The sequence below is a fragment of the Microbispora sitophila genome (assembly GCF_014892245.1).
Taxonomy (GTDB): Bacteria; Actinomycetota; Actinomycetes; order Streptosporangiales; family Streptosporangiaceae; genus Microbispora; species Microbispora siamensis.
Genome location: NZ_JADBGC010000022.1, coordinates 115,343 through 173,013 on the forward strand (window position 1 = coordinate 115,343; position 57,671 = coordinate 173,013).

General features: G+C 75.5%; 27 protein-coding genes (2 of these 27 running past the window's edge). 23 read left to right on the top strand and 4 right to left on the bottom strand.

Annotation, left to right across the window (positions count from 1 at the left end):
* From IL992_RS33460 to IL992_RS33565, 22 genes are all read left to right on the top strand, one after another.
* A protein-coding gene (locus IL992_RS33460) for a metallophosphoesterase family protein (protein WP_193207317.1) crosses the window boundary here: on the top strand, positions 1–323 show its final stretch. Its footprint begins 511 nt before the window's first position; the window shows 323 of its 834 coding nt (coding positions 512–834); its start codon lies off the left edge, out of view; its stop codon occupies positions 321–323.
* The gene (locus IL992_RS33465; RefSeq protein WP_193207318.1) at positions 320–505 is read left to right on the top strand and encodes a hypothetical protein; all 186 of its coding nucleotides are present in this window, start codon (positions 320–322) and stop codon (positions 503–505) included. The genes IL992_RS33460 and IL992_RS33465 overlap by 4 nt, the downstream gene beginning before the upstream one ends.
* A 215-nt stretch (positions 506–720) precedes the next feature.
* Positions 721–1,752, top strand: coding sequence for a 3-oxoacyl-ACP synthase III family protein (locus tag IL992_RS33470; protein WP_193207319.1), 1,032 nt, complete (start codon positions 721–723; stop codon positions 1,750–1,752).
* Positions 1,752–1,985, top strand: coding sequence for a phosphopantetheine-binding protein (locus IL992_RS33475; protein ID WP_079314737.1), 234 nt, complete (start codon positions 1,752–1,754; stop codon positions 1,983–1,985). The genes IL992_RS33470 and IL992_RS33475 overlap by 1 nt, the downstream gene beginning before the upstream one ends.
* A complete protein-coding gene (locus tag IL992_RS33480; RefSeq protein ID WP_193207320.1) occupies positions 1,982–2,737 on the top strand; it encodes a 2-oxo acid dehydrogenase subunit E2 in 756 nt (251 codons plus the stop codon). Before IL992_RS33475 ends, IL992_RS33480 begins: the two co-directional genes overlap by 4 nt.
* On the top strand, positions 2,734–3,816 hold the full coding sequence (locus IL992_RS33485; protein WP_193207321.1) for an alpha/beta fold hydrolase: 1,083 nt from the start codon (positions 2,734–2,736) through the stop codon (positions 3,814–3,816). Before IL992_RS33480 ends, IL992_RS33485 begins: the two co-directional genes overlap by 4 nt.
* On the top strand, positions 3,813–4,577 hold the full coding sequence (locus IL992_RS33490) for a thioesterase II family protein (protein WP_193207322.1): 765 nt from the start codon (positions 3,813–3,815) through the stop codon (positions 4,575–4,577). Before IL992_RS33485 ends, IL992_RS33490 begins: the two co-directional genes overlap by 4 nt.
* 46 nt (positions 4,578–4,623) lie before the next feature.
* Positions 4,624–11,715, top strand: a complete 7,092-nt coding sequence (locus IL992_RS33495; protein ID WP_319018987.1) for a type I polyketide synthase — start codon at positions 4,624–4,626, stop codon at positions 11,713–11,715.
* A complete protein-coding gene (locus tag IL992_RS33500; protein WP_193207324.1) occupies positions 11,669–24,268 on the top strand; it encodes a type I polyketide synthase in 12,600 nt (4,199 codons plus the stop codon). The genes IL992_RS33495 and IL992_RS33500 overlap by 47 nt, the downstream gene beginning before the upstream one ends.
* 60 nt (positions 24,269–24,328) lie before the next feature.
* Complete coding sequence (locus IL992_RS33505; protein WP_193207325.1) at positions 24,329–34,957, top strand: type I polyketide synthase; 10,629 nt, start codon at positions 24,329–24,331, stop codon at positions 34,955–34,957.
* The gene (locus IL992_RS33510; RefSeq protein ID WP_193207326.1) at positions 34,950–38,405 is read left to right on the top strand and encodes a type I polyketide synthase; all 3,456 of its coding nucleotides are present in this window, start codon (positions 34,950–34,952) and stop codon (positions 38,403–38,405) included. Before IL992_RS33505 ends, IL992_RS33510 begins: the two co-directional genes overlap by 8 nt.
* Entirely contained in the window at positions 38,402–40,303 is a 1,902-nt protein-coding gene (locus IL992_RS33515; RefSeq protein WP_193207327.1) for an HAD-IIIC family phosphatase, read from the top strand. Before IL992_RS33510 ends, IL992_RS33515 begins: the two co-directional genes overlap by 4 nt.
* A 96-nt stretch (positions 40,304–40,399) precedes the next feature.
* A complete protein-coding gene (locus IL992_RS33520; protein WP_226874213.1) occupies positions 40,400–41,386 on the top strand; it encodes an LLM class flavin-dependent oxidoreductase in 987 nt (328 codons plus the stop codon).
* 115 nt (positions 41,387–41,501) lie between these two features.
* The gene (locus tag IL992_RS33525; RefSeq protein WP_193207328.1) at positions 41,502–43,205 is read left to right on the top strand and encodes an ABC transporter substrate-binding protein; all 1,704 of its coding nucleotides are present in this window, start codon (positions 41,502–41,504) and stop codon (positions 43,203–43,205) included.
* Positions 43,190–44,197 (top strand): ABC transporter permease, encoded by a 1,008-nt coding sequence (locus IL992_RS33530; RefSeq protein ID WP_193207329.1) that lies wholly within the window; start codon positions 43,190–43,192, stop codon positions 44,195–44,197. Before IL992_RS33525 ends, IL992_RS33530 begins: the two co-directional genes overlap by 16 nt.
* Before the next feature lie 3 nt (positions 44,198–44,200).
* Positions 44,201–45,001, top strand: a complete 801-nt coding sequence (locus tag IL992_RS33535) for an ABC transporter permease (RefSeq protein WP_193207330.1) — start codon at positions 44,201–44,203, stop codon at positions 44,999–45,001.
* Positions 44,998–46,680, top strand: a complete 1,683-nt coding sequence (locus IL992_RS33540; protein WP_193207331.1) for a dipeptide ABC transporter ATP-binding protein — start codon at positions 44,998–45,000, stop codon at positions 46,678–46,680. Before IL992_RS33535 ends, IL992_RS33540 begins: the two co-directional genes overlap by 4 nt.
* A gap of 128 nt (positions 46,681–46,808) precedes the next feature.
* On the top strand, positions 46,809–47,996 hold the full coding sequence (locus tag IL992_RS33545; RefSeq protein ID WP_193207332.1) for a cytochrome P450: 1,188 nt from the start codon (positions 46,809–46,811) through the stop codon (positions 47,994–47,996).
* Positions 47,993–48,208, top strand: coding sequence for a ferredoxin (locus tag IL992_RS33550; protein WP_319018988.1), 216 nt, complete (start codon positions 47,993–47,995; stop codon positions 48,206–48,208). Before IL992_RS33545 ends, IL992_RS33550 begins: the two co-directional genes overlap by 4 nt.
* Positions 48,209–48,319: 111 nt before the next feature.
* Entirely contained in the window at positions 48,320–49,429 is a 1,110-nt protein-coding gene (locus tag IL992_RS33555) for an acyltransferase family protein (protein WP_226874214.1), read from the top strand.
* Between the two features lie 62 nt (positions 49,430–49,491).
* The gene (locus IL992_RS33560; protein ID WP_319018989.1) at positions 49,492–50,730 is read left to right on the top strand and encodes a cytochrome P450; all 1,239 of its coding nucleotides are present in this window, start codon (positions 49,492–49,494) and stop codon (positions 50,728–50,730) included.
* 29 nt (positions 50,731–50,759) lie between these two features.
* The gene (locus IL992_RS33565) at positions 50,760–51,002 is read left to right on the top strand and encodes a ferredoxin (protein WP_193207334.1); all 243 of its coding nucleotides are present in this window, start codon (positions 50,760–50,762) and stop codon (positions 51,000–51,002) included.
* A 168-nt stretch (positions 51,003–51,170) separates the two neighbouring features.
* On the opposite strand, the gene IL992_RS33570 is transcribed toward IL992_RS33565, so the two are convergent.
* The 4 genes from IL992_RS33570 to IL992_RS33585 all read right to left on the bottom strand — a co-directional run bounded on the left by IL992_RS33570 (position 51,171) and on the right by IL992_RS33585 (position 56,411).
* A complete protein-coding gene (locus IL992_RS33570; protein WP_193207335.1) occupies positions 51,171–52,169 on the bottom strand; it encodes an aldo/keto reductase in 999 nt (332 codons plus the stop codon).
* A 12-nt stretch (positions 52,170–52,181) separates the two neighbouring features.
* Complete coding sequence (locus IL992_RS33575) at positions 52,182–52,727, bottom strand: allene oxide cyclase barrel-like domain-containing protein (protein ID WP_193207336.1); 546 nt, start codon at positions 52,725–52,727, stop codon at positions 52,182–52,184.
* 60 nt (positions 52,728–52,787) lie between these two features.
* Positions 52,788–55,586, bottom strand: a complete 2,799-nt coding sequence (locus IL992_RS48610; RefSeq protein WP_193207337.1) for a LuxR C-terminal-related transcriptional regulator — start codon at positions 55,584–55,586, stop codon at positions 52,788–52,790.
* 240 nt (positions 55,587–55,826) lie between these two features.
* The gene (locus IL992_RS33585; RefSeq protein ID WP_193207338.1) at positions 55,827–56,411 is read right to left on the bottom strand and encodes a TetR/AcrR family transcriptional regulator; all 585 of its coding nucleotides are present in this window, start codon (positions 56,409–56,411) and stop codon (positions 55,827–55,829) included.
* 140 nt (positions 56,412–56,551) lie between these two features.
* Between IL992_RS33585 and IL992_RS33590 the strand changes: the two genes are divergently transcribed.
* Positions 56,552–57,671: the 5' portion of an MFS transporter gene (locus IL992_RS33590; protein WP_193207339.1), read on the top strand. 311 nt of this gene lie beyond the right edge of the window; only the first 1,120 of its 1,431 coding nucleotides appear in the window; the start codon lies at positions 56,552–56,554; its stop codon lies off the right edge, out of view.

Genomic DNA, 57,671 nt, shown 5'->3' on the forward strand with positions numbered 1-57,671 from the left:
CGCGGCTGGAGGAGACCGAGCGGCGGCTGCGTGACCTGCCGGACGGCCTGTCCGCGATCCTGGTCAACCACTACCCCCTGGTCCGCGAGCCGACCCGGATCCTGCGGTACCCGCAGTTCGCCATCTGGTGCGGCACCGAGGCCACCGCCGACTGGCACCTGCACTTCCGCGCGGCCACGGTCGTGTACGGCCACCTGCACATCCCGAGGACCACCTGGCACGACGGGGTCCGCTTCGAGGAGGTCTCGGTGGGATACCCGCGCGAGTGGAAGCTCCGGGCGACCCCTCCGGGCCGCCCGCGCCAGATCCTGCCGGTCCCGTGATCGAACGGATCCTGCCCGCAGGGGTGCCCGGCGCGGAGGAGTTCGACGACGGGGACGGCCCCTGCCCGCTCCCGATCCGGACGTCGCCCGGACGCCCCCTGACCGGCTTCACCGGTCAGGGGATCGTCACGAACGGGTTGGTCGCGACCTCGGTGGCCGTCCCGCAGCCCTCCTCTTCCTGACGCGATTCCTTCTCCCGGCTCGCGCGACTCTCCACCGCCTGGTCCCGGCTCCGGTGACTGCGCTCGCGGTGACCCCTGTGCCCGAAATCCGGGGCTTAGGGCTGCTTTAGTGGTCGCTCTTAGCGTTTGAGCAGTGATCAGCGAATCCGGGTCACCATCCCGGCCGTGCCCGCGCAGTGCGCGGGCGGCGCGGACGCGGCTCGTTGGAGGAGCGCATGGGGGACATACCGGTACGACTTCTGTCGGTGGGGACGGCGCTGCCCGGCCCGCCCATCGACACCGCCGCCCTGGCCGCGGCGTTCGGCATGGACCAGGTGTGGCGGCAGTGGGTCGACACGTTCATCGGGACCCGGACGCGTCACCTGGCTGTCGACCTGTCCACCGGCGAGCGGCGGGAGGGCCTGGCCGATCTCGGTGAGCGCGCCGCGGCCCAGGCGCTCGCCCGGGCCGGCGTGTCCGCCGAGGACGTGGACGTGGTCGTGTTCGGCACAGCCACTCCCGACACGCTGATGCCGGCGACCGTGAACGTCGTCGCCGACCGGCTCCGCATCGACGGCGTGCCGACGTTCCAGCTCCAGTCGGGCTGCTCGGGGGCGGTGCAGACCTTCGACGTCGCGGCCTCGCTGCTGTCCACCGGCCGGTATCGCACGGCACTGGTGATCGGCGGCGACGTGATCGCCAAACACTACGACGTCAAGGCGGACCTGACGGCGCTGCCGCCGGACGAACTGGTCAACTACGTGCTGTTCGGCGACGGCGCGGGCGCCGCCGTACTCGCCGTGGGCGACCACCCGGAGGCGCCGGTGCTGCGGTCGGTGCTCACCCGGCTGTCCGGCCTCGGCCGCGCGCCCGGCCAGACCCTGCGCTGGTACGGCCTGGCCGACCGCGATGGGAGCGAGGCGCCGGCCAGCGAGGACTACAAGGCGATCGAGGAGCACGTGCCGGTGCTCGCCGAGGAGACGGCCGACGAACTGCTGGACGACCTCGGCTGGGATCGCTCGGAGGTCGGCTACCTCCTGCCGCCGCAGTTGTCCGTCACGATGACCGCGAAGATCACCGCGAGGCTCGCCTTCCCGGCGGCCGAGGAGGTCTCCTGCGTCGCCGAGACCGGCAACAACGGCAACGCCCTGCTGTTCTTCCAGCTCGACCGGCTGCTGCCCGCGATGGCGCGGCCGTCGCGGGCGATCGCGGTCGCCATCGAGTCGAGCAAGTGGATCAGGTCCGGTCTCGCCCTGGAGCGTGTGTGATGACGGCCGCGATCAGCCGCGCGGAGTTCGTGGACCTGTTGCGGGACGAGATCGGCCTCGCCGTGGCCGCCGAGGACCTGGGCCGGACGTTCGACGAGGTGCCGGGCTGGGACTCGCTGCACCTGCTGACCATGCTCGTGCTGCTGGAGAAGCGGGTCAGCCGTCCGCTGTCGCTGCCCGACTTCCTCGACGCCGCCAGCCTGGAGACGATCTACGAGTTGGTGAACCGATGACCGGGCAGCCGTTCCCTTCCCAGCGCAGGCACACCCTGTTCTTCCTCGACCAGATCCGCGACTTCTCGCCGGTCTTCCTCGACACGGAGGTGGACGCCACCGCCATAGTCGCCGGGCGCGAGCGGGCCCGCCGGGCGGGAGAGCGCCGCTCGGTCGTCTCCTATGTCGTGCACGCGGCCGCCGCCGTCCTGGCCAAGCACCCGGAGGCCAACGCCGCGATCCACGGCGGGCTCGACCCGGTCGTCGCGTCCTACGACACCGTGGCGGCCAAGGTCACCCTCGACAAGACGTGGGAGGGCCGCCGGGTCGTGCTCGCGACCGTGATCCCCGGGCTGGAGTCGGTGTCGCTCGCCGACGTGCAGGCCCACCTGGACCGGGCGGCGGCGGCCGACCCCGGCACCGCCGAGGAGTTCGCCGGCATCCGCGCGCTGCGGCGGTTGCCCTGGCGGGAGGCGCTCGACCGGTTCCGCGAGGCGGCCGGGCTGCTCGACCGCCGGCCCGCGATCACCGGCACGTTCAGCGTCACCTCGCTCGGCCACCGCGCGGTGGACGGCTTCCACTCGGTCGGCGGGACCACGATCACCCTCGGAGTGGGCCGGATCGCCGATCGCCCGGTGGCCAGGGAAGGGGCGGTGGTGATCGCCCCGGTCATGCGCCTGTCGCTGGCCTTCGACCATCGCGTGATCGACGGCGCGGAGGCCGCCGACGTGCTCACCGAGATCAAGGACGCGCTGGAGGCGTACGAGGAATGAACGACCTGACCGAGCTCAAGCGGTTCGTCGTGGCGCACGCGATCTCGCAGGGCCTGCCCGCCGACCACTACGCGGCCCTGCTGGACCGCGTCACCACGGACGCGGGCGACGAGCCGGGCTCCTGGCCGTACGAGTGGATCCGCGCCGGCGACGAGTGGGACGCGGCGGGACAGACGGCCCTCGCCGCCCAGTACTACACGATGGGCCGGTTCCCGTACGTCGACGGTCCGGGCCGCAAACGGGCGCTGTCCCGCGGCCTGGACGCCTTCGACCGGTGGCGGCGCGGCGTGCCGGGCCTGGAACCGGTCGTCGTGGAGGCCGGCGGGGTCCCGGTGCGGGTGTGGGCCGCGGGGCTGTCGGCCGAGCGACCGCGGCCGCTGCTGGTGATGACCGGCGGCATCGTGAGCCCCAAGGAGCAGTGGGGCGCGGTGCTGCCGCAGATCGCGTCCTTCGGCATGGCCGGGGTCGTGGCCGACCTGCCCGGCGTGGGCGAGAGCCCGCTCCGGTACGGCCCCGACGCCTGGACCCTGTTCCCGGCGATCCTCGACGCGCTGGAGGGCCGGGCCCGGGTGAGCGAGACGTACCTGCTCGCGCTGAGCTTCAGCGGCCACGCGGCGATCACCGCCGCGCTGCGCGACCCGCGGGTGCGGGGCGTGGTCGGCAACGGCCCGCCGATCAACGACTTCTTCACCGACGCCGCCTGGCAGGCCCGGGTGCCGAAGATCACTCGCGACACGCTCGCGCATCTCACCGGAGTGCCGCCGGAGGCCGTGTTCGCCCACGTGCGGGACTGGGCCCTCGGCGACGCCGACCTGGCCGCGCTCACCGTGCCGCTCGCCGCGGTGACCGCCAGGCGCGACGAGATCATCCCTCCCGGCGACGTCGAACGCCTGAAGCGGCACGTACGGGACCTGCGGCTGGTCGAGCACGACGACGTGCACGGCGCCCCCTCCCACCTCGCCGAGACCCGGGTGTGGAGCCTGCTCGCCGTGCAGCGGATGCGGCCCGACGCCGATCCGGAGGTGATCGCGGCGCTGACCGCGGCCCTGGAGGCCGCCCGCGCGGGAGCGGGCCGGTGACCGGCGCCGCCGAGCGGGTCCGGGGCGACTGGCTGCGCGAGTACGCCCCGGCCGCGCAGGACGCCCCCTGCGTGGTGGCGTTCCCGCACGCCGGAGGCTCGGCGGGCTTCTTCGTCCCGCTCGCGCGGGCCCTCGCCCCGGCGGTGCGCGTGCTCGCCGTGCAGTACCCCGGACGCCTGGACCGGCGCCGCGAGCCCGCCGTGGAGGACGTGCGCGCGCTGGCCCGCCGGGTGGCCGAGGTGATCGCGGGGGAGCCGGACGGCGCCCGCATGGCGTTCTTCGGGCACAGCATGGGCTCCCTGGTCGCGTTCGAGACGGCGCTGCTGGCCGAGCGGGGTCTCGGCACGCCCCCGGAGCGGCTGTTCGTCTCCGGCGGGCGGGCCCCCGCCCTCACCCGCGTGGACCCGGCGATCCTGCGGGACGACCGCTCCTTGCTGGAGGAGGTGCTGTTCCTCGGCGCCACCTCCCGGCAGGTGCTGGAGAGCGCGGACCTGCGCGAGCTCGTGCTGCCCGCGCTGCGCGGCGACTACCGGGCGCTGCGCGCCTACCTGCCCGAGCCCGGCGCCCGGGTCCGCTGCCCGATCACGGCGCTGGTCGGCGACCGCGACCCGCGGGTGACGGTCGCCCAGGCCGACCGGTGGCGGGAGCACACCACCGGCCCCTTCCGGCTCACGGTCCTGCCCGGAGACCACTTCTACCTGACCCGGCGGCTGGAGGACGTCGCGGAGACCGTACGGCGAGGGCTCGCCGTACCCGTCTGATCTCCCTCGCCGGCCCCCCGCACCCCGACTGAGAGTGAGGCACGACGTGATCAGCCCCGACCAGCAGGTGTCCCGGCCCGTCGCGGTCGTCGGAGTGGCGTGCCGTCTGCCCGGTGCATCTGGTCCCGGGGCGTCCGGCCCCGGCGCGCTGTGGCGGCTGCTGGAGGAGGGCCGAACGGCCGTCCGCGAGGTGCCCGAGGGGCGGGCACGGTCCGCGCTGCTGGACGACCTCGCCCGCGAGCACCCCGGCGTGCGGTACGGCGGCTACCTCGACGACATCGCCGGATTCGACGCGGAGTTCTTCGGGATCTCCCCGCGCGAGGCCGCGGCCATGGACCCTCAGCAGCGGCTCGTCCTGGAACTGGCCTGGGAGGCGCTGGAGGACGCCGGGGTGGTGCCCGCCACGCTGCGCGACACGCCGGCCGGCGTGTTCGTCGGCTCCATCGCCGACGAGTACGCCACGCTGTCGCGGGCCTCCGCGATCGGCCGCCACACTCTCACCGGCACCACCCGCGCCATCATCGCCAACCGCGTGTCGTACACGCTCGGGCTGCGCGGGCCGAGCGTCGCGGTCGACACCGCGCAGTCGTCGTCGCTGGTCGCCGTCCACCTCGCGGCGGAGAGCGTGCGGCGCGGGGAGTCGCGCCTCGCGCTCGCGGGCGGCGTCAACCTGATCGTCGACCCGGCCGGGACGGCGGCGGTGGCCCGGTTCGGCGGGCTGTCGCCGGACGGCCGGTGCCACACCTTCGACCGCCGGGCCAACGGCTACGTCCGGGGCGAGGGCGCCGGGCTGGTGCTGCTCAAGGCGCTGGACGACGCCGTCGAGGACGGCGACCGGATCTACGCCGTGCTGCTCGGCGGCGCGGTCAACAACGACGGCGGCACCGACGGCCTCACCACGCCCAGCGCGCGCGCCCAGGCCGAGGTGCTCCGGCGGGCGTGGGCGGCCGCCGGCGTCGCGCCCTCGGCGGTGCAGTACGTCGAACTGCACGGCACCGGCACCCGGGTCGGCGACCCGGTGGAGGCGCGGGGCCTGGCCCTGGCCCGCCCCGGTGACGGGCCGGTCCTCCAGGTCGGGTCCGTGAAGACGAACATCGGGCACCTGGAGGGCGCGGCCGGCGTCGCCGGGCTGATCAAGACCGTGTTGAGCGTCGACCGGCGGCGGCTGCCCGCGAGCCTCAACTTCGCAGAACCGAATCCGGAGATCGACTTCGACGGCTGGGGCCTGTCCGTACGGAGCGCGGGCGGGGCGTGGCCCCGCGAGGGCGAGCGGCTCGTCGCGGGCGTCAGCTCGTTCGGCATGGGCGGCACGAACTGCCACATCGTGGTCGCCGAACCGCCTCGGCAGGAGAGCGAGGCACCCTCCACCCGACAGGCCGGATCGCCGGGAGCCGTCCCCCTCGAGAAGGGTATGGGCACCTCGCTCACACACGCCCCGCTCGTGCTCAGCGCGCGCACTGGCGCGGCGCTGCGCGAGCAGGCGGCAAGGCTGCACGACCTCCTGACCGGGCAGGACCTCCCCGACGGACCGGACAACTCGGCCGCGCCCGAGGTTTCCGCCGCACCCGAGATCTCCGCCGAGCGCGGGGTTTCCGCCGAGCGCGAGGCTTCCGGCGAGGCTGTGGCTCCCACCGTGAACGATGTTTCCGGTGGGTCGGAGCCGTCCGGCGAGTCGGAGCCGTTCGCTGGGCAGCGTGCGGCGGGCCTGGCGCGGAGCCTCGCGACCACCCGGACCGCCTTCGACCACCGGGCGGCGATCACGGGCGACGTGACGGCCGGGCTGGCGGCGCTGGCCGAGGGACGTCCCGCGGCCGGCCTGGTCACGGGCAGGGCCAGGACCGCGCCCGTCGCGGTGCTGTTCCCGGGGCAGGGCAGCCAGCGGCCCGGCATGGGACGGGGGGCCCACCGCGACCACCCCGCCTTCCGGGCCGCGTTCGACGAGGCCGCGGCGGCGCTCGGCGAGCGGCTGCCCCGGCCGCTCCGGGAGGTCGTCTGGTCCGAGCCGGGCGGAGAGGAGGCCCGGCTCCTCGACCGTACGGCCTTCACCCAGCCCGCGATCTTCGCGGTCGAGGTGGCGACCTTCCGCCTGCTGGAGGCGCTCGGGGTCGAGCCGTCCTTCGTCGCCGGTCACTCCATCGGGGAGGTGGCCGCCGCGCACGTCGCGGGCGTGCTCGACCTGTTGTCCGCCGCCGAACTCATCGCGGCCAGGGGACGGCTGATGGACGCGCTGCCCTCCGGCGGCGGGATGCTCGCGGTCGGCGCCCCGGAGGACGAGGCGGAGGGGCTCCTCGCGGAGGTGGACGGCCTCGCGGTCGTCGCCGCCGTGAACGGTCCGCGGTCGGTCGTCGTCGCGGGGGAGGACGCGGCGCTCGACGCCGTCGCCGCCCTCGCCGCCGCGCGCGGGCACCGGACCCGGCGGCTCCCGGTGAGCCACGCCTTCCACTCGCCGCTGATGGATCCCGCGCTCGGCGAGTTCCGCGCGGTGCTCGACGGGCTCACGTACGGCACGGCCCGCATCCCGTTCGTGTCGACGGTGACCGGCGAACCGCTCGACCTCGCCGGCGCGGACGCCTGGGCCGGCTACTGGGTGGAGCACGCCCGTCGTGCGGTCCGCTTCGCCGACGGCCTGACCCGGCTGCGCGCGCTGGGCGCCGGGATCTTCGTCGAGGCGGGGCCGGGGACGGCGCTGAGCGCGGCCGGGCGCGAGACCCTGGGCGCGGAGGCGGCGTTCGTGCCGGTCCTCGGCAAGGACGACGACCTGGAAGCCGCCGTCGGCCGGCTCTTCACCGCCGGGGTGCGCCTCGACTGGGACGCCGTCTTCCCACCCGGCGGCCCCCGGGTCGCGCTGCCCACGTATCCCTTCCAGCGCGAGCATCACTGGCTGGCCCCGGGCGGGGACGTACCGGCCGTCTCCGCTCCCGTTCCGGTCTCCGTTCAGGTTCCCGCGCCGGTTCCCGCGCCGCCCGCCCTTTCCACCGCCCTTCCCGCCGTCCCCTCCACCGGGGCCGGGGAGCGCCGCGTCATCGAGGAAGTGGCGGCGGTGCTCGGCTTCGCCGATCCGGGACGCGTCGATTCCGAGACGACGTTCCGCGACCTCGGCCTCGACTCGCTGGGCCTGGTCGAGCTGCGCGACCGGCTGAACGCCGCCTTCGGCGCCGACCTGCCGGCCGCCGCGCTGTTCAGCCACCCGACCCCCGCCGCCCTGGCCCGCCACCTGGCCGGCGGCCCCCGTTCGGACGCGCCCGTCGCGGCCGTGCGGGCGGCGGACGACGATCCGGTGGTGATCGTGGGGATGGGGTGCCGGTTCCCCGGTGGGGTGGCCTCGCCGGAGGACCTGTGGGACCTGGTCGCCGACGGGGTCGACGCCATCGGCGAGTTCCCCGCCGACCGCGGCTGGGACCTCGCCGCCCTCTTCGACCCCGACCCCGAACGGCCCGGCACCTCGTACACCCGGCACGGCGGGTTCCTGCGGGACGCCGCCGAGTTCGACGCGGCGTTCTTCGGGATGAGCCCTCGGGAGGCGCTGGCGACCGATCCGCAGCAGCGGTTGTTGTTGCAGGTGTCGTGGGAGGCGTTGGAGCGGGCGGGGATCGATCCGCTGTCGCTGAAGGAGAGCGACACCGGCGTGTTCGTCGGCGCGACGGCCTCGGACTACACACCCCGGCTCCACGAGGGAGGCGGCGGTGCCGACGGCTACCTCCTCACCGGGGGCAGCGTCAGCGTGGCGTCGGGGCGGATCGCGTATGTGCTGGGGTTGCGGGGTCCGGCGTTGACGGTGGACACGGCGTGTTCGTCGTCGTTGGTGGCGTTGGATCTGGCGGTGCGGGCGGTGCGGTCGGGGGAGTGTTCGCTGGCGTTGGCCGGTGGGGTGGCGGTGATGGCCTCGCCGGGGATGTTCGTGGAGTTCTCGCGGCAGCGGGGGTTGTCGGTGGATGGGCGGTGCCGGGCGTTTTCGGCGTCGGCCGATGGCACGGGGTGGGCCGAGGGTGCCGGGGTGGTGGTGGTCGAGCGGCTGTCGCGGGCGCGGGCGTTGGGGCATCGGGTTTTGGCGGTGGTGGCGGGTTCGGCGGTGAATCAGGACGGGGCGAGTAACGGGTTGACGGCGCCGAACGGGCGGGCGCAGGAGCAGGTGATCGGGCGGGCTTTGGCGGAGGCGGGGCTGGGTCCGGGTGATGTGGATGTGGTGGAGGCGCATGGGACGGGGACCCGGTTGGGGGATCCGATCGAGGCGCAGGCGCTGATCGCGGCGTATGGGCGGGACCGGCGGGTGCCGTTGTGGGTGGGGTCGTTGAAGTCGAACATCGGGCATGCTCAGGCGGCGGCGGGGGTGGGCGGGGTCATCAAGATGGTGATGGCCCTGCGGCATCGGCAGTTGCCGGCGACGTTGCATGTGGATGAGCCGAGTCCGCATGTGGACTGGGACGGGTCGGGTGTGGCGTTGCTGACCCGTCCGGTGCAGTGGGCCTGGCCGGGGCGTCCTCGCCGGGCGGCGGTGTCGTCCTTCGGCATCAGCGGCACCAACGCCCATCTCATCCTCCAGCAACCCCCCACCGACACCCCCGAAACCAGCACCAGCACCCCTGAAACCGACACCCCCGAAACCAGCGCCCCCGGCACGGGCAAGGGCACCCGGCACGTCGCCGCCACGACCGACACCGCCGGACATCCCGGCACCCCCGAAACCGACACCCCCGGAACCGACACCGGCGCTCACGAAGCGGCGGGGCCGGAGGCCGGGGACACGGCAACCGAGGTCCCCGGCCGGAAGAGCGCACGTGACGGCGAGGCGGATTCGCAGGCCGGGGAAGTGCCGCTGTTTCTGTCGGGGACCGACGCCGCGGCGTTGCGCAGGCAGGCCGCGGCGCTCGCCGGCCACCTGCGCGACCATCCGGAGCTCGACCTGCGCGACGTGGCCGCGACGCTCACGACGCGGGCGCGGCTCGCGCACGGCGCCGCCGTACTGGACGACCATCAGGCCGCTCTGCGGGCGCTGGCCGGGGGAGAGGTCCACGAGTCGGCCGTGACCGGCGAGCGGATCACCGGCCGCACGGTCTTCGTCTTTCCCGGGCAGGGGTCGCAGTGGCCCGAGATGGCCCGTGCGCTGCTGGCCGCCGATCCGGTCTTCGCCGCCGAGATCGACGCCTGCGCCGAGGCGTTCGCCGCCCACGTCGGCTGGTCGCTGCACGCCGTGCTGCGCGGCGACCCAGGCGCCCCTTCGCTGGAGCGGGTCGACGTCGTGCAGCCGGTGCTGTTCGCGGTGATGGTGTCGCTGGCCGCGATGTGGCGCGCCGCCGGCGTCCGGCCGGACGCGGTGGCCGGGCACTCCCAGGGCGAGATCGCCGCCGCGTACGTCGCGGGCGCGCTGTCCCTGGCGGACGCGGCGCGGCTGGTCACGTTGCGCAGCCGGGCCATCGTCCGCATCGCCGGAGACGGCGGCATGGTGTCAGTGGCGCTCGGCGCCGGGGAGGCGGCCGAGCTCGCGGCCCGCTGGGGCGGGGCCGTCGAGGTCGCCGTACGCAACGGGCCGCGCTCGACCGTCGTCGCCGGGGACGCCGCCGCGCTCGCCGAACTGCTCGCGTGGTGCGAGGAGAACGGCGTGCGCGCCCGCCGGGTCCCGGTGGACTACGCCTCCCACACCCGGTACGTCGAGCCGCTGCGCGAAGAACTGCTGGAGACGTTCGCCGGGCTGACGCCGCGCCAGGCCGAGGTGGCGTTCCACTCGGCGGTCACCGGCGAGCCGGTCGACACGGCCACGCTCGACGCTTCCTACTGGTACCGCAACCTCCGGGAGACCGTCCGCTTCGACGCCGTCGTCGCCGGGCTGGCCGCCACCGGCCACCGCAGGTTCATCGAGATCAGCCCGCACCCGGTGCTCACTGTCGCCGTGGAGGAGATCCTGGCCGCGCGGGGCGTTGGCGGCCTCGCCACGGGCACCCTCAGGCGGGGCGAGGGCGGCGCGGACGCGTTCCGCCGGGCCCTGGCGGTGGCCCACCTCGCCGGGGCCTCCGTCACATGGCCGGTTCGCGGGGCGACGACGGTGGACCTGCCGACCTACCGGTTCGAACGCGAGCGTTACTGGCTGACACCCCCCGCGGGGCCGGCCCAGGCGGCCAGGCTCGGCCTCGCCGCGGCCCGGCACCCGATCCTCGGCGCCATGGTCACCCTCGCGGACGGCGGCGCCGTCCTGACCGGGCAGATCGACCCGGCCGCGCAGGGCTGGCTCGCCGACCACCGGGTCCTGGGCACCGTGCTGCTGCCGGGGACGGCCTTCGCCGAACTGGCCGCGCACGCGGGTCGTCTCGCCGGCGGCCTCGACGTGCGGGAGCTGGCCGTCGAGGCTCCCCTCACCCTGGACGCCGGTCGTACCGCGCAGGTGCAGGTGCTCGTCGGGACGCCCGACGGGGACGGGCGGCGCGGCATCGACGTGCACGCTCGGACCGGCGACGACGAGCCGTGGATCCGTCACGCCTCCGGCGTACTGGCGGAGGCCGATGACACGCCCGCGAATCCGGCCTTCGCTGGGGAAGTCGCGGTCACGCGGGTCGGCGAGGACCTCCTGCCCTGGCCGCCCCTCGGGGCCGAGGCGGTCGACGTGTCCGACGTCTACGCCCACCTGTACCGGCTGGGGTACGACTACGGCCCGGCGTTCCAGGGCCTCGCCGCCGCCTGGCGGGACGGCGGCACGGTGTACGCCGAACTGAACGTTCCCGGCGACGCGGACTCTCCGGCGGGGACGGACGACTTCGCGCCGCATCCGGCGCTGCTCGACGCGGCGCTCCACCCCGTGGTGGCCGGTCTCGCCGGTCTCACCGTCCCGGACGCGGGAGCGCCGCTCCTGCCGTTCGCGTTCGAGGGCCTGCGCCTCACCGGCGAGGCGGGGCGCACACTGCGGGCCCGGATCGAGCCGCTCGGCGGCCACCGGTTCCGGTACCTGTTCGCCGGCGAGAGCGGACGGGTCATCGGGGGAGTGGAGTCGCTGGCCTTCCGGCCCGCGTCGCGCGCCGACCTCACCGGCGGCCGGGCAGTCCCCGAGGCGTACGCCCTGACCTGGGAACCCCTCGCCGATCCCGGTCCTGCGCCGGGCCGTCGCCGTGCTGGAGGGGTTCGGCCGGGTCGGAGACCTGCTGGATGTCGGTGACGGCATGGGCGTGGACGTCCTCGCCGACCTCGGAGCCGTGGCCGGGGCCGCAACGGTGCTGGCGCCGGTCGGCGCCTCCCCGTCCGGCTCCGGGCCCTCGGCGGGACCGGTGGAGGAGGCGCACGCCCGGACCGCCGCCGTCCTGTCCCTGGTGCGGCGGTGGCTCGCCGATCCCGCGCCCGACGGCGCCCTGCTGACCGTCGTCGTCGACGGACGGGATCTGTCTTCCGCCGCGATCAGGGGCCTGGTCCGCACCGCCGCCGCCGAACACCCCGGCCGGTTCTCGCTCGCGGTCGTGGACGGCCCCGCGCCGGTGGCGCTGCTCGCCGCCGGCCACGGTGAGCGCGAGGTGAGCGTACGCGACGGGATGGTCCTGGTCCCCAGGCTCGTCCCGCAGGATCTCGGCCCGGCAGGTCCGGCGGTGGCGGAGAAGGCGGTGGCAGAGGCGGCGGCGCCCGGCGTAGACGGCACGGCAGGTGCCGACCCGGACAACGGCGCGTCCGGCGCAGACGGCCCGGCCCCGGGGGGCGGAAGGGACGCCTCGGATGAGGTGGACGCGGACCCTGGGACGGTGCTCATCACGGGCGGCACAGGCACGCTGGGGGCGCTCGTCGCCCGCAGGCTGGCCGGTTCGGCCCGGCCCCCGCACCTGCTGCTGGTGAGCCGCTCCGGACCGGACACCCCGGGTGCGGACGCGCTCGCCCGCGACCTGCGCGCGGCCGGGGCGGAGGTCACCGTGGCGGCCTGCGACGTCACCGATCGGGACGCTCTGGCGGAACTGCTGGCCGCCGTCCCCGCCGGCCGCCCGCTGCGCGGCGTGGTGCACACGGCGGGCGTGCTCGCTGACGCCACCCTCACCGAGCTGACCCCGGACGCGCTGGCCGCCGTGCTGCGGCCGAAGGTCGACGCGGCCTGGCATCTGCACGAGCTGACCGCGGGCCTGCCGCTGGACCGCTTCGTACTGTTCTCCTCCGCCGTGGCCGCCTTCGGCGCGCCGGGGCAGGCCAACTACGCCGCGGCCAACGCGTTCCTCGACGCCCTGGCCGAGCACCGCACGGGCCTCGGCCTGCCCGCCACCTCGATCGCCTGGGGCGTCTGGGACGAGGCCAGCGCCATGACCGGCGGCCTGGACGCCGCGGGGCTGGCCCGGCTCGCCCGGTACGGCGTCGGCACGCTCGCCACCACCACGGCGCTGGACGCGTTCGACCGGGCGTGCGAGCCGTACGTGGTCGTGTCGCCCCTCGACGACGCCGTGCTGCGGGAGGAGGCCGCGGCAGGCCGGCTGCCCGCCCTGTTCTCCCGTCTGGTGGCGTTCCCGCGTAACGCCCGGCGCACGGCCGGGGGAGCCTGGGCGAGCCGGGTGCGGGCCGAGCGGCCCCAGGAGCGCGTCCACCTCGTCACCCGGCTGGTCCGCGAGCAGGCCGCGGCTGTCCTCGGCCACGCGAACCCGGCCGAGGTGCCCGGCGACCGCCCGCTGAAGGAGCTCGGCTTCGACTCGCTGACCGCGGTCGAGCTGCGCAACCGGCTCAACACACTGACCGGGCTGACCCTGCCCGCCACCGTCGTCTTCGAGTTCCCCACGGTCACCGCGCTCGCCGGGCACCTGCTCGGGCTCCTCACGGCGGAGGACCCGGGAACTTCGTCCGTCGCGGCCGTGCGGGCGGCGGACGACGATCCGGTGGTGATCGTGGGGATGGGGTGCCGGTTCCCCGGTGGGGTGGCCTCGCCGGAGGACCTGTGGGACCTGGTCGCCAACGGAATCGACGCGACGGGGGACTTCCCCGACGACCGGGGCTGGGACCTGGACCGGCTTTATCATCCCGATCCCGACCACCGGGGCACCGCCTACACGCGCAGGGGCGGCTTCCTGTACGACGCGGGCGAGTTCGACGCGGCGTTCTTCGGGATGAGCCCTCGGGAGGCGCTGGCGACCGATCCGCAGCAGCGGTTGTTGTTGCAGGTGTCGTGGGAGGCGTTGGAGCGGGCGGGGATCGATCCGCTGTCGCTGAAGGAGAGCGACACCGGCGTGTTCGTCGGCGCGACGGCCTCGGACTACACACCCCGGCTCCACGAGGGAGGCGGCGGTGCCGACGGCTACCTCCTCACCGGGGGCAGCGTCAGCGTGGCGTCGGGGCGGATCGCGTATGTGCTGGGGTTGCGGGGTCCGGCGTTGACGGTGGACACGGCGTGTTCGTCGTCGTTGGTGGCGTTGGATCTGGCGGTGCGGGCGGTGCGGTCGGGGGAGTGTTCGCTGGCGTTGGCCGGTGGGGTGGCGGTGATGGCCTCGCCGGGGATGTTCGTGGAGTTCTCGCGGCAGCGGGGGTTGTCGGTGGATGGGCGGTGCCGGGCGTTTTCGGCGTCGGCCGATGGCACGGGGTGGGCCGAGGGTGCCGGGGTGGTGGTGGTCGAGCGGCTGTCGCGGGCGCGGGCGTTGGGGCATCGGGTTTTGGCGGTGGTGGCGGGTTCGGCGGTGAATCAGGACGGGGCGAGTAACGGGTTGACGGCGCCGAACGGGCGGGCGCAGGAGCAGGTGATCGGGCGGGCTTTGGCGGAGGCGGGGCTGGGTCCGGGTGATGTGGATGTGGTGGAGGCGCATGGGACGGGGACCCGGTTGGGGGATCCGATCGAGGCGCAGGCGCTGATCGCGGCGTATGGGCGGGACCGGCGGGTGCCGTTGTGGGTGGGGTCGTTGAAGTCGAACATCGGGCATGCTCAGGCGGCGGCGGGGGTGGGCGGGGTCATCAAGATGGTGATGGCCCTGCGGCATCGGCAGTTGCCGGCGACGTTGCATGTGGATGAGCCGAGTCCGCATGTGGACTGGGACGGGTCGGGTGTGGCGTTGCTGACCCGTCCGGTGCAGTGGGCCTGGCCGGGGCGTCCTCGCCGGGCGGCGGTGTCGTCTTTCGGCATCAGCGGCACCAACGCCCATCTCATCCTCCAGCAACCCCCCACCGACACCCCCGAAACCAGCACCAGCACCCCTGAAACCGACACCCCCGAAACCAGCACCCCCGGCACGGGCAAGGGCACCCGGCACGTCGCCGCCACGACCGACACCGCCGGACACCCCGGCACCCCCGAAACCGACACCCCCGGAACCGACACCGGCGCTCACGAAGCGGCGGGGCCGGAGGCCGGGGACACGGCAACCGAGGTCCCCGGCCGAGCGGGAGCGAGCCGCGGCGGAGGCCTGCCGTTCGTGCTGTCGGCGAAGACGGAGACCGCCCTGCGCGCCCAGGCGGGCCTCGTGCACGACGTCCTCGCCGCGGGATCCGCGGCGCCGCGCGACGTCGCGTTCACGCTGACCCGCAGACCGCGGCTGGAGCACCGGGCCGTCGTGGACACCGGTCCGGCGGCGGACCCCGCTCAGGCGCTGGCCGCCCTCCGTGACGGCGCGCGCCATCCCGGGGTGATCACCGGGCGCGCGGTGCCGGACCAGCGGCTCGCCTTCCTCTTCTCCGGGCAGGGGGCGCAGCGGGCCGGCATGGGCGCCGGGCTGCTGGAGACCTCCACGGTGTACGCCGCCGCGTTCGACGAGATCTCCGCGCTGCTGGAGCCGCACATCGGCGTCGCCCTGCGGGACCTGCTGGCCGACCCGGAGCGGCTGGGACAGACGCGGTACGCGCAGCCGGCGCTGTTCGCGGTGGAGGTCGCGCTTCACCGGCTCGCCGCGTCGTACGGGCTGCGGCCCGACTTCCTGATCGGGCACTCGGTCGGCGAACTCGCCGCCGCGCACGTCGCGGGGGTGCTCGACCTCGCCTCCGCCTGCGCGCTGGTGGCCGCCCGCGGCCGGCTGATGCAGTCGGCCAGGGAGGGGGGCGCCATGACCGCGTTCGCCGCCACGCCGCAGGAGGCGGCCGAACTGGCCGCGTCGGCGGGCGGTGGCGTCGAGATCGCCGCGATCAACGGACCGGCGTCGGTGGTGCTGTCGGGCGACGCGGACGAGGTCGACCGGCTCGCGGCGCGGTGGAAGGCCGCCGGGCGCAAGGCCACCCGGCTCAAGGTGAGCCACGCCTTCCACTCGGCCCACATGGACGGCGTGCTGGAGGAGTTCCGCCAGGTGGTGGCGGGGCTGACGTTCGGCCCCGCCCAGATGCCCGTCGTCTCCACGGCGACCGGGAAGCTTGCCGGAGAGCGGGAGATGTCGTCGCCGGACTACTGGGTGGCGCAGATGCGTGGCGCCGTGCGCTTCGCGGACGCGGTCCGCACGGCGCGGGAGGCGGGCGTGACCCGGTTCGCGGAGCTGGGCCCGGACGGGTCGCTCGCCGCGCTCGCTCAGGAGACGGGTGGCCCGGAAACCGATGACGCGGGAACCGCGGGCGCCGAAACCGACGGAGCGGGGACCGTCGGCGCGGGGACTGCCGGCGTGGGGACCGTCGGTACGGGGATCGCTGGCGCGGTGCTCGCGGTGCCGCTGCTCAGGCCCGGCCGTTCGGACGAGGAGGCGTTCCGGGCCGCGCTCGCCCGACTGCACGTGGCGGGCGTGCCGGTCGAGTTCGGGCCGCTCGTGGAAGGCGGCCGGCTCACGGACCTGCCCACGTATCCGTTCGAGACCAGGCGCTACTGGCTGCTGCCGCCCGCGGACGACGACCGGCCGTCGGCGTACGGGCTGGACACGTCCCCACACCCCCTGCTGGCCGGTGCGACCGAGCTGCCGGACGGCGGCCGGCTCTTCACCGGAGTGCTGTCCACCCGCCGTCAGCCGTGGCTGGCCCACCACCGGGTCGGCGGGCGGGTGCTGGTCCCGGCCATGGCCCTGGTCGAGCTGGCCCTCGCCGTGGGCGCGACGGCCGGCCGTCCAACGCTGGGCGAGTTCGTGATCCACGCGCCGATCGAGCTGCGGGGCACGGGGGAGGTCCGCCTCCAGGTGGCCGTGTCGGCGAGCGGTGACCTCACGGTTCGCAGCCGCGCCGCGGAGCCGTCGGAATGGACCGTCAACGCCACGGCCACGCTCACCGAGAAGCAGGTCCTCCCCGGCCGGCCGGTCGCGTCCGGTCCGGGCACCCGCCTCGATGCGGGCACGCCCGAGGACACCTACCGCCTGCTCGCCGACCACGGCTACGAGTACGGCCCGGCGTTCCAGGGGCTGGTCGCCGCCTGGCGCGACGAGGGCGACCTGTACGCCGAGGTGGCCCTGCCGCCGTCGCTCCGCGCCGAGGCCGCCGGGTACGCCGCGCACCCGGCTCTGCTGGACGCCGCCCTGCACGTGCTCTCACTGGACGGGCTCGACGGCCCCCGGCGGGTGCCGTACGCGCTGAGCGGGGTCCGGACGCATCCGGCATCCCAAGCACGAACGCTTCCGGAATCCGAGGCGCGGGCGAATGTGGCATCCGGGGCGGCTCGTGCGCGGCCCTCGCGGACGCTTCCCACCCGCGTCCGCGCCCGGCTCACCCCGCTCGACCCCGACGCCTACCGGGTGGACCTCATCGGCGACGACGGGCGGGAGGTGCTAACGGTGGAGCGGCTGCGGCTGCGCCCGCTCCCGGCCGCCGCCGCGCTGTACGGCCTGAGCTGGGAGGCGGCGCCGCCGCCCGCCCCGGTCGCGGACTTCGCTCTCGTCACCGAGCTCCCCGAAAACCCGCCGCCGCTCGTGCTGCTGGACGGGCTCGACCGCTCCGACGACCCGTACGCCGCGCTGGACGCGGCCCGCGAGGTGCTGCAGCGGTGGCTCGCCGACCCCGCGGCCGGTGACGCCCGCCTGGTGGTGCTGACGCGTGGTCTCGCCGTGGACGGCGCCGAGGACGCGAGGCCGTCCACCACCGCCCTGTGGGGCCTGGTCAGGTCGGCCCGGGCCGAGCATCCCGGCAGGTTCGCCCTGCTCGACATCGGCCGGGGAGAAGCCGGCCCGGTTGCGGCAGGGCTGGAAGACGCCGTCCGGGAAGATGCCGGGCCGGGGGACCTCGATCCGGGGCTGCTCGCGGCGGTCGGCGCGGCGTTCCCCGAGGCCGCGATCCGCAGGGGAGCGCCGCTGGTGCCACGACTCGTCGCCGAGCCCGCAGCACCGGCTTCCGGAACGCCGCCCCTGTGGCCCCGCAGCGCCGCGGGCGGCACGGTGCTCGTGACCGGCGGTCTCGGCGCGCTCGGCCGGCGGATCGCCGCTCACCTGGTCACCCGGCACGGCGTGCGGAACCTGCTCCTGGTGAGCCGCCGGGGCGAGCACCACCCGGACGCCGCCGCGATCCAGGCGGAACTGACCGCGCTCGGCGCCGCCGTCGCCGTACGGTCCTGCGATCCGGCGGACCCGCAGGCCCTGGCCGCCCTGCTCGGCGGCCTCGACGGACCGCTGACGGGCGTCGTCCACGCGGCGGGCGTCGCGGAGGACGCCGTCATCGAAGGGCTCACCGCGCCGGCCCTGCGGCGGGTGCTCGACGCCAAGCTCGCGGCCGCCCGCGCCCTCGACGAGGCGACCCGCGACGCGGATCTCGACGCGTTCGTGCTGTTCGGCTCGGTGGCCGGCGTCCTCGGCACCGCGGGTCAGGGCGCGTACGCCGCCGCGAACGCCGGGCTGGAGGCGGTGGTGCGGCGCAGGCGGCGGGCCGGCCGGCCCGGGCTGACCGTGCACTGGGGCCTGTGGGACGTCGGCGACGGGATGAGCGGCGGTCTGGCGGGGCGGGACGTCGCCCGGCTCGGGCGGGCCGGCATCAGGCCCATGGCCCCGGCGGACGGGCTCGGCCTGTTCGACCGCGCCCTGCGGCTGGACGCTCCCGTCGTGGTGGCGGGCAGCCTCGACCTCCCGGCCGCGCTGCGGAGGATCCGCCCCACCGCCGCACGAGTCGCCGCCCCCGACGCTCGGCCCGGAGGTCCGGACAGCGCCCGGCCCGACGGACCGGACACCGCTCGGGCGGTGCTCGACGCGGTGGCCGCCGTGCTGGGGCACGACGGCGGCTCGGAGATCGATCCGGAGCGGGCGTTCACGGATCTCGGGTTCGACTCGCTGACCGCGGTCGAGCTGCGCAACCGGCTCGGCGACGACCTCGGCGTCCGCCTGCCCGCCGCGGTGGTGTTCGACCACCCCACGCCGGCCGCCCTGATCGCCCATCTGGACGGCCTTCTCGCCGGCCCGGACACGCGCGGTGACCAGGCCGAGGGGCCGCGGGAGCCGTACGGGCCGGACGACGACGCGGTCGCGATCGTCGGCATGGCCTGCCGGTTCCCCGGCGGCGTACGGACACCGGCGGAGCTGTGGGAGCTGCTCGCCTCGGGCGCCGACGCCATCACCGAGTTCCCCGCCGACCGAGGCTGGGACCCCGACCTGTTCGACCCCGATCCCGACCATCCGGGTACGTCGATCACCCGGTACGGCGGGTTCCTGCACGACGCCGCCGAGTTCGACCCCGAGTTCTTCGGGATCGGCCACCGGGAGGCCCTGGCCGTCGACCCGCAGCAGCGCCTGCTGCTGCAGACCGCCTGGGAGGCGGTCGAGGACGCGGGGATCGACCCGGCGACGCTGCGCGGCTCCCAGAGCGGGGTGTTCGTCGGCGTCATGTACTCCGACTACGGGGCGCGCGTTCACCAGCGCCGCGGCGCGGCCCGCGACCTGGAGGGCTACCTGGTCAGCGGCAGCGCGGGCAGCGTCGCGTCCGGCCGCATCTCCTACACGCTCGGGCTCGAGGGCCCGGCGGTGACGGTGGACACCGCCTGCTCGTCCTCGCTGGTCGCCGTCCACCAGGCGGCGCAGGCGCTCCGCCTGGGCGAGTGCGCCCTGGCCCTCGCCGGAGGCGCGACCGTGATGGCGAGCCCTGCCACGTTCATCGAGTTCAGCCGCCAGCGCGGGCTGGCGCCCGACGGCCGCTGCAAGCCGTTCTCCGCCGACGCCGACGGCACGGCGTGGGGCGAGGGCGTCGGGCTGCTCGTGCTGGAGCGCCTCTCCGACGCGCGGCGCAACGGCCACCGCGTGCTCGCGCTGGTCCGCGGCTCCGCGGTCAACCAGGACGGCGCGAGCAACGGACTCACCGCGCCCAACGGCCCGGCCCAGGAGCGGGTGATCCGGGCCGCCCTGCGCGGCGCCGGTCTGCGGCCGTCGGACGTCGACGTGCTCGAGGCCCACGGCACCGGCACCCGGCTCGGCGACCCGATCGAGGCGGGCGCCGTGCTCGGCACGTACGGCCGGGACCGGGACGGGCGCGCGCCGCTGCTGATGGGCTCGGTCAAGTCGAACATCGGCCACACCCAGGCGGCGGCCGGGGTGGCCGGGATCATCAAGATGGTGCTGGCCATGCGCCACGGGCGGGTGCCCGCCACCCTGCACCTGGCCCGGCCCAGCGAGCACGTCGACTGGTCCGGCGGCGCGGTCGCCGTGCCCGCCGAGCCGGTTCCCTGGCCCGGCACCCCCGGGCCGCGCCGGGCCGCGGTCTCCTCGTTCGGCATCAGCGGCACCAACGCCCACGTCATCCTCGAGATGGGCGACGAGCCCCGCGCGTCCGGCGACGCACCCGACGGGGAACCGCCGGAGACGCGGGTCGTGCCGTGGGTGCTCAGCGCCCGCACCGACGAGGCGCTGCGCGAGCAGGCGGCCCGCCTGAGGCGGCACGTGCTCGCCGACCCCGGGCTGCGGATCGCCGACGTCGCCCTGTCGCTCGCCACCACCCGCACCGCGTTCGACCGGCGGGCCGTCGTGCTCGGCCGGGACCGCGCCGAGCTGATCGCCGGGCTCGACCACCTCGTCGCGGGGACGCGGCCGCCGGCCGAAGGCTTCCCCGTCGTCGTCACCGGTACGGCGGTGCGCGGCCGGACCGCCGTGCTCTTCGCCGGCCAGGGCGGCCAGCGGACCGGCATGGGCGCCGAACTGTACCGTCGGTTCCCCGCGTACGCGCGGGCCTTCGACGAGGTGTGCGCGGAGCTGCGCCGGATCGACGGCGTCGACGTGGCGGCGGTGATCGCGGGGGAGGGCGAGCCGGGGCTCATCGACCGGACCCGCTACACGCAGGCGTCGCTGTTCGCGCTGGAGGTCGCCCTCTTCCGCCTGCTGGAGTCCTGGGGCCTGCCGGCCGACGCCCTCGCGGGGCACTCGGTGGGCGAGGTCGCCGCCGCGCACGTCGCCGGGGCGTTGACCCTGCCGGACGCGGCGGCGCTCGTGGCCGCACGCGGGCGGCTCATGCAGGAACTGCCGGAAGGCGGGTCGATGGTGGCCGTGCAGGCCGACCGGGCGACGGTGGAACGGGTGGCGAGGGAGGCGGAGACGCCCGTGGACGTCGCCGCCGTCAACGCGCCCGGCTCGGTGGTGATCTCCGGAGACGCCGAGCCCGTGGAGAGGCTGGCCGCGATCCTGTCCGAGCGCGGGCATCGCGTCAAACGGCTCACCGTGAGCCACGCCTTCCACTCGGCCCGCATGGAGCCGATGCTGGCGCCCTTCAGGGCGGAGATCGCGGACCTGGCCGCGTCGGCCCCGCACCGCACGCTCGTGTCGACGCTCACCGCCGAGGAGGCCGGCGCCGGCACGCTGGGGTCGCCGGACCACTGGGCGGACCAGGTGCGGGGAACCGTGCGCTTCGCCGACGCGGTCGCGCGGCTGCGCGGCCTCGGCGCCGCCCGCTTCCTGGAGATCGGTCCCGACGCGGCGCTCACCGCGATGGTCCGCCAGTGCGACCTGGGCGAGGACGCCGTCGCGGCGGCCGCGCTCGGGCGTGGAACCGGCGAGGTGACGGCGCTGTACACGTTCGTGGCCCACGCCTTCGTGGCCGGGGTCGCCTGGGACTGGCGGGCGCTGCTGGGCGGCGGCGCCGTGGTCCCGCTGCCCACCTACCCCTTCCGCCGCGAGCGCCTGTGGCTCGCGGCCCCCGCGGCGGGCGCGACCGCGACCGGCGTCGGCGCGGACGATCCGGGCCACCCGCTGCTCATGGCCGCCGTCACCGTCCCCGACGGCGGGCAGACCGTCTACACCGGCGTGCTGTCGGTCGGGCGGCAGCCCTGGCTGGCCGACCACGCGCTGGCGGGGATCCCGGTGCTCCCGGCCGCCGCCCTCCTCGACGTGACCGCCTGGCTCGCGGCCCGGCACGGAGCCGCCGGGGTGCGGGAACTGGAGCTGCGCTCCCCGGTGCCGATCCCCGCGGAAGGGGAGGTCCACCTGCGGATCACGGTCGACGGCGCCCGGGTCCGCGTTCACGGCCGTCCCTCCGGGGCCGGGGAGTGGACCCTGCACGCCGAGGCGGTGCTCGGCGACGACGATCCCGGGCCCGGCTGGTCCGGCCGCCGCCCGCCCGAGGCCGCGTCCGTGGACGTGACCGGCGCGTACGCCGAGTTCGCCACGCACGGCTACGAGTACGGCCCCGCCTTCCAGGGGCTGCGCGCCCTGTGGCGGACCGAGAACGAGCTGTACGCCGAGGTCGAGAGCGAGATCGTCCCCGGGCTGCTCGACGCGGCCCTGCACCCGTGGATCACCGGCGCCGGAGAGCACCGGGAGGGGCGCATCCCCGTCCCCTACGCCTTCCGCGGCGTGCGTCTCCACGCCGAGCCCCTGGGGAGGTTGCTGGTCAGGATCCGGCACACCGGAGAGGAGACGTTCGCGCTCGACGCGGCCGACGCCGGGGGAGCCCCGGTGCTGTCGGTGGCGGAGGTCCGTGTACGCCCGGTCGAGGAGCGCGCGCTGCTGAGCGCGGGCGGAGCCGGCCCGCGGCCGTACGAGGTCGTCTGGGTCCCGGCCCCGCTCGACGGCACGCCCGCGACCGGGGGGCCCACGGTCGTCCTGGCCCCCGAAGGGCTTATCGCGGACGCGCCCTACCCTGTCGTCACCTACTCGACCGGCGCGTACGGCGACGCAGGGAACCCCGGCGGCGGACCGGAAGGCCGCGCCGCGTCCCCGGACGGCCCGGGCGCGGCGGTCCGCGCGGCCCTGGACGCGGCGCGCGCGGCCATCCTCGGGCTGCCCGACGACGGTCACCTCGTCGTGGTGACCCGGGGAGCCACCGGAGACGAGGGACCGCCCGCCCGCGAACCGGAGGGCTCCGGCCGTCCGACGGATGCCGGGGCACCGGGTCTTCGGGCACCGGGTCTTGCGGGACCGGGTGCCGGCGGGCCGGGCGACTTCACCGGACTCATCGGGGCGGCGCTGTGGGGCCTCGTCCGTGCGGCGGTCCAGGAGTTTCCCGGCAGGGTCGGCGTGGTCGACCTCGACGGCAGTCCGGAGTCGCCGGCCGAGCTGCCCCACGCCCTGGCGGCCCGGCCCGGCCAGCTCGCCCTCCGCCGGGGCGAGGCCGTACGCCCCCGCCTGCGCGCCCTGACCGGCGCACCCGGCGACGCACCGGACCTGGGCTCAGGCACGGTCCTGGTCACCGGGGCCGGCGGCGCGCTCGGCGGCGAGGTCGTGCGGCACCTGGCCGCCCACCATGGAGCCCGCAGGCTCCTGCTCGTGAGCCGGCGTGGCGACGCCGATCCCGGACTGCGCGCCCTCGCCGCAGAACTGGCGGCACGGGACGGCGCCGAGGTTCGTACGGCCGCCTGCGACGTCGCCGACCCCGTGGCGGCGGAGGCGCTCGTCGCCGGGGTGGCCGGCGACCTCGTCGCGGTGGTCCACGCGGCGGGCGCGCTCGACGACGCCGTGCTGGAGAACACGACCCCCGACAGGCTCGACCGGGTCCTGCGCCCGAAGGTGGACGCGGCCTGGAACCTCCACCGGCTCACCGCGCACCTGCCGCTGAGGGCGTTCGTGCTGTTCTCGTCCGTCGCGGGGGTGCTGGGCAACGCGGGGCAGGCGGGCTACGCCGCGGCCAACGCGTTCCTGGACGCGCTCGCCCGGCACAGGCGGGCCGCCGGGCTGCCGGGCCTGTCGCTCGCCTGGGGCCTGTGGGACAGCGGCGCCGGCATGGCCGCCGAGCTGAGCGCGGCCGCGCGGGCCCGGCTCGACCGGATGGGCATCCGCCCGCTGGACACGGAGGAGGCGCTCGGCCTGCTCGACCACGCGCTGGCGGCCGGCCCCGCCGTGCTCGTTCCTGCGCGGTTCGACCGGGCCGCGCTCGCCCGGCGGCACGGCGAACTGCCCGAGGTGCTCGCCGACCTCGCGCTCTCCGCCCCCTCCGCTCCCTCCGCGCCCGCCGGACGGGCCGTGCCGCTGGCCCGGCGTCTCGACGGGCTGGACGAGGAGGCGGCCCGGGCCCTGGTGCGCGGCGTCGTCGCGAGCCGGGTCGCGGAGGTGCTCGGCCTGCCCGGCGGGGCGCGCGTGCCCGAGGATCGCGGGCTGTTCGATCTCGGTCTCGACTCGCTCACGGCGATCGAGCTGCGCAACCGGCTCGGCGAGGAGGCGGGCGAGCGGCTCCCGGCGACCGTGCTGTTCGACCACCCGACCGTACGGGAGCTGACCGCGTACCTGCTCGACCGCGTGCACGGGGAGCGGCCGGTGTTCGACCCGGCGGCGCTGGACGTCTGGGTGTCGGCCGCCTCCGGTCTCACCGGCGGCGACCGGCAGCGGGCCGAGCTCGTACGGGCGCTGCGCGGCGCGCTCAGCGTCCTCGACCCCGCCGGAGGACGGCAGGCCGCCGGCGGCGGCGACTCCATGGCCGGAGTCGAGGCGGCCTCCGACGACGAGCTGTTCGGCCTGCTCGACCGGGAGCTGAGCGAGTGACCCCGCCGCACGCCCTTTCCCGCAGAACCACGGATCCTCAGGACGGAGAGCGGTTCATCCATGGCGAATGAAGACAAGCTGCGCGACTATCTCCGGCGGACCACGGCCGACCTGCTGCGCGCCCGCGCGGAGCTGGAGCGGCTCGAACAGGCCGCGCACGAGCCGCTGGCGATCGTCGCCATGGCCTGCCGCTACCCCGGCGGTGTGCGGACGCCCGAGGACCTGTGGCGGCTGGTCGAGTCGGGCACCGACGCGATCACCCCCTTCCCCCGGGACCGGGGGTGGCCACTCCACGAGCTGTTCGACCCCGACCCGGACCGGGAGGGTACGAGCTACGCCTTCGAGGGCGGGTTCCTGCACGACGCCGCGGGCTTCGACGCGGAGCTGTTCGGCATCAGCCCGCGCGAGGCCCTGGCCGTCGACCCTCAGCAGCGGCTGCTCCTCCAGGCCGCCTGGGAGGTCTTCGAACGGGCCGGGCTCGACCCGCGCGGGTTGTCGGGCGAGCGGATCGGGGTGTTCGTGGGGGTCATGTACTCCGACTACGGCTCCCGCCATGTGCGCGCCCCCGAGGGATTCGAGGGGTTCATCGGCACCGGCAGCGCGGGGAGCATCGCCTCCGGCCGCATCGCCTACGCCTTCGGCCTGCAGGGGCCGGCCGTCACCCTGGACACGGCGTGTTCGTCGTCGCTGGTCGCCCTCCACTACGCCGCGCAGGCGGTCCGCCGGGGGGACTGCGACTTGGCCGTGGCCGGAGGCGCGACCGTCATGGCGACCCCGGGCACGTTCGTCGAGTTCAGCCGCCAGCGCGGGCTCGCCCCCGACGGCCGCTGCAAGGCGTACGCGGCGGCGGCCGACGGCACCGGCTGGGCCGAGGGCGTCGGGCTGGTGCTCGTGGAGCGGCTGTCGGAGGCCCGGCGCAGGGGCCACCCGGTCGTCGCGGTCCTGCGCGGCAGCGCGGTCAACTCCGACGGCGCGAGCAGCCGCCTGTCCGCGCCCAACGGCGCGGCGCAGCAGCGGGTCATCCGGGCCGCGCTCGCCGACGCCGGTCTCGGCCCCGAGGAGGTGGACGCGGTCGAGGGGCACGGCACCGGCACCGGCCTCGGCGACCCCATCGAGGCGAACGCGCTGATGGAGGTGTACGGCAGGGCCCGCGCCGCCGACGACCCGGTGTGGCTGGGCTCGCTCAAGTCCAACATCGGGCACTCGCAGGCGGCCGCGGGTGTCGGCGGCGTCATCAAGATGGCGCTGGCCATGCGGCACGGCGTCCTCCCCGCGAGCCTGCACATCGACGAGCCCACCCCGCACGTCGACTGGGCCGCCGGCGGTCTCGCCCCGCTCACGGCCGCCCGCCCCTGGCCCGATCGGGTCCGCCCCCGCCGGGCCGCGATCTCCTCCTTCGGCATCAGCGGCACCAACGCCCACGTGATCGTCGAGCAGCCCCCGGCCGAGACCGGGACGCCCTCTCCGCCGGGGGAGCCGGGCGAGGGAGAAACCGGCGGGGATGACGCCGGCGCGGGGGACGCCCTCCCACCGGCGGCCCCGTCCTCCGAGGAGGCCACGTCCGGCGCGGTGCCGGAGGTGGCCGGTGCGGGGCGGCCGGTGGTCTGGACGGTGTCCGGGCACACCGAGGCCGCCCTGCGCGCCCAGGTCGGCCGGTTGCGGCGGTGGGCGGAGGACCACCCCGGCGCCGACCCGGCCGACGTCGCCCACACGCTGCGTACGGCCCGGGCCGACCTCGCGCACCGCGCGGTCGTGGTGGGGACGGACCTGCGCGGACTGACCGGAGGACTGGCCGCGCTGGAGGAGGGCCTGCCATCCCCGCGTGCCGTGGCGGGGGAGGCGCAGGCCCCGTCGCGGCCGGTGTTCGTCTTCCCCGGCCAGGGATCCCAGTGGGCCGGGATGGCCCGCGAGCTGTTCGCCGTCTCCGAGCCGTTCCGGGAGGAGATGCTGCGGTGCGCCGCCGCCCTCGCCCCCCATGTCGACTGGGACCTCGTCGAGGTGGTGACCTCGCCCGAGGGCGGCGCGGCCGACCTCCTGAACAGGGTCGACGTGGTGCAGCCGGCCCTGTTCGCGGTGATGGCCTCGCTGACCGCCGCCTGGCGGTCCCTCGGCGTCGAACCGGCCGCGGTGGTGGGCCACTCCCAGGGCGAGATCGCGGCGGCGTACGCGGCCGGCGTCCTGGACCTGGCCGACGCCGCGGCCCTGGTCGCCCGGCGCAGCCGCGCCATCGCGGACATCGCGGGCGGCGGGGCGATGGCGTCGGTCGAGCTGCCCGCCGCCGAAGTCGGCCGCCGCTTCGGCGACCTCGACGGCGTCGCGGTGGCGGCTCTGAACGGGCCCGCCGCCACCGTCGTGTCGGGCGAGGCGGGCGCGGTGCGCGAGCTGGTCGCCCGGTGCGAGGCCGAGGGCGTACGGGCCCGGCTCGTGCCCGTGGACTACGCGTCCCACTCGCCCGCCGTGGAGCCGTTGCGCGAGACCCTGCTCGCCCGCCTCTCGGGCATCCGTCCCCGCTCCGGCGGGACGCCCTTCCACTCGACGGTGGTGGCCGCTGAGCTGGACGGCGCCACGCTCGACGCCGCGTACTGGTACGACAACCTGCGCGAGCCGGTGCGGCTCAGCGAGACCGTGGCCGCCCTGATCTCCGCGGGCCACCGGTGCTTCCTGGAGGTCAGCCCGCACCCGGTGCTGGCGGCGCCGCTGCGGGACACGGCCGAGGAGGCCGGCGTGGAGGCGGACGTGGTGGCCACGCTGCGCCGCGACGACGGAGGCCTCGACCGGCTGCTCACCTCGGCCGGATCGCTGTTCGCGGCCGGCGTCCCGGTGGAGTGGGGTCCGTTCGCGGCGGGGCAGGTGCTCGACCTTCCCACGTACGCCTTCCAGGAGCGGCGGTACTGGCTGGACACCGTCACCGCAGGGTCCGCCGGGCCGACCGGCCTTCCCCTGACGGGCCACCCCGTGCTCGGCGTCGCCGTCGAGGACGCCGCCGGGGGGAGGGTGCTGTTCTCGGGCGCGCTGCCGGCCGGAGGGTGGGCGCGGCAACACCGGCTGGGGGAGCGCGCGCTGCTGCCCGGGAGCGCTCTGGTCGAGCTGGCGCTGGCGGCGGGTGAGAGGGTCGGCCTGCCCGTCGTGGAGGACGTCACGCTCGTCGCCCCGGTGGAGGCGGCGGGCCCAGTCCAGGTGCAGGTCCAGATGCAGCTCGAGGTGGAGCACGCGCCGGGCGGCGCCACCTTCACGATCCACGCCAGGACGGGCGAGGGCGACGCCGCGGGTGCCTGGCGGCTGCACGCCTCCGGCTCCCTCAGCGTCGAGAGTCCCCCCGGCGCGGAGCCGGCCGGGACGGGACAGGCGCGGCCGGACGGCTCTCCCGGCGAGTGGGTGCCCGAGGGCGCGGAGCCGATCGACGCGGCGGCCGGGTACGACCGGCTTGCCGAGGCGGGGGTGCACTACGGCCCCGCCCTGCGCGCCGTGCGCGCCGCCTGGCGGCGGAACGGCGAGCTGTTCGCCGAGCTGGCGGTCACCGCTTCGCCGGCCCCGGTTCCCACTGTGTCGATCCCGGTCACCGCCGAGGGCACCTCGGCCGCCGGAGGGGCCGCCCCGGCGCGGGAGGCGGCGGCGCCCTCGGGGGAGGAGGGGTTCGCGCTGCATCCCGCCGTGCTGGACGGCGCGGTGCAGGCCGCCTTCCTGGACCGCGTGACGGGGGACGACGGCCCGTCCGAGGTCGTCGTGCCCTTCGCCTGGAGCGGCGTGCGGGCGTACGCGCCGCCCGGCGGCCTCCCGGGCGCGCTGCGGGCGCGGCTGGGCAGGAGCGGGCCGGACACCTTCTCCGTGCGTGTCTCCGACGGCGACGGCAGGGTCGTGCTGACCGCCGACGAGGTACGCGTACGACCGGCACCGGAAGAGGCCGGCCGCGAGGCGTCCCCCGCCGGGTCCCCGGGGCTGCGGCTGAAGCCCCTGGAGAGGCGGACCTCCGGGAACGACGTCTCTCCCGTGACGGCCGCCGGGGCGTACGCCGCCCTGGACGGCCTGAGCGCGCGAGAACGGGAGGACCGCCTGCTCGACCTGGTGGCGCGGGCGGTCGCCGGGATCCTCGGCTACGAGTCGGCGGGGGAGGTGCGTCCCGAGCGGCCCTTCCGCGACCTGGGGCTCGACTCGCTGACCGGCGTGCAACTCCGCGACCACCTGGGCCGCACCCTCGGCCTGCGCCTGCCGAGCACGCTCGTGTTCGACCACCCCACCCCGCGTGCCCTGGCCCGCCATCTGGACGAATCCCTGACGGGAGCCGCCACCGCCGCCACCGCCGCCGCCCCGGCGGTTCCGGAGCGGCGCGGCGGCGAGGCGGCGGAGGAGCCCGTCGTCATCGTGTCCATGGCCTGCCGCTATCCCGGCGGCGTCACGACCCCGGAAGAGCTCTGGGATCTGCTGGAGGCGGGCGGCGACGCCATCGGGCCGTTCCCCGCCGACCGCGGCTGGGACCTCGCGACGCTGTTCGACGACGACCCCGACACCCCGGGCACGTCCTACGCCCGCCACGGCGGCTTCATCCACGACGCCGCCGGCTTCGACGCCGGCTTCTTCGAGATGAACCCGCGGGAGGCGCGGGCGGCCGACCCACAGCAGCGGCTGCTGCTGGAGACGTCGTGGGAGGCGTTCCAGCGCGCGGGCATCGACCCGTCCCGCCTGCGCGGCTCGCGCACCGGCGTCTACGTCGGCCTCATCTACACGGAGTACGGCGCGCGGGCCCAGGACGACCCCCGCGAGCACGGCGGCTACCTCGGCACCGGCAGCGCCGGGAGCGTGGCGTCCGGCCGGATCGCCTACACCTACGGTCTCGAAGGCCCGGCGATCACGGTGGACACCGCGTGCTCGTCCTCGCTCGTCGCCCTCCACCTCGCCGTACGGGCGCTGCGGGACGGGGAGTGCGACCTGGCCCTGGTGGGCGGGGCGACGCTCATGGCCACGCCGGCCACGTTCGTCGAGTTCAGCCGCCAGCGCGGGCTGTCGCCCGACGGCCGGTGCCGGGCGTTCGCGGACGCGGCCGACGGGACGGGCTTCAGCGAGGGCGTCGGCCTGCTGCTCGTGGAGCGGCTGTCGGACGCGCGGCGCAACGGTCACCCGGTGCTCGCCGTCGTGAAGGGGACGGCCGTCAACCAGGACGGCGCGAGCAACGGCCTCACCGCCCCCAACGGCCCCGCCCAGGAACGGGTGATCGAGGAGGCGCTGCGCGCCGCAGGGCTGTCCCCGGCCGACGTGGACGCGGTCGAGGCCCACGGCACCGGCACCACGCTCGGCGATCCGGTCGAGGCGCGGGCCCTGCTGCGCACGTACGGCGCGGCCAGGGGCGACCGCCCGCCGCTGCGGCTGGGGTCGCTCAAGTCGAACATCGGCCACACCCAGGCCGCGGCCGGGGTCGGCGGCGTCATCAAGATGGTCCTCGCGCTGGAGCACCGGACGCTGCCGCGCACGCTGCACGTCGACGGCCCGTCGCGCCACGTGGACTGGGACGCGGGCGGGCTCGAACTGCTCACCGAGGCCGTGCCCTGGCCCGCCGGGGACCGCCCGCGGCGCTTCGGCGTCTCGGCCTTCGGCATGAGCGGCACCAACGCCCACGTGATCGTGGAGGAGCCGCCCGCCGCGGACGCCGTACCCGACGCCCGGCCGGAGCCGGCGCCCGCCGCCGCGGTCCCGCTGGTCCTGTCGGCCAAGTCGCCGGGCGCGTTGCGCGGCGAGGCGCGCAGGTTGGCCGGTTATCTGGAACGACACCCGGGCGTCCCGCTGGCCGACGTCGCGGCGGAACTGGTGCGCACCAGGGCCGAGTTCGCGCACCGGGCGGTCGTCGTGGCCTCGGTCATCGGGGAGGCGGTCGAGGGGCTCGCCGCCGTCGCCGAGGGGACGCCCGCCGCGACGGCCGTCACCGGGTACGCCAGGCAGGCCCGCCGGCCCGTCTTCCTCTACCCGGGGCAGGGCGCGCAGTGGGACGGCATGGCCCGGGCCCTGGTCGAGGACTCGCCCGCCTTCGCCGCCCGGATCGCCGAGTGCGCCGCCGCTCTCGACCCGGTCACCGGCTGGTCCCTGCGGGAGGCCCTGCTCGACGGCGCCGACCTGGGGAGGGTCGACGTCGTCCAGCCTGTCCTGTGGGCCACGATGACCGGCCTGACCGCGGTCTGGGAGTCCTTCGGCGTACGGCCCGCCGCGGTCGTCGGGCACTCCCAGGGCGAGATCGCCGCCGCGCTCACGGCCGGGGCCCTCTCGCTGGAGGAGTCGGCCGCGGTGGTGGCGCTGCGCAGCCGCGCGCTGCGGGCGCTGTCCGGCAGGGGCGCGATGCTGTCGGTCGCCGCCTCGGCGGACGTGGTCGCCGCCGCCATCGAGGCGACCGAGGGCGAGGTGGCCGGGATCGCGGTCGCCGCCATCAACGGGCCGGCCGCGACCGTCGTCGCGGGGGCCGCGGGAGCGGTGGACCGCCTGCGGCGCGAGCTGCGGGAGCGGGGTGTGCGCGTCCGGCTCGTCGACGTGGACTACGCCTCGCACTCTCCGCAGGTGGAGCCGCTGGAGGCGGAGCTGCTCGAGGTGCTGCCCGAGCCCGCGCCGCTGCCGGCCTACACGGCCGACGTCTTCTCGACGGTGACCGGGGGAAGGGTCGACCCCGGCGGGGAGACCGATTTCGGACGGCCCGCGTACTGGTACCGCAACCTGCGCAGCCCCGTGCTGCTCCAGCCGGCCGTGGAGGCGGCCCTCACGGCCGGGCACGAGGTCTTCATCGAGGTCAGCCCGCACCCGGTGGTCGGCATGGGGGTCCAGGAGATCCTCGACGCGCACCCGGAGGCCCGCTCGCCCGCCGTCGTCGGCACCCTGCGGCGGGAGGACGGCGGCCTGCGCCGCGTGCTGCTCTCGGTGGCCGAGGCGTGGGTCAACGGCGTGCCGGTCGACTGGGGCGCCCACCTGCTCGCCGGGCCGTCGGGCCGCGCGCCACGGCCGATTCCCACCCTGCCCACCTATGCCTTCGACCGGCGCCGTCACTGGCTGGACGCGCCGGTGCGGACCGCGGCCGCCGTGCCGGGGGCCGGCCGGGCCGCCCATCCGCTGCTGGACGCCGTGCTGCGGCAGGCGGGGGAGGACCGCGTGCTGCTGCTCGGCCGTCTCGGCCTCGACGGCCACCCCTGGCTGGCCGACCACGCCGTGGAGGGCACGGTCCTGGTGCCCGGCGCGGTGCTCGCGGAGCTGGCCGCCTTCGCCGGGGGGACGGTGGGCGCGCCGCGCGTGGACGAGCTGACCCTGACCCGGCCGCTCGTCCTGGAGCCGTCCGGCGCGACGGAGATCCAGGTGACGGTGGGACCGGCCGGGCCGGACGGGCGGCGCGAGATCGGCCTGCACGCCCGGCCCGCCTCCGGGCCGGAGGCCGCCGACCCACTCGGCGCGCCGTGGACGCCCCATGCCGCCGGCGTCCTCGCCCCCGCCGTGCCCGCGTCCGCCGTGTCCGCAGGCCCGGACGGGGTGTCCCCCGGGGAAGCGTGGCCGCCGGCCGGGGCCGTCCCCCTGCCCGTCGACGGGCTGTACGAGGACCTCGCGGCGAAGGGCTACCGCTACGGCCCGGCCTTTCGCGGCCTGCGGGCGGCGTGGCGGTCGGGAGAGGACGTCGTCGCGGAGGTGTCCCTGGACGCCCCGGCGGGGTTCCGCCTCGCCCCCACGGTGCTGGACGCCGCCCTGCACGCCCTCGCCCCCGCCCGCCTGTTCCCCGACGACGGCGCCGTGCGGCTGCCCTTCACGTGGCGGGGGTTCACCGCGCACGGCCCGGCCCCGGAGACCGTCCGCGTACGGCTGCGCCGGGCGGGCGACGACGCGGTGGCCGTCGAACTGGCCGCCGCGGACGGCGCGCCGGTGGCGTCGATCGACGCGGTGACGTTCCGCGCGGCCGACCCGGCCGATCTCGCCGCGGCCTCCGGGGGCGACTCGCTGTACGAGCTCGTCTGGGAGCCGGTGACCCCCGGTGCCGGCGTCCCGCGCGAGCGGGCCTGGGTGCTCGGCGCCACGGGCCCGGACTTCCCCGGCCTGGACGCGGCGCTCGCGGCCCTGGACGCCGGGGCGCCCGCCCCGGCCGTGCTGGTGATCACCGTGCCCGCCGCTCCACCGGACGGCGGCGTGCCGGAGGCGGTCAGGACGGCCCTGCTGGAGGTGCTCGGCACGCTGCGGCGTGGCCTCGCCGACGCCCGGCTCGCCGGGACGCTGTTCGTCGTACGCACCCGGGACGCGGTCGCCGCCGCCCCCGGCGACCCGGTGGGCGCGCTCGACGGGGCCGCCGTCTGGGGCCTCGTCCGCAGCGCGCAGAGCGAAGAGCCGGGCCGGATCGTCCTCGTGGACGACGGTGGCGCTCCGCTCGCCGCGGTGCTCGACGCCGCCGCCGGTGGAGAGCCGCAGACGGCGCTCAGGGACGGCCGCCCGCTGGCGCCCCGGCTGGCCCCCCGCCGCCCCGACCTCATGCGGCCGCGCGGCGGCTGGCGCCTGGAGGCGGGGGAGGGCGGCGTCGCCGAGGACCTCGTGTGCCGGCCCGCCGAGGACCGGCCGCTCGGGCCCGGCGAGGTGCGGGTGGCGGTGCGGGCCGCGGGGCTCAACTTCCGCGACGCGATGCTGGTCCTCGGCATGTACCCCGGCGCGGCCGACCTCGGCACCGAGGGCGCGGGCGTCGTCCTGGAGACCGGCGACGGCGTCACCGGCCTCGCGCCGGGAGACCGCGTGATGGGGCTCGTCGCCGGCGGCATCGGACCCTCGGCCGTCACCGACCACCGCCTGCTCGCGCCGATCCCGGCCGGGCTCTCGTTCGCCCAGGCGGCGACCGTGCCCGCGGTTTTCCTCACGGCCTACTACGCGTTGCGTGACCTCGCCGCCGCGCGGCCCGGTGAGCGGCTGCTCGTGCACTCGGCGGCGGGCGGCGTGGGCGGCGCGGCCGTCCAGCTCGCCCGCCACTGGGGGCTGACGGTCTTCGGCACCGCGAGTCCCGGCAAGTGGCCGCACCTGGAACGGGCGGGCCTGCCGCCCGAGCGCGTCGCGAACTCGCGCGACCTGTCCTTCGCCGGGGCCGTCCGCGCCGCGACCGGCGGCCGGGGCGTGGACATCGTGCTCAACTCATTGGCCCGCGAGTTCGTGGACGCCTCGCTGGGACTGCTCGCGCCAGGCGGCCGCTTCGTCGAGATGGGCAAGACCGACGTGCGCGACCCCGCCGAGATCCGCGACCGGCACGGCGTCCTCTACCGGGCCTTCGACCTGGCCGAGGCCGGGCCGGACCGGATCGCCGCCATGCTCGCCGACATCGCCGGGCTCCTCGCCGAGGGCGTCCTCGCCCCGCTCCCGGTGACGGCCTGGGAGACCGGCCGTGCCCCCGAGGCCGTACGGCACCTCGGCCTCGCCCGTCACGTCGGCAAGGTGGCGCTGCGGATCCCCCGCCCGCTCGATCCCGAGGGGACGGTCCTGGTCACGGGCGGCACGGGCGGCGTGGGACGGCTGGTCGCCGCGCACCTGGCCCGGCGGCACGGCGTACGGCACCTGCTGCTGGTGAGCAGGCAGGGGGAGCGCGCTCCGGGGGTCGAGGACCTGCGTGCCGAGCTGGACGGGCTCGGGGCGCGGCTGACGGTCGCCGCCGCCGACGTCGCGGACCACGCCGCGCTGGCCCGCGTGCTCGGCGAGGTGCCCGCCGAGCGGCCGCTGACGGCCGTGGTGCACGCCGCCGGCGTCCTCGACGACGCCACGCTGGCCACCCTCGACGCCGAACGGCTCGACGCCGTGCTCAGGCCGAAGGCCGACGGCGCCTGGCACCTGCACGAGCTGACGCGGCACCTCGACCTCGCCGCGTTCGTGCTGTTCTCCAGCGCGGCCGGGATCGTCGGCAGCGCGGGGCAGGCGGCCTACGCGGCGGCCAACGTCTTCCTCGACGCCCTGGCCGCCCTGCGGGCTCGCGAGGGGTTATCGGCGACCTCCGTCGCGTGGGGCCTGTGGCGGTCGGACAGCGCCATGACCGGCGGGCTCTCGGCGGCCGACCGGGCCAGGATGGCGCGCTCCGGCCTGCTGCCGATGGCGCCGGAGCACGCCCTGGCGCTGCTCGACGCGGCGCTGGACGCGGCCGCCCCGGCCCTGGCCGCCGTACGGCTCGACCCGGCGAGGCTGGCGGCCGTACCGGATCTCGCCGCGCCGCTGCGCGGGCTCGCCCGCGCCGAAGCGCCCTCGGCGAGCGCTCCGGCGGGGACGACCCCCGACCTGCCGGGCCTGCTCGCCGTGGCGGAGCCCGCGCGGCGGCGCGCGCTGGTGAACGAGACGGTGCTGCGGTGCGTCGAGGCCGTGCTCGGCCGGGCCCCCGGGGACGACGCCGGCGAGCCGCGCAGCTTCCGGGAGCTCGGGTTCGACTCGCTGACCGCCGTCGAGCTGCGCAACCGGCTCGGCAAGGCGACCGGCCTTCGGCTGCCGGCCACGGTGGTCTTCGACCACCCGACCCCGGACGCCCTGGCGGAATACCTGCTCGGCCGCCTGGCCCCGGACGACCCCGGCGGCCCGGACGACCCGGGCGCGACGGCCGACCCCGGGCCGGCGGTCCCGGCGCTCACGGCTCCCCCCGCTCGCGCGACCGGCGGCGAGATCCCGGCGACCGCGGAGGAGCTGTTCCGGTTCATCGACTCCGAGTTCCGATCCGAGGGACGGCGGCATGTCTGACGAGAAGCGACTGGTCGAATACCTCCGATGGACGACCGCCGAGCTCACGCGGGTGAAGCGGGAGCTGGCGGCCCTGACCGAGCCCGAGCCGGTGGCCGTGGTGGCGATGGCATGCCGGTTCCCCGGCGGCGTCCGCTCGCCCGAGGACCTGTGGCGGGTGGTCGCCGATGGCGCCGACGTCGTCGGCGAGTTTCCCGCCGACCGCGGCTGGGATCCGGCGCTGCACGAGCACACGAAGGCCGGGGGGTTCCTCGACGACGCCGCGGGCTTCGACGCCGCCTTCTTCGGCATCGCGCCGCGCGAGGCCGCCGCGATGGACCCTCAGCACCGCCAGCTTCTGGAGGTGTCGTGGGAGGCGATGGAGCGGGCCGGCATCGTCCCCGCCTCGCTGCGCGGCAGCAGGACCGGGGTCTTCACCGGGGTGATCTACCAGGACTACGCCCCGCCACTGGACGGCGTGCCGCCCGAGGCCGAGGGCTACCTGATGACCGGGAACGCCACCAGCATGGCCTCGGGCCGCCTGGCCTACACCTTCGGGTTCGAGGGGCCCGCCCTCACGGTGGACACGGCGTGCTCGTCCTCGCTCGTCGCGGTCCACCTGGCCGTACGGTCGCTGCGGGCGTCCGAGTGCGACCTGGCGCTCGCCGGCGGGGCGACGGTCATGGCCACTCCCCGGGTGTTCGTGGAGTTCGCCCTGCAGGGCGGGCTCGCGGCCGACGGCCGCTGCAAGGCGTTCTCCCGGTCGGCCGACGGCACCGGCTTCGGCGAGGGCGTGGGGATGCTGGTGCTGGAGCGCCTCGGCGACGCCCTGCGCGCGGGCCACCCGGTCCTCGCCGTCATCCGCGGATCGGCGATCAACTCCGACGGGGCGAGCAACGGCATCACCGCGCCGAGCGGCCCCGCCCAGCGCAAGGTGATCGAGGCGGCCCTGCGGGCGGCGGGGCTGTCCCCCGCGGACGTGGACGCCGTCGAGGCGCACGGCACCGGGACGGCCCTCGGCGATCCCATCGAGGCGGGCGCCCTCATCGAGGCGTACGGCACGGCCCCGGGGCGGCGGGAGCCCCTGTGGGTCGGCTCGGTGAAGTCGAACCTGGGACACACGCAGGCCGCCGCCGGGGTGGCCGGGGTCATCAAGATGGTGCAGGCGCTCCGGCACGAGACGCTTCCGGCGACCCTGCACGCGGACGAGCCGTCCGCGCTGGTCGACTGGGACGAGGGCGGGGTGGCCCCGCTGACCCGGCCCCGGCCCTGGCCCAGGGCCGACCGGCCCCGCCGGGCGGGCGTCTCCTCCTTCGGCATCAGCGGGACCAACGCCCACCTCGTCGTCGAGGAGCCCCCGGCGCCCGAGCCTTCGGAGCCCGAGCACTCGGAGCCCGAGCCTTCGGTTCCGGCGCCGCGCGGAGCGACCGGGGCGGCGCCGGAGCCCGGATCCGGCGCGGAGCCGCGGGCGGAGCCGGGCGGGGAACCGGCGGCCGTCCCCTGGGTGCTGTCGGGCCGGTCCCCCGAGGCGGTGCGCGCCCAGGCCGCACGCCTGCGCGACCTCCTGCGCGCCGGAGGCCCACTCGGGGAGCGCCCGGGCGTCGCCGGAAAGCGCTCTGACGGGGCCGAGGAGGAAGCCGCAGAGGACGATGCGAGGGCCGGAGCGGTCGCGGAGCGCGTGGGACAGGGCGGGGAGGGGGTCGATCTCGCGGCCGTGGCGCGGACGCTGATCGGCACCCGCTCGTCGTTCCGCCACCGGGCGGTGGCGATCGGAGCGGACGCCGCCGAGCTGTCCCGCGAGCTGGACGCGCTGGCCGCGTCCGCCGCGCCGGTCGGCGCCGCCCGGCCCGCCCCCGCTGTGGCCTTCGTGTTCTCGGGGCAGGGCACCCAGCGCCCCGGCATGGGCCGGGAGCTGCACCGGCGGTTCCCCGCGTACGCCGAGGCGTTCGACGCCGCCTGCGCCGCGCTGGACCGCGCCCGCACGCGGCGCGGCGCGGACGGTCCGGGCGTGGCCGAGGTGGTGTTCGCCCCGGAGGGGTCGCCGACGGCCGCGCTGCTGCGGCGCACCGAGTTCGCCCAGCCGGCGTTGTTCGCCACCCAGCTCGCCATGTTCCGGCTGGCCGAAGACCTGGGCCTGACCGGCGGCGCGCTGCTCGGCCACTCGATCGGGGAGCTCACGGCGGCGCACGCCGCGGGGGCGCTCTCGCTCGACGACGCGGCGTCCCTGGTCGTGGCCCGCGCCCTGGCCATGCAGGCGGCTCCCGAGGGCGGCGCGATGGTGTCGCTGCGCGCGCCGGAGCCGGAGGTCGCCGCCTCGCTGAAGGAGGTGGACGGCCTGGTCGCGGTGGCCGCGGTCAACGGCCCCCGCTCGACGGTGATCTCCGGGGACGCCGCCGCCGTCCGCAGGCTGGCGGCCGGCTGGCGGGCGCGGGGCGTGCGCACCAGGCCCCTCGCGGTGAGCCAGGCGTTCCACTCCCCGCACATGGACAGCGCCCTGCCCGGCCTGGCGGAGGCCGCCCGGGCCCTGACCGTACGGGAGCCCGCCGCCGTGCTGGTCTCCACCCGCACCGGGAGGGTCGCGACGCGCGAGGAGCTGGCCGCGCCGGACCACTGGGCCGCGCAGGTGCGCGAGCCGGTCCGCTTCCACGACGGGGTGCGGGCGCTGCGGGCCCTGGGAGTGGACACCTTCGTGGAGATCGGCCCCGACGCCACGACGGCGGGCATGGTCGCCGACTGCCTCGCGGAGGAGAGCGGCGAGGTGGCCGCGATCCCGCTGGCGCGCGACCCGTCGGCCGAGGCCCGCTCGGTGCTGCGGGCGCTCGCCCAGGCGTATGCGCGGGGCGTCGCGGTCGCCTGGGCGAAGGTGATCGGAGAGGGCCCGGCCGCCGACCCGGCAGCCGTCCCGACCTACCCCTTCCGGCACGAGCGCCACTGGATCACCCCCTCGTACGGCGTCCGGGGCGGCTCGCCACGCGAGCGGGAGCTGTGGCGCGCCGTGGACGACCTCGACGCCGAGCGGTTCGCCGCCCTCGTCGGCGGCGTCGACGCGCCTCCCGGCGTCGTGGGGGAGGTGGTGGCGGCGCTGCGGCGCTGGCGGTCCGACGTGAGCGGGCAGAGGCCAGGCGAGACCGCGGCGCCGGCGTCGTCCCCGCTCGACGGTGTGCCCGCCGCGGAGCGGCACGGCGTGCTGCTGGCCATGGTCCTCGCGGCCGTGGACGGCGCCCTCGGGCACGCCGCGGGGGCGCTCGGTCCGCACGACGACCTCACCCAGGCGGGCATCACCTCCTTCGGCGCGCTGGAGATCGCCGGGCGGATCTCCCGCGAGACCGGCGTGAACGTCCCGCCCGGCCTGGTGCTCGACCACCGCACGGCCCACGAGCTGGCGGCCCGCCTGGACGAGCTGCTCGCCTCCCCGGGCGACGGCGACCCGCACCGACGATCCGAGCACGACGCCATGGAGCCTCGATGACCACTGACACCGCCGCCGCGCTCGCGCGGCTGCGCGGGCTGCACCGGGACGGGACGCTCGCCGAGCGCTTCGACGAGGTGGGCCCGCTCCTCGCCGCGATGTCCGCCGAGGACGCCGCTCGGGCGGCGCGGCTGCTCGCCCGCGCCGACCTGGACGCCGCCCGTGAACTCCACCCGCGGCTGCCGGCCGTGCGGGTGACCGTCACCGGGCACGGCACGCTGGAGGCGCTGCGCGTCGCGCTCGTCGGCGAGCTGGCCCGGCACGGTTACGTGCCGTCGGTCCGGCTCACCGGCTTCGGCTCGTACGTCTTCGAACTGGGCGACCCCGGCAGCGAGCTGTACGCCGGGAAGCCCGACGTCGTGGTCTGCGTGCTCGACCACGCGACCGTGTTCGACGAGGTGGGCGTGCCGTTCACGGTCGAGGACGTGGAGCGCGTGCTCGCCGGGAAGCTGGCCCTGTGGCGGGGGCTGGCCGCCCGGTACGGCGAGAGCGGCTCGGGGGCGCTCGTGCTCAACACGGTGCCGCTGCCCCGCCTGTGGCAGGCGCGGCTGCTCGACCACAGGTCGCGGGCCCGGCTCGGTGCGGCCTGGCGCCGGGCCAACGCCGAGCTGCTGGAGCTCGGCGCGTCCGCCGAGCGGGTGGTCGTGGTGGACGTCGACCCGCTGCTGTCGTCCGCGACCGAGCTGAGCGACCCCCGCTTCGAGACCTACGCCGGCGCGCACCTGTCCGACGGGCTGCTCGGCGCGTACGCGCGGGAGCTGGGCCACCTCGTCAGAGCGAGGACCGGACGGGCCAGGAAGGTGCTCGCCCTCGACCTGGACGGCACGCTGTGGGGCGGGATCCTCGGCGACGACGGCGTGGAGGGCATCGAGGTCGGGCACGGCCCGCGCGGCGAGGCCTTCCGCCGCTTCCAGGGCGTGGCGAAGCAGCTCGCCTCCCAGGGCGTGCTGCTCGCCGCGGTGAGCAAGAACGACCGGGACACGGTGCTCGCCGCCCTGCGCGACCACCCCGGCATGCTGCTGCGCGAGGACGACTTCGTCCGGATCCTGGCCGACTGGAGCCCCAAGCCGGTGAACCTGCGCGCGCTGACCGAGGGCCTCAACCTCGGCGGCGACAGCGTCGTCTTCGCCGACGACAGCGTCCACGAGTGCGCCGCTGTCGCGGCCGAGCTTCCGGAGACCGTCGTGGTCCACCTGGGCGACGATCCGGCGCTGCACGCGGTGACGCTGCTCGCCGACGGATGGTTCACCACGACCGAGATCACCGCGGAGGACCGGGCGCGGACCCGCCGCTACCACGAGGAGGCGGCGCGGTCGGAGTTCCTCGCCGCCGCCGGCTCGGCCGAGGAGTTCCTGGCCGGCCTGGACGTGTCCGTACGGCTGGCCCCCGCGGAGCCGGGGGAGACCGCCCGGCTCTCCCAGATCACGCTGCGGACCAACCAGTTCAACCTCACCACCGAGCGCCTGTCGCCGGAGGAGGTCCGGGAGCGGGCGGAGCGGCCCGGCTCCCGGGTGCTGGCGATCTCGGCGGCGGACCGCTTCGGGAGCAACGGCGTCGTCGGCGCGGTCTTCCTGCGCGCCCGGCCGGAGGGTCTGGTGATCGAGAACTTCCTGCTGAGCTGCCGGGTCTTCTCCCGCGGCATCGAGCAGGCGGTGCTGTCGGCGGTGCTCCACGCGGCCAGGGAGGCCGGTTTCGCCGAGGTCCACGGCCGCTACCTGCCGACCGCCAAGAACGGCAAGGTCCGCGATCTCTACCCGCACTACGGCTTCGCGCCCGTGGAGGAGGGGGCGTGGTTCGTCCACGACCTCGGCGAGATCGTCGGCGTGCCCGCCCATCTCACGCTGCACGCCGAGGGCCGGGTGGTCCCGGAGGCGTCCCCCGAGGCGTTGACAATCTGAGGCTACCTCAGGTTGACTGTGCCGCGACGTAAAGTGAGGAAACCTCCGGATACGTCCCGTTGACCCCCTCTATGACCCCTTGCGAAGGAGAGGACGTTGGCCGAGGGAATCGCCGTCTCCGTGCACGACACCGCCCCCGTCTGGCGCGGCGACACCGCGGGCGACGCGCTGCGCCGTTCCGTCGACCTGGCCCGGGCCGTCGAGGCCCTGGGCTACCGGCGCTACTGGGTGGCCGAGCATCACAACACCCCCGCGCTCGCGACCTCCAGCCCGGCCGTGCTCGCGGGCTCCATCCTCGCGGCGACCTCCACGATCCGGGTCGGCTCGGGCGCGGTGCTGCTGCCCAACCACTCGCCGTACGTGGTGGCCGAGCAGTTCGGCGTGCTGGCCGGGCTCTACCCGGGACGGGTCGACCTCGGCCTCGGCCGCGCGCCCGGTGGCTCGGGGGAGGCCGCGGCCCGCCTCGGCGACCCGCGCCGGCTCGACTTCGGCGACGGGCTGCGCGAGCTGAACGAGTACTTCGCCGGCGGCAGCGGCGGCGTGCGCGCGATCCCCGAGCCGGGCACCCCGCCCGAGATCTGGCTGGTCGGGTCGAGCGCCTCCAGCGCCGCCTACGCCGGCCGGCTCGGCCTGCCGTACGTGTACGCGCACGCGATCGTGGGCGGCGGGGCGCCGGAGGCGCTGGAGGCGTACCGGCAGGCGTTCCGGCCGTCGGCGGCCCTGGCCGGACCGCACGCCTGCGTGGCCGTGATCGCCGTCGCGAACGACAGCGACGAGCGTGCGCACCGGCTCGCCGCCTCCTTCGTGTACGGCCAGATCCTCATGCGCACGACCGACCCGGCCACCGTCCTGCCCACGGAGGAGGAGACGGCCGCCCACCGGTTCACCGCCGCCGAGGAGCGGTTCCTGCGCGAGAAGATCGACCCCCAGTTCGTCGGCAGCCCCGAGCACATCGCCCCCCGGCTCGGGGACCTCCTGCGCCGCACCCGCGCCGACGAGCTGTTCGTGCTCACGCAGGTGCCCGACCACCAGGCCCGGATCCGCTCCTACGAACTCATCGCCAAGATCGTCTCGTCTCTGTAGTCCCGCACGGCCGCGCCGCCGCCGGTTCAGTCCCGCTTTAGAACCGGCCACCACTGTGTGTACGGGCCGGAGATCCCTTCCGGCCGTGAGCGACGTGGCGAGGAATGAGACGAACATGGGTGCTGCCAGGAGGCCCGGAACCACCAGGAGGCCCGGAACCGCCGCCCCCGCCGTGACGGCGGGGGCCGCCATGCTGCTGCTGGCTCTCGCCGCCGGCTGCTCCTCCGGTGCGGACGGGACGGCCCGCGCCGCCGGAGGCGGGGCGGGCGGAGGCGGGGCGGGCGCCGCGTCCCCCCGGAGCGGGGGGACCCTGCGGCTGGCGGTGGAGAAGGAACCGGAGTGCCTGGACCCCCACCAGAGCCCGACCGAGTCGGCCCGGCTGCTGACCCGGCCGCTCGTGGACTCGCTGGTCTACCAGGACCCGCGCGGCGGCCTGCACCCCTGGCTCGCCCGTGAGTGGACGGTCTCCGACGACCGGCTCACCTACACCTTCCGGCTGCGCGAAGGCGTCACTTTCACCGACGGCCAGAAGTTCGACGCGCCGGCGGTGGTGGCCAACCTCGATCACGTGGTCGACCCGAAGACCAAGTCGCTGCTCGCCGGCAGCCTCATCGCGGCGTACGAGTCGGCGAAGGCCGTCGATCCGCTGACGGTCGAGGTGAAGCTGAAGCGGCCCGACTCCGGGTTCCTGTCCGCGCTCGCCCAGCCCAACCTCGGGATCGAGTCCCCCGCCACGCTGAAGGGACCGGCCTCGAAGCTGTGCGCCGTCGTCGTCGGCACCGGGCCGTTCAAGAGCGACGGCGGGTTCACCCCGCAGAAGGGCATCGACTACGTCAGGAACCCGGCGTACGCGTGGGCGCCAGAGGGGGCGGCCCGCGGCGGTCCCGCGCTGCTCGACCGCATCGAGGTCACGGTCGTGCCGGACAACTCTGCCCGCCTGGGGGCGCTCACCAGCGGCCAGGTCGACGCGGTCACGGGCCTCGCGCCGGCCGGCATCGGCACGCTGAAGAACACGCCCGGCTTCGCCCTGCACACGACCCGGTTCCCCGGCGCCAACTACAGCTACTGGCCGAACACGGCGAAGGGCCCGCTGAGCGACGTGAACGTGCGCAAGGCCCTGCGGGCCGGCATCGACTGGCGGCGCATCGTGAAGAACGTCTACTTCGGCGTGTACGACGGCGCCGACGGGCCGCTGTCGGCCAGCACCCCGGGCTACGACCACTCGGTCGCCGCCGCGTACGGCTACGACCCCGCCGAGGCGAACCGGCTGCTCGACCAGGCCGGATGGACGCAGCGGGACGCGCAGGGCTACCGGACGAAGGACGGCAGGAGGCTGACCCTGCGGCACATGTGGTCGGATCCGTCGGTCGGCAACCTCGCGGTGCAGATCCAGGCCGCGGCCAAGCAGCTCGGCGTCGAGCTCGTCGAGGAGAACCTCGACGGCGGCACCTTCGTCAACCGCCTGCTGTCCGGCGACTACGAGCTGATCGACACCAGCTTCTCCTCGCCCGGGCCCGACGTGCTGCGGGTGCTGTTCGGCGCCGACAACATCCCCACGCGCAAGCGCGGGATCAGCAACAACATGGCCAGGTACGACAACCCCGAGACGGAGGCCGCGTTCAAGCGGGCGCTCGGTGCCAAGGACCAGGCCGAGCAGTTCGGCGTCTACGCCGAGGTGCAGCGGCGGATCACCGAGGACGCGGCGGTCCTGCCGATCTACTCGCCGCTGTCCACCCTGGCGGCGCGCGAGGGCGTCCGCGACGTGCGGTTCAACGTCGACGGCACCCCCGACCTGTCCGGCATATGGCTGGCGTCCTGAAGACGTCCCCGGCCGGGGCGGCGGCGGCGCGGAACGGCCGCAGCCCCGGCAGGGGCCGGAAGACGCTCGCGCGCCTCGTGCTGGTGCGCCTGGCCGCCTCGGCCGGAGTGCTCTGGGGCGCGGTGACGGTGACGTTCGTGCTGCTGCAGGTCATGCCGGGCAGCACCGCCGACGTCCTGCTGGCGCGCTCCTCGGTGGGCCCCGAGGTGCGGGCCGGGATCATCGCGGAGTACGGGCTCGACGACCCGCTCCCGGTGCAGTACCTCACCTACCTCGGCCGGATCGTCCGCGGCGAGTTCGGCGAGTCGTACGTGCTGCGCAGGCCGGTGTGGGACGAGATCGCCGCCCAGCTTCCCGGCACGCTGCTGCTGGTGGCGACCACCCTGCTGGCCACGGCCGTCGCGGCGGTGGTGCTCGGGGTGGTGAGCGCCAACCGCCGGGCGTGGGTGCGCTCGCTGTTCGCGTCGGCCGAGTCGCTGGTCGTGGCCCTGCCCCCGTTCTGGCTCGGGCTGCTGCTGCTGACCGTCTTCTCCTTCACGCTGCACTGGTTCCCCGCCATCGGGTCCTCCTCGCCGGCCGGGCTGGTCCTGCCGACCGCCGCCCTGGCCGCCGGGCCCGCGGCCGTGGTGGCCGGCGTGCTGCGGGAGGGGCTGCTGCGCGCGATGGACGAGCCGTTCGTGGTGACCGCACGCGCCCGGGGCATCGGCGAGGCGGCCCTGCGCCTGCGCCACGTGCTGCGCCACGCCCTGCTCCCCGTCACCACGCTGCTCGGGTGGATCGCCGGCTCGCTGATCGGCGGCGCGGTGATCATCGAGATCGTCTTCTCCCGGCAGGGCATCGGGCGGCTGGCGCTGTCGGCCGTGGCGAACAAGGACATGCCCATGGTCATCGCGGTCGTCCTGGTGACGGCGGTCGCGTTCGTGTTGGTGACCATCGCGGTCGACATTCTCACCTGGGTGATCGACCCCCGGACGCGGGACGCGGGGAGGTAGCGGATGCCCAGGAGCCTGTGGCCGTGGACGGCCGTGCTGGTGCTGCTGGCCGTCATGGCGGCGGTGCCGTCGCTGTTCACCGGGATCGACCCGGACGCGGCGGACCTGAACGCCCCGCTGCGCCCGCCGAGCGCCGAGCACTGGCTCGGCACCGACCAGAACGGCCGCGACCTGTACGCGCGGATCGTGTACGGCGCCCGCCCGTCCCTGCTCATCGGGACCGGCGCGGTCCTGCTGGCGCTCGCCGCGGGTGTCGTGATCGGGGTCGCCGCCGCCCAGCTCGGCCGCGTCGCCGACCAGGTGCTCAGCCGGTCGCTCGACGTGGTCCTGTCCGTCCCCGGCCTGCTGCTGGTGTTCCTCGTCGTGGCCGTGCTCGGGCCGGGGAGCGGCACCGCCGCCGTCGGGCTCGCCGTGGTCTCCACGCCCGGCTTCGCCCGGGTGGCGCGCAGCGAGGTGATCCGCCTGCGCTCGGCCCAGTACGTCGAGGCCGCCCACGGGTTCGGCTGGTCGCGGGCCCAGGTGGTGGCCCGGCACGTGCTGCCCAACGCGGCGGGCCCGGTCCTGGCGCTCGCCACCGTGAGCCTCGGCGCGATGATCGTCGCGAGTTCCTCGCTGAGCTTCGTCGGTCTCGGCCCGCGGCCGCCGACGGCCGAATGGGGGGCCATGCTCTCCGACAGCCGCGAGTTCCTCGCGCTCGCCTGGTGGCCCGCCGTGTTTCCCGGGGTGGCCATCACGGTCGCGGTGCTGGCCGTCACATTCGTCGGGCAGCACCTCAACCGCCACGTCGAGGGGAGGCTCTCGTGACGCCGGCGGGCGGCGGCCCCCTCGTCGCCGTACGGGACCTCACGGTGCGCTTCCCCACCCGCCACGGCGTGGTGGAGGCGGTGCGGGGCGTGTCGTTCCGCGTCGAGCGCGGGCAGGTCGTCGCGATCGTCGGCGAGTCGGGCTCGGGCAAGAGCGTCACGGCCCGCAGCCTCGTCGGCCTCGCGGGGGACGGCGCGCGTGTGGGCGCGGCCGAGCTGACGTTCGACGGCGCCGACCTCCGCCAGGTGCGGGGACGGGCCTGGCGCGCGCTGCGCGGGCGCCGGGTGGGGTTCGTCCTGCAGGACGCGCTGGGCTCGCTCGACCCGCTGCGCCGCGTGGGCGCGGAGGTCGCCGAGCCGCTGCGCGCCCACCGGATCGTGCCGGGACGGCAGGTGGACGCCGAGGTCGTGCGGCTGCTCGGGGAGGCGGGGATCCCCGCCCCCGAGAGCCGCGCGCGGCAGTACCCCCACCAGCTCTCCGGAGGGCTGCGCCAGCGCGCGCTCATCGCCTCGGCGCTCGCCGCGCGGCCCGACCTGCTCATCGCCGACGAGCCGACGACGGCCCTGGACGTCACCGTGCAGCGTCAGGTGCTCGCGCTGCTGCGCGAGCGCGTGGGCGACGGCACCGCGGTGCTGCTCATCAGCCACGACCTCGGTGTGGTCGCCGAGATCGCCGATCACGTGTACGTGATGAAGGACGGGCGGTTCGTCGAGGACGGCCCGGCAGCCGTGGTGCTGGACTCGCCGTCGCACCCGTACACGAAGACGCTCGTGGGCGCGGTCGCCGGGCACGGGCGCGGGGCCCGGCCGGGACGCGTGAGCCCCTCCGGGCCGCAGGACGCGGGGCCGGGGGACGTGGGGCCCGGGGACGTGGGGAAGGCCCGCGAGGTGCTGCGGGCCGAGGGCCTGGTCAAGCGCTACACCCTGCCGGGGCGGGGCGAGTTCACCGCCGTGGAGGACGTGTCGGTCACGGTCGGGGCCGGGGAGACCCTCGGCGTCGTCGGCGAGTCCGGCTCGGGCAAGACCACCCTCGGCCGGCTGCTCATGGGCCTGCTGGAGCCGGACGCCGGGCGCGTGCTGCTCGACGGGCGGCCCTGGGACGGCCTGCGCGGCGCGGAACGGCGCGCGGCGCGGCGCGGGGTCCAGATGATCTACCAGCACCCGCTGTCGTCCTTCGACCCCCGCTACACCGCGCGGCAGATCCTGGAGGAGCCGATGCGGGCGGACCGCACGCCGCGCGAGGAGCGCGACCGGAGAGTGGCGCTGCTGCTTGAGCACGTCGGCCTCGCCCCGGACGTGCTCGACCGGCGTGCCAGGGAACTGTCCGGGGGGCAGCGGCAGCGCCTCGCCATCGCCCGCGCGCTCGCCCCCGGGCCGCAGGTCATCGTCTGCGACGAGCCGGTCTCCGCGCTCGACGCGTCCATCCAGGCCCAGGTCCTCGACGTGCTGGAGGACGTCCAGGAGCGGCTCGGCGTGGCGTACGTGTTCGTCTCCCACGATCTCGGCGTCATCCGCCGGCTGAGCCACCGGGTGATGGTGATGAAAGACGGCCGGGTGGTGGAGAGCGGTGAAATGGAAAAGGTATTCGACCATCCCGAGCATCCGTACACGAAAGCGCTCATCGACGCGGTTCCCCATTTCTCGTCCCGTTTCAGTCGCGTTTCAAGGGGGCGGGCGTGACCGGCCATAAGCCATTCTGAAGCGGCGCTTAATTCGCCTTGTTCCTGAATTGCCCGGCTGCTTAACATCGCGGCGTCGTCCAGTAACGAATGACGTCCGGTCCCTCTCTCGCCGAAGGAAAAAGGGAAATGACGGAAGCTCCGCCGTACCCGCAGAAGCGCACCTGTCCCTACGAGCCGCCCGCCGGCTACCGCGAGATCGGAGAGCGGGGACCGGTGCTCAAGGTGACCCTCTTCGACGGGCGCGAGGCGTGGATGGTGACGGGATACCGGGAGTCCCGGGAGATCCTCACCCACCCGAACCTGTCCTCGCAGCGCACTCATCCCGGGTTCCCCATCGTGGCACCCCGGTTCCGCTCGCAGATCGCCCGCACGCTGGCGCTCATCGCGATGGACCCGCCCGTCCACGACGTCTACCGCCGATACCTCAACCCCCACTTCAGCCTCAAGTCGGTCCGCCGGATGCGGCCGGAGATCGAGCGGATCGTCGCGGGATTCGTCGACCGGATCGTCGAGCACGGCCCGCCGGCCGACCTGGTGCCGCTGCTCGCGGTGCCGCTGCCGTCCCTGGTCATCTGCCGCCACCTCGGCGTGCCGTACGAGGACCACGACTTCTTCCAGGACGCCAGCGGCAAGGTGATGCTCGGCACCGAGGAGGAGTCGGCGACGGCGGCGCAGGACCTGTTCGACTACATCGACCGGCTGGTGGCCGAGCAGATCAAGGACCCGTCCGACGGGCTGCTCGGCACGCTGGTCCGCGAGCGCGTCGTCACCGGCGACATCGGCCACGACGAGCTGGTGTCGATCGCGCTGGTGCTGCTCATCGCCGCGCACGAGACCACCTCCTCCTCGCTGGCGCTGGGCGTCATCACGCTGCTGGAGCACCCCGAGCAGCTCGCGCTGCTGCGCGAGGACCCCGACCGGCTCCCGGGCGCGGTCGAGGAGCTGCTGCGCTACATCGCCACCACCGATCTCGTCGCCACGCGGGTCGCGAAGGGGGACATCGAGATCGCCGGCCACCTCATCCGTGAGGGGGAGGGCGTGCTCGTCTCGGGAACGCTGGCCAACCGCGACGCGGCCGTGCACGAGCGCGCCGACGTGCTCGACGTCCTGCGCGAGGACAGCCACCACCTCACGTTCGGCTTCGGCATCCACCAGTGCCTCGGCCAGAACCTCGCCCGGATGGAGCTGGAGGTCGCGTTCAAGGAGCTGTTCACCCGGATACCCGGGATCCGGCTGGCCGCCCCGGTCGGCGAGCTGCCCATCCTCGGCGCGGGCACGGTGCAGCGGGTGCTCCAGCTCCCGGTCGCGTGGTGACGGCCGTGTGGGTGTCGGCCGACCAGGAGCGCTGCATCAGCGGCGGCCGCTGCATGGCCGCCACATCCGAGGTCTTCGACCAGGACGAGGACGGTCTGGTCGTGGTCCTCACCCCGCAGGTCGCGCCGGAACTGGAGGACCGGGTCCGCAAGGCGGCCTACCTCTGCCCGTCGCGGGCGATCCGGATCGGCGACGGCCCCTCCGGGGGCTGATCCCCATCCGCCGGGCCCCACCGGGGTCCATGGCTCACGCACAACCGAAACAGGCGGACGGAAATGACAGAAACGGCACAGGAAGCCTCTCCTCTCCCCTCGCTGACCGGAATGCGATTCGTCGCGGCGTTCCTCGTGTTCGTCTGCCACGCCTGCGTGCTGGGCTACTTCCACCAGGACGTCGCGGCCTCGCTCCAGACCTACGCCTTCACGTCCGGCTGGCTCGGCGTGGAGTTCTTCTTCGTGCTGAGCGGGTTCGTGCTGACCTGGTCGGTCCGGGAGGGCGAGCCGCGCACCCGCCTGTGGCGGCGGCGGCTCGTCAAGGTCTACCCCAACCACGTCGTCATCTGGCTCGCCGCCCTCGGGCTCGCCCTCTGGGCCGGCCAGTCCGTCGATCTCCTGACGGCGCTGCCGAGCCTGCTGCTCGTGCACACCTGGCTGCCCCGGGCCGACTTCATCCTCTCGATCAACGTGGTCACCTGGTCGCTCGCCTGCGACGTGCTGTTCTACCTGGCGTTCCCGTTCCTGTACCGGCTGGTCCGGCGGATCCCGGCCGCGCGGCTGTGGCCGGCGGCCGGCGCGGTGGCCGTGGTGATCGCCGTGCTGCCCGCGATCGCCCTCGCCGTCCTGCCGGGGACGCCGAAGCTGCCCGGCCAGGAGATGTCGCTCACCCAGAACTGGTTCCTCGTGTCGTTCCCCCCGACCCGGGCGCTGGACTTCGTCCTCGGCATCCTGCTGGCCAGGATCGTGGTCACCGGCCGGTGGATCCGGCTGGGCTGGGCGCCCGCGCTGGCGATCCTCGCCGCCGCCTTCGGCCTGCAGATGTTCCTGTGGCCGACCGTCTACGGGCTCACCGCGCCCGTCGCGCTGCCGATCGCCCTGCTCATCACCGCGGTCGCCGTCGCCGACCACCGGCGGCGCTTCAGCCCGTTCCGCTCCCGCCCGCTGGTCTGGCTCGGTGGCATCTCGTACGCCTCCTACCTGGTCCACTATCTGGTCCTGACGTACTCCCACGTCGCCCTCGGGGCCGGTCGGACGTGGGACGCGCCGTCCGCCCTGTTCCTCGTCACGGCCCTGTTCGGGGTCACGACGCTGCTGGCCTGGGCGCTGACGCGGTTCGTCGAGGAGCCGGCGATGCGGGCCTGGGCCGGCGCGAGGCCCGTCGGCGGGCACGGGGCCGCGCCGCTGCCGGGGGCCCGCTCGCCCGAACCCACCGCCTGACCCGGACGCACCCTCACCCCTTCGAGACCGGCTTCGAGACGGAAGGAACCGAGGTACCCCACGTGAACGCTCCGACGACAACCGCGAACGAGGACCTGTTCGCCTATCCGGAGGACCGGGCCTGCCCCTGGCAGCCGTCCCCGGGCTACCAGGACCTGGGGCGGCAGGGGCCGCTCCACCGGGTCCGGCTCTGGGACGGCAGGTGGATCTGGATGGTCACCGGCCACAGCCAGGCCCGCCGGCTGCTCGCCGACCCGCGCATGTCGGCCGACCGGTCCCGCGACGACTTCCCCGCCGTTCTGCCCCGGCTGGACGCGCCCATCTTCAAGCCCATCGCGATCATCGGGTTCGACCCGCCCGTCCACGACGTGCACCGCCGTCTGCTCGCCCCGGACTTCAGCCTCAAGCAGGTGCGCGCCATGCGCCCGCACGTGGAGGACCTCGCCCGGCGGCTGGTGGCGGACATGCTCCGGGCGGGGCCGCCGGTGGACCTCGTCGAGGCGTACGCGCTGCCCATCCCCTCGATGGTGATCTCCGAGCTGCTCGGCGTGCCGTACGACGACCACGAGTTCTTCGAGGCGAAGACGGTGGGGCTGCTGCAGGCCAAGTCGGCCGAGGACGCCGAGAGGGCGGGCCGGGAGCTGTGGGACTACCTCGACGGCCTGATCACGCGCAAGGAGCACGAGCCCGGCGGCGCCGGCGTGCTGAGCCGGCTCGCGAGCGAGGTCGACGAGGACGGCGACCTCACCCGCGAAGACCTGCTGCGCATCGCGCTCGCGCTGCTCATCGGCGGGCACGACACGACTTCCCAGATGATCGCGCTGGGCGTCGTCACGCTGCTGGAGCACCCCGACCAGCTCGCCGCGCTCCGCGCGGACCCGGTCGTCCTGCCCGCCGCCGTCGACGAACTGCTGCGCCTGGTCTCCATCACCGACGTCTCCGGCGTCCGGGTGGCGACCGAGGACATCGAGATCGACGGAGAGGTGATCAGGGCCGGGGACGGCGTCCTGGTCTCGTCCTCGATGACCAACCGCGACCCCGGCGTCTTCCCCCGGCCGTACGAGTTCGACGTCCACCGCACCCGCGGCGGGAACGCGGCGTCGGGCCGCCAGCACCTGACGTTCGGGTTCGGCATCCACCAGTGCCTGGGGCAGAACCTCGCCCGCATGGAGCTGGAGGTCGCCTTCTCCGTCCTGTTCGAGGGGATCCCGGACCTGCGGCTCGGCGTCCCGCTGGAGGCGCTGCCCACGCGCAGCGGCGGCACGATGCAGGGCGTCCACACCCTGCCGATCGAGTGGTGAGCCCCGGCAGGGGCGAGAGAGGAGAAGCGATGAAGGTGACCGCCGACCGGAGCCGCTGCATGGCCGCCGGGCACTGCGCGATCAGCGCGCCGGACGTCTTCGACCACGGCGAGGACGGGCTGGTGGTGGTGCTGGACGCGGAGCCGGGGGAGGAGCGGCGCCGGGAGGTGGAGGTGGCGGAGGACCTGTGCCCGTCCCGCGCCATCGCCGTCCTCCGCACCGCCGCGGTGGCGGCCCCGGCGGAGGCGGGCGCCCCGGACACCGCCGGCTGACCCATGCGGGCGAGGGGCGGCGCCGCGGGACGGTCTCCCGTGGCGCCGCCCTCCGCTCGTCCCCCTTCGGCTCGCCGCCCCTCCGGCTCGCCGGGCTCGGCGAGTCCGCGGCGATTCCCGCCGCGTGCGCGCCCCCGATTCGGGCGGTGACGCGGCGGCGCAAACGCGTCAGAGATCGACGAAACGCATGCTCTGCTCGTTCCAGCGGGTTCCGTGCACCTCGTCCGCCGGCACGGCGGCCTCGACCGCCGCCAGGTCGGCCCGGGTCAGGCTGAGGAACACCGCGTCGACGTTCTCCTCCAGATGGGCCCGCCGCTTCGCGCCGGGGATCGGGACGACGTCCTCGCCCCGGTGGTGCAGCCAGGCCAGCGCGAGCTGGGCCGGGGTGATCCGCAGCTCCTCGGCGAGCTTGCCCAGGCGGTCGGCGAGTGGCAGGTTGCGGGGGAGGTTCTCCGCCGAGAACCGGGGCAGGCCGAAGCTCCGGAAGTCGCCGTCGTCCAACTGGTCGCGGGAGCGTACGGTGCCGGTGAGGAAGCCCCGGCCGAGCGGCGCGTACGGCACCACGGCGATCCCGAGCTCCCGGCAGACGGGGAGGACGCGCCGCTCGATGTCCCTCGACCACAGCGACCACTCCGTCTGCAGCGCGGCGATCGGGGCCACGGCGTGGGCGCGCCTGATGGTCTCCGGCGCCGCCTCGCACAGCCCGATCTCGCGCACCTTCCCCGCGGCCACGAGTTCCGCCATCGCGCCGACCGTCTCCTCGACGCCGACCTCGGTGTCGACCCGGGTCAGGTAGAGCAGGTCGACGTGGTCGAGGCCGAGCCGCCGCAGGGAGTCGTCGCACGCCCGCCGCACGTACGGCGCGTCCCCGCGCACCCCCGCGCCGACGCCGGGGCCGGGGCGCACGACGCCGAACTTGGTCGCCACCACCGCCGCCTCGCGGCGCCCGGCGACGGCGCGGCCGACCAGTTCCTCGTTGGCGCCGTGGCCGTACACGTCGGCGGTGTCGAGCAGGGTGGCGCCGAGGTCGAGGGCGCGCCGGATGGTCGCGATCGCCTCGGCCTCCGAGACCGGACCGTAGAACTCGGACATGCCGAGACAGCCGAGTCCCTGGGCGCCGACCGTCAGGGAGCCGATCCTGCGGGCGGGCAGCCGGGTCAGAGTCATGGCGTCCCTCCGCTACCGGTAGACCACGATCGCGGACTCGTACGCGTCGTGGGCCTCCTTGACCAGCGGGCGGAACCAGCGGACGCCGACGGCCCCGCGCAGCGGCCCGGCGACGACGACGGCCGGGAAGTGCGCGGCCTCGCCCGCCGTCAGCCGCGCGTCGTCCACCAGGCCGCCGGAGCGGATGACGTTGCCGTCCCGCAGCCGGATCTCCTCGCCGAAGTACGCGATGAAGTGGCCGTCGTGCTCCTGCTTGTAGAGCATGCGGCCCGCGCCGGTCGTCTCGCCGAGCGGTTCGCCGTCCGGGCCGAAGATCTCCAGCCTGACCGTGGCGAAGTCCTTCTCGGTCGGGGTCGTCCCGGTGGGGTCGGCGTTGTTGGAGCGATACTCCACGACCTTCTCGGTGAGGTCGCGCAGGATGAGCGACCGGCCGGGCCGGGCGAGGGCCCCCACCCGGTCCGAGGTGGTCTCCGGCGGCGCGGCCAGGAACGGCAGCAGGAAGGAGCTCACCGCTTCGTGCACCGGCGCGATCCGGTCGGACAGCGCGCGCAGATCCATATTCGCCTCCCGAGGCGGAAACAACGTGTTCCGACACTAAAAGGAGGCGCTCAAGCGGCCCTAAAAGCGGGTCGCGTATTCCTGCCCGGCCGTCTTCCGCTGAATCGCCAGCGCGAGTTCCATACGCGAGCTGACCCCGGTCTTGCGGTAAATGCGGGTCAGATGGACGTCGACCGTCCGCATGCTTATCGTGAGCCGGTCGGCGATGTCCCGCCGTTTCATCCCGGAGCAGATGAGCAACGCGATTTCGCGCTCCCGGTGGGTCAGGCGGCCGAACACCTCCAGCCGCCCGAACACCTCCTGCCGCGTCCCGGGCTGGGGGGCGGGGGCCGCGGGCGGCCCGCCGGTCCGCCGGCCCAGCCAGTCGAGCAGGGTCACCGCCTCCGACCGCCGCGCGATCTCGGCGGCGAGCCGTACCGTGTGGGCCGCCTGCTCCGCGCGGCCCTGCTCGCCGAGCGCCCGCGCCGCCTGCCCCAGGGCGTAGCTCTGCTCCACCGGCATGCCGACCGAGGCGAACAGGTCGGCCGCCTCGCGGTAACACCGCACCGCCTCGCCCGGCGACCCCTGCACGCGCAGCAGGTGGCCGCGGGTCATGGCGGCGTACGCCAGGTTGGGGGGCACGGGCACGGCCCGGGCGTGCTCCTGGGCCCGGCGCGCCCAGTCGTCCAGGGGCATGCCCGCGTCCATCCCGGCGGCGCAGAGCGTCTCCCAGATCGTGAGGCGGCTGCCCGACGGGATCACCCGCATGTCGGCGCCCCGGCCCTCGTTGAGCAGGAGCGTGACGCAGTGGGCCGGGTCGCCGTCCAGCCAGGCGCACCTGGCGAGCGTCAGCGCGGCGATCGAGGCGCTGCCGTTCACGTGCGCGCCGGTCAGCGCCTGCTGCGCCAGTGCCTGCTGCGCGAGCGACTTGGCCCGCCCGCTGCCCGGGGGCTGCATCCACACCTCGGCGGCGGACTTCAGGGCGACCGCCTGGGCGTGCCGCAGCGGGTTGCCCGCATCCGACTCGACGATGGCCGCGTCGGCCGCGTCCCTGGCCTGCCGGAGCCGGCCGAGGTGGCGCTCGGCCTCGCTGAGCAGCACCAGGAGCGTCGGCAGCAGGAACGGCCGCCGGCGCCGCCGGGCGATCTCCACGCCGCGCCCGACCTGCCGCTGGGCGTCGGCGCCCCGGCCGAGGTAGATGTAGGCGAGCCCGGCCAGCAGCAGGCACTCGATGTGGCGCGCCATCAGGTGCTCGGGGGTGCGGTCCAGCGACTCGGCGGCGGCGTCGGCCTCGGCCAGGGCCCGATCCACGTTCCCGGCGGCGACCGACGCCAGCGCGCCGAGCCCGAGCAGCCCCGCGGCGACCGGGTCGTCGCCCGCGGCCCGCGCCGCGCGCAGCGCGGGCTCCGTCTCGGCCCGACCGGCCGTACGGCCCAGCATCGACACGCGGAAGCCGCGCGCCAGGACCAGGCGCGGCCAGACGGGGGAGTCGCGCAGGTCGGGCCGCCTGAGGAGGTCGCCGAGCAGGTCGAGCGTCTGCACGTCCTGACTGAGCACGCCCTCGACCACCGAGACGAACGCGACCTGCTCCGCCAGCGCCGCCGGGTCCACGGCCGCGCCCGACTCGTGCACCACGAACAGCAGGTCGCGGCTCTCGGCCATCCGTCCCAGGCGGCCGAAGGCGGTGCTGAGCGCCAGCCGGGCGCGCGCTCCGATCTCGGTCGAGGGAGGCGCCTCGCCGAGCACCGGCGTGAGCCAGGAGACGCATTCGCTGACGTCGGTCTCCATGATCTCCTGGGACGCGTCCACGATCTGCGCCAGCTCGCTCGCCCGGGCCCGCGACAGGGAGCTGACCAGGTGGAAGCCGATCTGGGTGCCGGCCTGCCCGCGGGCGGACAGCCGGTGCAGCGCCCGCTGGTGGGCCAGCGCGGCCCAGCAGGGGTCGATCATCTGGCGCAGCAGCGTGCCGAAGACCTCGTCCCTGATGGAGAAGAGCGTCCCGATGGGCTCCACCCGCACCAGGTCCCGGCGGACGAGGCGGCGCAGCGCGGCGGAGGCCACCAGCGGGTCGAGTTCGGCGACCTCGGCGAGCAGGTCCGCGTCGAACCGCGAGCGCAGGATGGCCGCGGCGTGCAGCGCGTACCGTTCGGTGAGCGCCAGGTCGCGTACCTCGCTCATCACGGCGAACTCGTACGGCGCGAGCGCGCCGTCGCCGCCCGAGCGGGCGCTGTGCTCCAGCGCCTGCAGCGCCCGGAGGTTGAAGGGGTTGCCGCCGCTGCGATGGCGAAGCTCGTACGGCGCGGGGACGGGCGACATGGCGAGCATCTGCTCGTCGTCGAGCGGCCCCAGTTCGATCCGCACAGTGCGTCCGAAGGCCGTGGTGACGGACACCGCCTCGGCCAGGCGGTCGGGGGTCTGGCGGGGGCGCAGCGAGACGATCACGTCGACCAGCGGCGCGGGGTCGCCCCCGGCGATGCCCACCAGTTCGCCGATCGTCTGGTCGTCGGCGAGGTGGGCGTCCTCGATGACCACGAGCTCGCGGTCGGGCCGGTGGCGCCGGCGGGCGAGGCCGATCACGGGGCGGTCGCCCCCCTCGTGTTCGCCGGCCCGGCGCGCCCGCCACAGCAGCTTCCTGACGGCGTTCATCGCCCGCTCCCGGTCGCGTGAGGAGCATCGGTAGACGGTGGCGGGAAGGGCGGTCCACTGCCGTTCCCGGACGAGCGCCGACAACAGGTGGGTCTTCCCGGACCCCGGCTCCCCGAGGACGGCGATGAGACGCCCCTCGGAGCCGGGCTCCTGGGTCAGGGACCGCAGCAGGTCGAACTCGGCCGTGCGCACCACCCTGGTCGACGCGGTGTCGGTCAGTCTGTCTTCGTACACGCTCATCTTCTGTGACGACCCCAGGCATTTGGTGACCGAAAAGAGCTTTCCGGCCCTAATTGCGCTCCTTTCTCGCATCTGGGCCGAAACTTCCAGTGGTAGCAGAGGGCGGAGGGTCGGGCGCCGGTCCTCGTCGATCCGGCTGTGCGGGACGGGATTTCCTCTAACTCTACATTACCTAGCTGCTTGGTTGGTTTTGTGAGGTGCGTCACGAAGGATCGGGTGCGATTGTGCGGAGAGTCAGTCCCGCGTGGTGATGCCCTCCAGCGCCAGTTCGAGGAAGCGGGCGCTGCCGTCCCGGTCGGGGGTCGCCTGCTCGCGCACCCAGGCGGCGCCGCTGAGAAGGTCGAACAGCTCGTCGGGGGTCAGGTCGGGCCGGACCCTGCCGGCCGCCTGGGCGGCGCGCAGCAGGTCCGCGCCGCTACGGTGCATCGCGCTGCACATCGTGTGGGAGGGGGTGCCCTCGTCGTACATGCTCTGCGCGAGGATGCCCACCAGGCCGCGGAAGGTGCTGAAGTGGACCACCGCCTCACGCATCCAGGCGATCAGCGCGTCGAGCGGGTCCGGCCCGGCGGTCAGCCGCTCCGCGTGGGCGACGAGGTTCTCCAGGCCGTCCCGGGTCGCGGCCTCCACGAGCGAGGCCCGCGTGGGGAAGTGCCGGTACAGCGTGCCGATCGCCACGCCGGCCTGGCTCGCGATGTCCTCCAGGGAGGCGTCGGCCCCGGCGCTCTCGAACGCCTTGCGGGCCGCGGCCAGGATCGCGTCGTAGTTGCGCCGGCCGTCGGCCCGCTTGGGGCGCTGGGCGATGTAGGGCTTGCCGTCCACCGATACCTCCCGCTTGACATCCTGAGGTTGCCTCAGGTTAAATCCTCTCACTTAACCTGAGACGACCTCAGTATAAATGCGCCCACTAACCTGAGGTCTCCTCACCCTGATGCCCCCTGTCAGCGGACCGTGGAGGTTCCATGACCACCGAAAGCGTCTCCGGCGACGTCTCGGCCGGCGTGCCGCGGGCGGACCGCGCCTGGGCCCTCGTGCTCGCCGCGATCGTCGGGGCGGAGTTCATGCTCCAGCTCGACGGCACGATCGTGAACGTCGCGCTCCCGACCCTCCAGTCCGACCTCCATCTGTCGGTGGCCGGGGGATCGTGGGTGCCGAACGGCTTCTTCCTCGCCTTCGGCGGTCTCCTGCTGTTCGCCGGCCGCCTCGGCGACGTGCTCGGGCACCGCAGGGTCTTCCTCTCCGGGATCGGGCTGGTCGTGGTGGCGTCGCTGGTCGCCGGGCTCGCGCCGAACGTGGAGGTGCTGCTCGCGGGCCGGGTCCTGCAGGGCGCCGGCGCGGCGATCGCCGGTCCCACCGGGCTGGCGCTGCTGGCCATCGTCTTCGAGGGGGAGCGGCAGCAGCGGGCCTTCGGCCTCTACTCCACGGTGACCGGGCTCGGCGCCTCCGCCGGCATGGTGCTCGGCGGCGTGCTCACGTGGGCGGGGGACTGGCGCTGGAGCCTGCTGGTGAACGTGCCCATCGGCCTGGTCATCATCGCGGTCGCCGTCCGGGCCCTCGGCCTGCGGGACGAGGCGACCCGGTCCCGCCCGCTCGGCCTGCCGAGCGCGCTGCTCAGCACCGCCACCCTCGCCGCCGCCGTGTACGGTCTCGTCCACGCCGCGGAGAAGGGCTGGGGCGACCACTGGACGCTGACCGCCCTCGGCGCCGCGGTCGTGCTGGCCGTGGTTCTCCTGCTGGTGGACCGGCGGGCCGCCGAGCCGCTGCTGCCCCTGGCCGTCTTCTCCGGCCGCGAGCGGGCCGGCGCCTTCCTCGCCCTGCTGCTGCTCGCGGCCGTGCTCACGAGCTTCCTGATCTACCTGGTCCAGTACCTCCAGGGCGTGCTGCACCTCAACGCGCTGCAGAGCGGCCTGGCGATCCTGCCCTTCGGCCTGGCGCTGCTCGTCAGCACCCAGATCCTCACCAAGTACATCGCCACGATCGGTCTCAAGACGCGTGCCGTCGCCGGCCTGCTCGTGGTGCTGGCCGGGGTGGCCTGGCTGACCCGCCTCGACGGCGGCAGCACCTACGCCGGCGGCGTGCTCC

What these genes read in the sequence shown, in the direction of transcription:
- IL992_RS33570 (WP_193207335.1), bottom strand. Translation starts at nt 52,169, where the DNA reads ATGACTCTGACCCGGCTGCCCGCCCGCAGGATCGGCTCCCTGACGGTC.
- IL992_RS33530 (WP_193207329.1), top strand. Translation starts at nt 43,190, where the DNA reads ATGGCTGGCGTCCTGAAGACGTCCCCGGCCGGGGCGGCGGCGGCGCGG.
- IL992_RS33470 (WP_193207319.1), top strand. Translation starts at nt 721, where the DNA reads ATGGGGGACATACCGGTACGACTTCTGTCGGTGGGGACGGCGCTGCCC.
- IL992_RS33480 (WP_193207320.1), top strand. Translation starts at nt 1,982, where the DNA reads ATGACCGGGCAGCCGTTCCCTTCCCAGCGCAGGCACACCCTGTTCTTC.
- IL992_RS33485 (WP_193207321.1), top strand. Translation starts at nt 2,734, where the DNA reads ATGAACGACCTGACCGAGCTCAAGCGGTTCGTCGTGGCGCACGCGATC.
- IL992_RS33515 (WP_193207327.1), top strand. Translation starts at nt 38,402, where the DNA reads ATGACCACTGACACCGCCGCCGCGCTCGCGCGGCTGCGCGGGCTGCAC.
- IL992_RS33510 (WP_193207326.1), top strand. Translation starts at nt 34,950, where the DNA reads ATGTCTGACGAGAAGCGACTGGTCGAATACCTCCGATGGACGACCGCC.
- IL992_RS33535 (WP_193207330.1), top strand. Translation starts at nt 44,201, where the DNA reads ATGCCCAGGAGCCTGTGGCCGTGGACGGCCGTGCTGGTGCTGCTGGCC.
- IL992_RS33575 (WP_193207336.1), bottom strand. Translation starts at nt 52,727, where the DNA reads ATGGATCTGCGCGCGCTGTCCGACCGGATCGCGCCGGTGCACGAAGCG.
- IL992_RS33545 (WP_193207332.1), top strand. Translation starts at nt 46,809, where the DNA reads ATGACGGAAGCTCCGCCGTACCCGCAGAAGCGCACCTGTCCCTACGAG.
- IL992_RS33565 (WP_193207334.1), top strand. Translation starts at nt 50,760, where the DNA reads ATGAAGGTGACCGCCGACCGGAGCCGCTGCATGGCCGCCGGGCACTGC.
- IL992_RS33555 (WP_226874214.1), top strand. Translation starts at nt 48,320, where the DNA reads ATGCGATTCGTCGCGGCGTTCCTCGTGTTCGTCTGCCACGCCTGCGTG.
- IL992_RS33475 (WP_079314737.1), top strand. Translation starts at nt 1,752, where the DNA reads ATGACGGCCGCGATCAGCCGCGCGGAGTTCGTGGACCTGTTGCGGGAC.
- IL992_RS33525 (WP_193207328.1), top strand. Translation starts at nt 41,502, where the DNA reads ATGGGTGCTGCCAGGAGGCCCGGAACCACCAGGAGGCCCGGAACCGCC.
- IL992_RS33505 (WP_193207325.1), top strand. Translation starts at nt 24,329, where the DNA reads ATGGCGAATGAAGACAAGCTGCGCGACTATCTCCGGCGGACCACGGCC.